This is a genomic window from Teretinema zuelzerae, from assembly GCF_021021555.1.
Lineage (GTDB): Bacteria > Spirochaetota > Spirochaetia > Treponematales > Treponemataceae > Teretinema > Teretinema zuelzerae.
On sequence record NZ_JAINWA010000001.1, the window covers coordinates 171,652 to 229,322 of the forward strand.

Consider the following 57,671-nt stretch of genomic DNA (forward strand, 5'->3'; position numbering starts at 1 on the left):
GTGACATCGCCGTGGTATATTTCCGCCCGCCCAAAAAGGGGTTTAACCTGTTCAAGGCCCTTCTGTATATCCTTCGGCGAAACGCCCGCGTATCGGGAAAGAGAAATGGCTCCGAGAGCGTTTTTGAGATTATATATCCCGGGAAGCGGAAATGAGATATCCAATCCCTCATAGCGAATGATGCATCCATCGATGCCGTTATCCCTAAATCCCTGGAATCCGGGAGTAGTTTGAAATCCGAACAACTCCACCCTGCCCTGGGGAATAGCCGACAAAAAGTTCGCATAGCCGTCGTCTTCGGGAATGAAACCGACCGAATCCGAAGAAAAATTCGAAAAAACCGCTTTTTTTTCTTCAGCTATTGCATCCTGCGTGCCGAGAATTCCGATATGGGCAGTCCCGATGTTTGTAATCAATGCAAGCGAAGGATTAAGAACGGAAGCGATTTCGAAAATCTCGCCTCTGCGATTCATTCCCATCTCGAAAACGCCGACCTGGTGTTCGCTTTTAATTTTAAAAACAGACAACGGCAATCCTGTTTCAGAATTCAAATTTCCTTCATTCATCACGACTTTCCGGGTGACGGAAAAAATCGATCCCAGCAGTTCCTTTGTTGTAGTTTTTCCGCTTGATCCTGTCACCGCGATTTTCAATAAACCGGGAAATTTGGCTACATACGCCGCGGCCGCTCGCTGTAGAGCCGCAAGGGTATGTTCAACGCTGACGATGCATGCGCCGTACTGCTTGCCCAATGAACTGAATACGCTCGCGCAGCCGTCTGAATGCGCAGAATCTACCAAAACAACAGAAGCGCCGGCTTCCAATGCACGGGTAATATACGTATGGCCGTCTTGAAATTCGCCGATCAACGGCACGAATAAAGAACCTGTTACGACTTTTCTGCTATCGGTAGCGACGGAGGAGAAACCGTTCACCGGAGAGAAGTTGCACAAGCAAGTTCCATCCACCGCATCTACGAGCTCAGGTATGGTTAAAAGGAGTTCAGAATCAGCCACCGAGACCCTCCCTTTTTAATTCAATCCGCATTATTTCGTCGGAACGCGCCTTCCGCATATATAATTCTTCCGTAGCGACACGCTCGATCCGTTCCGGAACCGATAACACTGTTATCGCGGAAATCAGCCGTTTATTTTGATTAACCAAGGCCTGCTGTTCCATATCGAGGCTGCGAAGTTCGGAATCGATCTCTGCGTACCTGCCGGTCTGCCATACGGTGAGGAAAAGAAAAAAAGGTATAGCAAGCGTCATTACAACAGCCATAACGTTTTTTATCATTTATTCTCCTCTTCATACGACAACTTTCTGACCACTCTCAGACGGGCGCTTCGAGACGGCGGATTTACGCGAATCTCGTCTTCCTGCGGCGAAACCGACTTCTTAGTGAGCACTTCCACTTTTGCCTTCCCGCCGCATCTACATATCGGCACTTCCGGCGGACAGGTACACTTCTTTCCCATATCGCGAAAGTAATTTTTTACGATTCTGTCTTCTAATGAATGAAATGTGATCACGCCCAGTTTTCCGTTCGGAGCCAGGACATCGAGGGCAAGCGACAACAATCCGGGAAGCCTGGAAAGCTCTTCATTCACCGCGATCCGAAGGGCTTGAAACGTCCGCGTCGCGGGATGAATCCTGCCGTGTCGATACTCTCCGGGAACGGCTGAATAGATGCAATCGGCCAGAGCCTTCGCAGTAGAAAATTTTGATAAGCCGCGTTTTTCGCAGATTGCTTTAGAAATGCGCCGGGAATACCGTTCTTCGCCGAATTGATAAATCAAATCAGCCAAGGCAGTCTCATTCATTGTGTTGACCAGATCCGCCGCGCTTTGCGGATATGAAGGATCCAGCCGCATATCGAGCGGTTCATCGGAACGGAAACTGAAACCTCGGCCGGACTTTTCATAGTGAAAAAGGGAAATACCGAGATCGATCAGTATCCTGTCGGGCTTTGTTTCGGCGTCAGGATATTCAGAAAAGAAAACATCGGACCATCCGTTGTAGAAAGATACCCGATCGCCGAATTGAGCCAATCGCTCTTTCGCTTTTTCCTGAATTTTCTGATCTGCGTCGATGCCTATTATATGAAGATCCGGATATCGGGTTAAAAAGGCTTCAGTATGGCCGCCCTCGCCGAGCGTCCCGTCGATCATAAGGGAGCCGCCGTGGTCTGGGGCTAGATACTGGAGACATTCTTGTAATAAGACCGAAGTATGAATTATTTCCATTTCGTTTTACAAGCAAATCGATCCGAGGCCTTCAGTGGCCTCTTTGAAATCTGCCTCGCTCTCCCCCAAATAGGTGTCGTACTCTTTCGAATCCCACAACTCAAAATACTTATTGATGCCTAAAAACACGCAATCTTTTCCAAGACCCGCGAATTCTCGAAGACTTTGAGGTATTGAAACCCTTCCAGCCTTGTCAATTTCTACTTCCTGCGCGGGAGCGATGAGCCTGCGAAGCACCGATCGCGATTGAGATTGAAACACGGAAGCAGACTCCATCACTTTATCGGAGAGAATCTTCCACTGTTCAGGAGAAAAAAGCCACAAGCATCGGTCGATGCCGCGAGTAAGAATCAGCGTAGAACCGGATAATTCGGACCTCAAACGAACAGGGAACATTATTCGCCCCTTTTCATCCAGAGTATTCCGATATTCGCCAGTCAACAGTGCTGTTTCCACTTTTTACTACTTTCTCCCACTTTTACCCACACACACCCTATTCTATCACCAAAATTCTGATTGTCAATCAGTTTTGAATAAAATCGAAAGAACATGAGATCTGAGATTTACAACCAGAGTGTCTGTATATATAGTATTTTCATGACGCTATATGAATTTTTCATTACCTATCCGGATGGGGAAGAAGCTGAAATACAGCACTCTCTGCAGATAGGAGATTTGATTGACATCAATGGGTATCCGCTCAAACTTCCGCTAAAAACTAACAAAATGATCGCATACCATATAGCCGGAAAGAGAACACAGGAAGAAAGAGGCGTAATAACGACCCGATATATGCTTGAGCAGTTAAATGCGTTCGAACTTCTTGAATACGTATGATTAATACCTGGAACGAAAGCCTTCTCCATGAAGAATTGAAAGACTACTATTGCGGAGACAACGGATTAAAAGAGGTTCCGATCGACGGATCCATCTGCGATATACTTGCTGCGGATGGTCAAATCATCGAAATTCAAACAAAAAACCTCAGTTCGTTAAGTGTAAAAATTGAGAAATTGTTAACACATCATCAAGTAAAACTAATCCATCCCATACCGGTAATTACCTATATTGAAACATATACTGAAGGTAACGTTCTGATTTCAAAAAGAAAAAGCCCGAAGAAAGGGTCGTTATATTCTATTTTCCCAGAGATAACGAAAATTTGGCGTTTTTTACCAGATCCGAAATTCACCCTTCTTGTTGTTTTGGCGGAAATTCTGGAAATTCGAATCGCCGACGGAAAAGGCTCATGGAGAAGAAAAGGCGTCAGCAAAGCGGACAAAAAATTATTAAAAATACTGGATCAAGTAGAAATATCAAGTTTATACGATCTGCAAAAAATGATTCCGGAGGGACTTTCTGAACCTTTTACGCGCAAAGACCTGAGAAATACTGATGCAGGTAAAAACGCAGACTTCATGGCATGGGTTCTTCATCAAGCAGGAATGCTCGAATTAGTCGGAAAGCAGGGAAATGCGCATATGTATCGGGTAAGTCATGTTCATAGAAAAACAGGAAGAGTTAAAACCAAACGAGTACCAGCGCCGATAGCAGAAGAAATCGATACAGTACCGTGATGCGCTTCTATGATGCTTTTAATAATTACCATACCGAGGCCAGTACCGCCGCTCGTGGATTGAGAATAAAAAGGCTGAAAAATCCTTTCCAAAGACTCGGGAGACATGCCCACACCGGTGTCCAAAATCTCGAAAACAAGGTTACAGCCGTCTTTCAGAGCGCGAATCGTTAACGAACCGCCGTTGTTCATAGCCTTGCATGCATTTTCCGAAGCGTTGATCAAAGCACGCAACACCCGTTCCTGATCGAGGATCACCGGCTCTGAAACAGAATTTTCGCATGCCAGCTTAACATTTTGAGCTTGCGTTTTAACCGATATTGCGTCTTGCAAACGTGAAAACAGCTGATCGAGCATGCACACCGACATATTCAATCTAATCTCGCCCCGGGCATAATCAAGAAATTCGGCGGCCAAATGCTCCATACGGGTAATGTCTTCATTAATTTTTACAATTGACGAATTAAAATATTCATTATCATCACGATTTGCCTGAAGAAGCTGAACACGAGTTTTTAACGCGGAAAGTGGATTTCTGATATCGTGAAGGATTAATGACGAAAACCTTCCGACAACAGACAGACGCTCCCTGCTTACCAATTCGTCCTGAAGAGCTTGAAGTTCAGTGTAGGCGCGGGCCAATTCTTTGTTCTGGCGATCAAGATCGGTAATATGAGCCTCGTTCGAACGTCGAACCATCATGGTGACCGCACGCAACAAGGTTACGCAAATACTGTTCTCTGTAAGCAACAGATTGTTAAAATCAACTGCTTTGATCACCAACATTCTAAGAAACGTTCTGGATCGCACTGTGGCACTGCGGGGACACTCGTCGATCAAAGCCATCTCTCCAACAGGCTGTCCGGAACTGCACACTCCCAGTAAAACCGCGTCTGTTTTGCCGTATCTTTTCCAGATTTCAGCTTCGCCTTCCAGGACGACGAAAAAACTATCGCCGGGCATATCCTCAAAAAAAATAATCGTTCCTGGCTCATAAGAAACTTCAGTACATAAAGATGCGATTTTATGTAAAGCATTATCCGACATTGAATGGAAGAAATAAATATTTCTCAGGAAATCCGCGTTTTTTTCCGGATAGGATTCTCTTGTTTCAATGCTATTGCTCATACACACCTCAAAAAAAAATAAGCCGCCCTCGGGCGGCTTACACAATACCATACAACACCAGATAATTCAGCTAAAAAGAATTACCAGTTATCGTACATATCATCTGCGTCTCTTGCTTCCATTTCATACAGATCGGAAACAACGCGCAAGTCGTCAAAATACATAAAGTAGCTTCCATAGGCATCTTCAGGATCGCATTCGATCTTAAATCCTACAATTTTCAGTCCCATTCTGGTGCTGTAATGGTAGTCTTTCTGAATAATACCGGATTTTCCGTCGGGATTCTGCGGAGGAACAGCAACAGTCATCTGCTTCCAGCCTGAGTGGTTAAGCTTTCCCATATAGAGTTCAAACTCGTTTCCCCAGTAGTCTTCGAGAAGAAGCTTCATCGTGTGATTGTAGTTTCTTCCAACAACCCAAACACTGGCGGTTTTAGTAATACCCTCGACAGGAAGAGGCTTGACGGCTTTTACAGTAAAACTGTTATAACCGCGTCGGAAATATTCCACTTTGACGCCGTACACCTTCTCATCTGGAATTTCTTTATCTTTCTCGGCTTCAATGGGCTTTTTTCCAGCGGGGGACCCATCAAAGAGCCGGCCCTGAATCACGCCTTCATCGGCCGACATCGCGGTAATCCAGGTTCCCTCTTGTTCAAACTTATCTATGGAAATCTCTTTAAGTTTCTGTTCAGCCGAATCTGTTCCGATCAACGCAGGATCTGCCGCGTCAAGATTCAAATCATCAGACCGAACTTGAGCTGAAAGGGACCCTACCAGAAGGCAAGCAAGCGCTCCAGCAACTAGTCTCTTCATTATTTTCCGCTCTCCTTATTTTCTTCACTGAACTTAGTGCCAACCAGCTCGAAACCATCATAGGAATCCATATAGGTATCGGTAAGAGCCTTGAATTGATCAAAGAAAATGTAAAAACTGTCTACACGCTCAGTCGGCCTGGTCCTAAGCCGGAAAGCGACAAAAGACATCTGCTGAACGCCGTTCAGATAAGGAGCAGCTTGCTGGATTGATGAGGGTATATTGACAGACATATTCTTCCATCCCTCATGATTCACCAATCCGAATGAAACAGTATGCACGCGGCCGTTGCAGTCGCGGACAAGAATCTGTAATTCATAAGCGTAGTGAGCACCCCACACCCATAAATCAAGCCGAGAAACCTTTCCCTTGAACGGAATTTCATAGGTTTCAGGTTTTTCAGGATCTGAACCAGGCTTCGTAGGTACTATATCCACCCAGTTATCGCCCTTACGATCGAATTTCACTTCCATTCCCAGGAACTTGTATTGTCCCTCCGGGTCTGCCTGCGTAACGCGGATAGCGTTCGGCATACCATCGAAATATTTCAGGACAGGATAGCCCTTGGTTGCGAACTTGCTTCCTGCAGCAATCCATGTCCATTCCGTATCAGGTGAATCAAAATTATCCACTATGTACGTCTCATAGTTCACATGCTGTGATTGCGCCGCTACGGGCACCGCAACAAGAGTGAACATAAGGACAAGGCTTGCGATGATTAAACCGCCTTGTTTCATCCCAAACTCCTTTTTTGCTACTATATCATCGGAAACTATACAGCCGTTTATTATTATATGGCGCAGGTATTGCTTTGTCAAACCGTTTATTTTGTTGTATTGACCAAATATAGCCTTCTCTCTAAAATTAAAACACAAATTTATCGATTGAGGAGTGTCTAATGACCAGCTATAAAGAACTGGGTCTTGTAAACACCAAAGAGCTGTTTGCAAAGGCCGTCAAGGGCGGATACGCGATTCCTGCGTACAACTTCAACAACCTGGAACAGCTTCAGGCGATTATTCAGGCTTGCGTAGAAACGAAGTCTCCCGTAATCCTTCAGGTTTCTTCCGGCGCGCGCAAATACGCAAACGCCAACCTGCTTCGCAACATGGCGCGCGGCGCGGTGGAGTATGCTCATGAACTGGGTTACGACATCCCCGTCGTCCTTCACCTGGATCATGGCGACAGCTTCGAACTTTGCAAAGACTGCATTGAAAGCGGATTCTCTTCGGTTATGATCGACGGGTCGCATCTTTCATATGAAGAAAACGTCGCGCTCACCAAAAAAGTTTGCGATTTCGCCCACTCGCAGAAGGATTACGTCACCGTAGAAGGCGAACTCGGAGTTCTCGCAGGTGTTGAAGACGATGTTTCCTCAGAGCATAGCCACTACACTCAGCCTGAAGAAGTCGAGGACTTCGTAAAGAAAACCGGCGTCGATTCCCTTGCTATCTCCATCGGAACCAGCCATGGCGCGACCAAATTCAAGCCCGAGCAGTGCACACGCAATGCCGACGGCGTCCTGATCCCTCCGGAGCTCCGCTTCGACATTCTCTCTCAGATCGAAAAAAGAATTCCCGGATTCCCCATCGTTCTCCACGGATCGTCCTCGGTTCCCGTTCAGTACACCAAAATGATCGAACAGTACGGCGGAGTCATGAAGGACACTGTGGGTATCCCCGAAGAACAGCTTCGCAAAGCCGCAAAGAGCGCTGTATGCAAGATTAATATCGATTCAGACGGCCGTCTCGCGATGACCGCGCTGATCAGAAAAGTTTTCGCTGAAAAACCCGGCGAATTCGATCCCCGCAAATACCTCGGCCCCGCTCGCGATGAATTGAAAGTTCTTTATATGCACAAGAATAAAGAAGTTCTCGGTTCAGCAGGACAGGCATAAGGGCACCTCTAAAAACTTCAGTTTTTAGAGGTTTACCTTAATATAGGTGTAAATCCTGTAAGGATTTACAAGGGCACCGAGGAAAACTAACCGAGTTTTTCGAGGTGCCGATAATACACAAGAAGGAGATCCTCCGGCCCAGCCTGAGAGGATCTCCTTCTTCATGTTATAGAAGATAAGTCTGATTATCTATAAAAAAAACGAAGAATTGCAACTAAAACTGCAAGCGAAATAGTGGCCAACCAAACAAAAACGGCAGAGAACGCCAATAACCACAAGGCGACAACAAATCCGGAATACACAGCTAATCCTACGATACAAGCTAGAAGACAGGCTTTTTCCCTTGAAAAGCCGGGAGAAAAAAAGGAATCTGAATGCTTTCGCAAAATAAAATCCAAAAATAAAACAAATGAAATTACTAGTACCGGAAAACCAGCCGATACCCAAAGAGAAACTGAGGTAAAAGCTACAAGGGCAAGACAAGGCGTTATAATCGAGTAAATCCCTATTAAATAAGCTATATGGAAATGCGAATTGAGGACATCCGAACGCGGCTTAATAATATAGGCGTCGATTAACGGCGCAAGAATTCCGGGAATAATGAATAAAAGAACCGCAGAGACAGCGATTACAACCGGTACGTTAGTGGAGAAAATCATTTTTCCGGAAAAAACAGTCTTAAAAAGAAAACAGTACAGAATTCCGCTGATTGCGCCTAAGAAAAACTTAATTCTTGATTCAACGCGTTGATACGCGATTCGTTCATTAATATACAGCAAAACCGCAGGAAGTAAAAACACTGAAATGAGCATGACGAACACTAACATAAGGAGAACGTCGTACGCAATACGACCGCTTATCTTGACAGCATTTTCTCTTATTTGGTATAGTTTTGTTTGTAACTTTACTTTAGGACGTATAATCAAACGATTATACACAAGGGGGATCGTTGGCGGACAATAAAGGCTTACGGATTAATGAACAAATCCGTGTACGCGAGGTCAGACTCATCGATGGAAACGGTGACCAAAAGGGTATAGTCCCTACTCTGGAGGCGCTTAAACTCGCACGTGAACAAGGTCTGGACCTGGTAGAAGTTGCACCGCAGGCGAATCCGCCAGCTTGCAAGATTCTTGATTACGGCAAATACCGTTTCGAAATGGAAAAGAAGCTCCGTGAATCCAAAAAGAAACAGAAATTGCAGGAACTCAAGGAAATTCGCATGCAGCCTAAAATCGACGATCACGATCTCGATTTTAAGTCGAAGCATGTGAAGGATTTTCTTGCCGGCGGCGACAAGGTAAAAGTAACGATCCGATTTCGCGGACGCGAATTGGCTCATACGGAACTTGGCCTGGTAGTCCTTAAGGATGTGTTAAGCAAGCTTGGTGACGATTATGTCATCGAAAAACAACCCGCTATGGAGGGCCGTTTCATGTCGATGACGCTCGCTCCCAAAGCAAAAAAATGATGAGGTAATGGTATCATGCCAAAGATGAAAACCAAGAGATGCGCGGCAAAGCGCTTTTCCTTTACCGCAAGCGGTAAAGTCAAGTACAAGAAGATGAACCTGCGACATATTCTCACAAAGAAGTCGGCAAAACGGAAAAGACATCTTCGTCAGTCCGGCGTCCTTTCAGAAGCCGATTCAGCAAAGATTCGAAAACAGCTTCTTCCCTACGGTTAATATTTTTCAGGAGTAACAGATGCCAAGAGCAATAGACGGTAGCAAACGAAAGGACCACCGCAAGAAGATCCTTAAACTCGCAAAGGGATTTCGCGGTCGCCGGGGTACTAACTTTAAAGCTGCGAAAGACGCAGTTGTAAAAGCCTTAACGCATGCCTATGTAGACCGCCGCGACAGAAAAGGAGATATGAGGAGTCTTTGGATTACCCGTATCAACGCTGCTGTGCGCGAGCAGGGTCTCTCCTACTCGCGTTTTATCGAAGGTCTTACTAAAGCCGGCGTTGTAATCAACCGCAAGGCGCTTTCAAACATGGCGATTGAAGATCCTGCCGCTTTCAAAGCAGTAGTAGACGCTTCAAAAAAAGCATTGGGAGTGTAAGATGCTAAACCTCGATCAGGTTCGACTTCTTGAAAATCGCGTTGAAAAAGCTGTAGATAAAATTCAGTCCTTGACTAGTGAAAATCAACAGCTGAAAGGCCAGTTATCCGGCCTCCAATCCAGAGTTCTTGAACTCGAGGGTCTGGTAAACGCGTTTAAGAACGATCAGGGCCGGATCGAGGAAGGAATCCTCAATGCACTGGACAGATTGAGCGCATTCGAGGATTCCTTATATTCAGACGGCGAAACCGTCGTTGAAACAGGCTCAGAACAAACCCTAACCGAAGAGACTATCGGCGAAGAGCAACAGAGCGAACCGATTGAGACATTCAACGAGTCCGGGACGGATATACTCGAAGAAGAACAAAACTCGGAGTTAGAAGAATCAATTCAGGCTGACTGGAATGATGTTTCAGTTTCCGCGGACGAAGATTCCATGAAATCTCCGGGTCCAGACGGGCAAATGGATATTTTTTAATCCGATATGTCTAAAGGCAGCCTTCAGATTGATCTGCTTGGAACATCATTCTCCATTCAGGCTGATGAAAAACCGGAATATCTGAATGCTCTATATGCTCATTATAAAAAAATAATCAATCAAATTGAAGAGAGTTCCGCGACGCAGAATCCGTTAAAAACCGCCATTATAGCCGGTATTTTAATTTCGGATGAGTTATATAAAGAGAGAATGAAGCGCTCTTTAAATCCCTCGCCTGTTGATCTTGCAGAAGCAGAAAAAATAGCTTTAAGCCTCATTTCAAGAATCGATCAAGTAATTTCGGAATAATATATGAAACTCGACTTTTATCCTCTGAAGAATAAAATTCAGGACTATTCATGGGGTTCGCTTCATGGAATAGAAGAAGCAACCGGCATCCCGAACGTAGACGGATCGCCGAAAGCCGAGCTGTGGATGGGTTCTCATCCAGTGTGCCCGAGTCTCGTCATCGATCCGAAAACCCGGAAGGAAATTTCTTTACTCGATCTGATCAACCAAGATTGCAGCTACTACTTAGGGAACCGGTCGCTTCAGGACTTCGGATGCAAACTACCCTATCTTTTTAAGATTCTCTCTGCAGAATCTCCTTTATCGCTGCAAGTCCACCCTTCCCTTCAACACGCATCTGCCGGCTTTACAAGAGAAAATACCTTGGGGCTTTCACTAAACGACCCGAAACGAAATTATAAGGACGATAACCATAAACCGGAAATAATCGTCGCAATAACCCCTTTTATAGCGATGTGCGGGTTTCGCAACGTAGCGCAGACGGCGGCGTTTTTTACGGAAATCGATGAAACGGTATTTCAGGAACCCTGCGATATCGCGCTTAAAAGCGGCTATTCGCGCTTATGCGACTATTTATTAAATTTGAATGACGATGCCAAAAAAAAATATATCACGTCCGTTCAAAATAAGATATCGTCTTTCAATCGATCGCCTTCGAGTTCTTGCGGATACGATTTTAAAAAAGCGCTCGAAATATCGTCCCTGTTGCTCAAGCAGTATCCTTCCGATATAGGAATCCTTGCTCCTTTTTATCTTAATATAATCGAACTCGTTCCGGGAGAAGGATTATTCCTCCCGTCAGGCGTTATGCATGCATATATTCGGGGAACCGGACTTGAATTGATGGCCAGTTCTGACAACGTGCTGAGAGGCGGATTGACGCCTAAACACATAGATGTTACGGAACTGCTCGAAATACTCGATCCTTCGCCCTACAAACCCGACATACTTGCAATCAATACTACCGTCGGAGTTTCGATTTACGCAGCTCCGGCGATCGAATTCGAATTATCGCGAATTTCGCCGAACGGTTCAGCATGCGAGCTGCCTGGAAACCGGCCGATCATCGCGTTATGCTTATCCGAGTCCATCACGTTGACGTCGGAATCGGGCAGTGTTCACATCATGCGCAAGGGCGACTCGGTATTCATTCCCGCAGGCGTTCAAACGATCGCAGTCGCAGGAAGCGGAATTTGTTTTGCCGCGTCCCTACCTCATAAGGAACGATTATGAAAATTTGGATAGACGCTGATTCCTGTCCACGTCAAGTCCGGGAAATAACCTGCCGAGCCTCTACGCGCCTTTCGATCCCGATACTCTTCGTCGCGAACAGGAAAATACCGTTTCCGCCCATTCCGAACGCCGAAATGATAATCGCCGACGATTCGCCGGATGCGGCGGATGATTATATTGTGGAACATGCTGAATATCCCGATTTGGTGATCACCCGCGACATACCCCTCGCAAAGCGGCTGGTTGATAAGCAGATTCCAGTAATCAACGACAGGGGCACCGTATATACAGAAAGGAACATAAACGATCGTCTTTCTTCGAGAAATCTCATGCTTGAATTATATCAAATCGGAATCACGCCTGAAAAAACAAAGCAATTCGGAAAGAAGGAACTCCAGGATTTCGCCAACGCATTGGACAGAGAACTGACTCGATTAACATTGGTATTAGCCAAAAAACAAGACTATTCTTGATCCGGAAAGCGTTCCTTAATCGATTGAATCGATGGAAGAATTTCAAAGAAGGCGGATACGACCTCTGGGTCGAATTTATTCCCGCTCATTTTTCGAATTTCTTCCAGAACGTTTTCTTCATTCCAGGGTTCCTTGTAGACCCTTTTGCACGACAAGGCATCATAGACGTCGGCTAGGGCCACAATTCGTCCCGCAATGGGTATTTCGCGGCCCTTTAACCCTATAGCCTTGCCTGTTTCAGAATCGACTTTTATCGGCTCTCCGGTGTCGACGACGACATGTCCCGGATAACCGGTTCCGTCCCAGTTTTCATGATGCGTCAAAGCAACCTCGCGCGCAACCCTGTCTACCGGCGATTCAATTTCGGAAAAAAGCTTCGCACCGAGCCACGTGTGACCCTGCATAATGTGATATTCGTCGGGGGTGAAACGAGCCGGTTTCTTCAAAATCAAATCTGAAATGGCAACTTTTCCCACATCGTGCAGCATTGAAGCGATCTTCAACGTATCCCGGAACTTCCTGCTTTCATTCTCATCTATTTGGTGATTAAACGCCCATCTGTCGTATATTTCCACCGCATAGCTGGATACTCGGTTTACATGAGGGCCTGTTTCCTTTGGATCGCGAAGTTCCGACATGCGGATCATGCGAAGAACCATTGAACGGGTAAGATGCGCATGCTCTAAAGCGACTGTAGCGTTAGCGGCGAAATGGCTGATGTAAAGCTCGTCGTCCTTATCAAAATGCGAAACTTCTCCGCTTTCGTCTATAGCATTTAACACCTGCAAAACGCCGAGTATCGCGCCGCCGGATGTAGTCAAAGGAATCGTTAAATTTGATCGTGTTCTATAACCCGAAACTGCATCGCTCTGACGGCCGAATTTATACGGTTTGTCGGGATCGATCACATAGACGTCAGGCTCATTAACAAGCTGCTTGGTCAATGCGCTGTAACCTGCTATGGTTTTTTCGTTAATCGGAAATGAAAAGTACGAGTACAGTATTTTTTGGCCGGGCGGAAGTTGTTTTTGCAAGGTATCATTCTGGGCATAATGAATAGCGAGCCGGTCTCCGTCGCGTACATATATCGAGCCTGCGTCCGCATGCACGACTTTTCGCGCTTCGGTCAGAATTTGTTCCATCAAGACGTCGACGTCCTGAATCTTATTGAGATGGGCTTCTGTCTCAATGATGCCGGATAATATTTCTTCTCTCGATTTCTTAATATATCCCATTTAACCAGACACCCCTCGCCGAACGTATGCTGAAATAAAGTTTACATCAATTTTTTTTTTGCGTCCAGTTATTCATCCATGTTATACTACATTCATCATGATTCAAAGCGTCTCGCCGATCGAAAAAGAATTTCTCATTAAAACAGTGTATCAAAACGAGCATCCCGTACGATTGCACGGGGTTAGCACTGCGGGAACCGGAAAAATAACGAACGTCGACAGGCAAGGGATGTTCGTAACATTGACTGAAACGTACGATAACGCGAACTTTTCATTATTCGAACATATCACCGGATATTTCGATTGCCATGGAAACACCTATGCCTTTGAAACAACCATCAGGGACAGTGCTGACAAGCAAATACGAATCGACGCTCCCGATACCTTGTTGCGCAGTTTGCAAAGAAAATATGTTCGCGTAAAAAAACCGCAGAACATTAAAGTTGCATTTTCGCTTGCCAATGAAGATATCCAGCTTGAATATCCAATATGTCCAGAATATATTAGCGTCGATGAAAATACTTCCGCAATATCGAGTTCTTCAGACTTAACAAAAGTCATTGCCGAATTTAGAGAACGAATGAATGCCGACTGCACCGGCAATACAATTCAAATGTTCAGAAATAGAGCTCCTCACAGCTTTGAAGAAAAATTGTTGACCAAAACCGGAAAAGTTCTATTTATTCCTTCTACCAGCGCCGAGCTGCCGAAAACCGATCCGTATCCGGAAGGCAGAATAATTACACAGGCAATAGAAGAAAGCTATGAAGATCCGAATCATTTTGTGGAAGGCACGCATTTCTCGAAATTGATGAAAGAAAAATCTGCAAAAGGAATCAGTTCTGAAATTTGGTGTCCGATCGTCTATTATCAGTACGTCGTCGGTTATATCTATGCTGTTAAAAGCGGTTCCGATTCCTTCGATGTAGCCATGGTCGATTCGCTCTGGGATTTTTCCCGTATTCTCGCATACCAGCTTAAAAAGACAGGTTATTTTAAATGCGAGGAAAAGAAGCAGAAGCCGATCCATCATCCCGCAGAACTCATCGACATGAGTCCGGGAGGCATGCATATAGCTCTCGATCAAAGCAACTCGAAATTTCCAATACGAGAAGGCTCGATTTTCTCCATACGGATAATGACCGGAACGCAGGAGATTCAATGCACGACGAAGGTCGTTAGAAGATATTCGAGGAAAGACTCGATCTCATACGGAACAGTATTCCTTGATCTTTCCAGCGAACAATTCATGCACCTCTACGAATGTTTATATCGAAGCCCGTATAACGAGTACGATCCGAGAGCTCATGAACAAAGCAGGAAAAAAGCTAAAACTTCTTTCTGATAAGGCTGAAATAGAGCGGACCCGCGCCGTTACATGCATCGGGAAGAATATGATAGCCGTATTCGGTTGCATCGACTGCAGAAGACAATTCGCCGTAGGGCTCGAAATCGATTATTTGCCGTTCGGCATCGGCGTACTTGCGGAACAGCTTTTCTACGACTCCGTCGTTTTCCGCTCTTGATAGCGCGCAAGTGGCGTAAAGAAGATGGCCGCCAGGCTTTAAAACAAGCCAAGCCGATGACAACAAGGCCCATTGGCGAATTGACAGGTTTTTAATTCTTGCAGAAGTCCATTGTTCCAGATGAACAGGACTGTTGAGCACATGCCGTTCCGAAGAGCAGGGAGCGTCGAGAAGTATCGAATCAGCGCTTTCTTTCTCGTACCGGCTCCACCGGGATGCGTCATGCCCGGTTACGGTCAGGCGACTGCGTACTTCCGGCGATAGATGTTCGTCCAATACCGAAAGCAGCCTGCTTCTGCGGTCCCTCGAGAACTCATTTGAAACAAGCGAAACATTCGAGCCCATTCTAGAGGCAATAACAAGACTCTTTCCGCCAGGCGCGGCGCATAAATCCAAAATCCTTCCGTCAGCGGGAAGAGGAAGGGAATTCGCAGCTACAACGCTTCCGAAATCAAGATAATAGGGCTTAACAAGATTCTCGTTATAAGAATAATGAACAACTACTTTCTCCAGAGACGCTCTAAGGAGTTGCCAACGATCTCCGAATTCATGTTCATACCATTCGTCGAAAGCGGATGGGCCCTGATTAAGATTCCTCTTCTTTTTCATTAATCATCCTGAAGAGGGAACGCGTTCCACAGGTTGTCGGGATCGAAAATAGGAGCAGTCACCGTACATACATCTCCTGTTCCGGGGAGATAGAATTGAATGCGGGAAGCATGAAGACGGATGCCTCCCCTGGGATCGCTTCGCCTTGCTCCGTATTTAAGGTCTCCCTTAATCGGCATCCCTGAGGCGCTTAACTGAGCTCTGATTTGATGTGTTCTGCCCGTAAGAGGATGTATTATCAAAAAAAGGTACTTATCGCCCTCCCCTGCCAGTTTCCACTCCAAAGCAGCCTTTTTCCAGACGCCATCTGCCGGCGGTTTCTCTGCAAAAGGGAAAGTGTAAGCTTTATGATGTTTGGAATCGAAACGAATAAAGTGTTCCATGACGCCTGAATCCGCCGTCAAGGGGGATGCGGGCTTCTCGGTAACGGCTAAATATCTTTTCCGAGTTCTTCCCGATGAAAACTCAGCCGATAACGCAGCGCAAACCTCCGGCGTTCTTGCCAATAAGACGCATCCGCTTACAGGCTGATCTATTCTATGAACAGCCTGTACATCGGGAGCCGCGCAACCGAAACATTCTTCTAGTTCGCCGCGAAGATTTGAAATAAGAGATAATGATTTGTCTTTCACTGTTGTTTCGCAAATTTCGCCTATCTGCTTATTCACCACGGCAATATCTTTTGTATGATATATAACGCGTCCTTTTAGAAAAGCCGCCTGTTCATTTTTCATCGGTTTCTCCTAAGATTTCGGCGCCTTTTCTCATCGCCGCTAAATACGCTTCTTCGTCTATCAAGGCTGACTTAAATGCGTGTTTGTCTCTATTGAAAACATCGTTTACGTTTAATATCCGAATCAAACCCGCACGATGCTTTATCCTGATTATTCTGCGGACTGCTTCATCGAGACGAAGAACAAATTCAGGCGATTGCTCCGCTTTGCTTTGAATTGCTGAAGCGGCAGCGCGAAAGCCCGTATCTGATATCATAATCATATCACATCCGGCTTCCAATGCTAAGACGGCGGAAGCCGCAGTCGAAAAACCTGCCGATTCCAAAGCTTTCATAGAAAGATCGTCGGTAATCACCAGCCCGTCATACTGCAGCTCGTTTCTCAATAACTGTCGTACGCCGTGCGTTGATAAACAAAAAGGATGCAGTTGATCTATGACAGGAACGAGAACATGAGACGCCAGCAATGCCGGCGTGTCCAATTCAAAGAGTTTTCTGAATGGAAGAATAAAATCAGTGCGAAGAGATTGCTCGGAAACATCCATCACCGGGATGCCGAGGTGGGGATCGTCAGACGTATTTCCGGGAAAATGTTTAAGTACTGGTATTATGCCGGAAGACAGATAGCCCTCAATTGCGGCAACGGAATACTTAAATGATATATCTGGATCATCGCCGAAAGATCTATCCGATAAAAAAGAAGCGTTGTACGGCATACGAATTTCGGCGACAGGAGCCAAATTGATATGGATGCCTAGATAAGACAGCTGAATTGCGGTTAGTGAGTATAATCGACGCGCCTGTTCTGGCGACAAATCATGCGCGACAACGGCGGGCGACGGCAAACGAGTAGTAAGCTTACCGGTGCGGTACACAGCGCCGCCTTCATGATCGATAGCGAATAACACAGGAGAAGGCGCTTTAAGCGACTGGAAAGAACGTTGACAGTCTTGTATATAGCTTTTCATGACCATGGGGTCGTCGGCGATATTTTTCTTAAATAATAAAACGGCTCCCGGAACAGCATTTGCGAAATGTCTATTCAGATGGGGCGGAAAAAAAGCCGAACCGTCAATGGATGTCATAATGACTTGATAAGATTTTTGCTCAAGAGTCATGCTCTTGAGCATCGAACGGTATAAAAAGTCGCCGCTGTTATGATTTAAGGACTTGCTTTTGATTTCTTCGCCGCCTGCTGTTGTATTCGCAACCGAGCGATATGAAAAAGTTATGAAGCTGAACAGTACGATAATAAAACAACAAATGCAGAATAAAGAAATAAAGACCTTTTTATATAAACGACGCATGAATTAGAGTATAAAAAAAAAGCCGTCCTTACGCAAGGACGGCTTTAGTGAAGAAAATTTTTATCAGTGAGCGACTACGGACAGCGCCTTAGCGGCTGCTTCTCCGTAGGTAGAAATGAACACGCCCGCCGCAATTGCGGTGCCGATAACTCCTGCAACGTTCGGTCCCATCGCATGCATGAGAAGGAAGTTGCCGGGATCGTACTCGAGACCGACCTTGTTGGATACGCGGGCGGCCATCGGTACCGCGGAAACGCCGGCGGAACCGATGAGCGGATTGATCTTTTCTTTAAGGAAGAGATTCATGAGCTTGGCAACCAGCACGCCGCCGGCCGTCGCGACGCAGAATGCAATCAATCCAAGTACGATGATTCCAACTGCGTTCGGGTTCATGATTTTCTCGGGGGTCATCTGCGAACCGACTCCCAAGGAAAGAAGAATTGAAACAATGTTAAGAAGCTCGTTCTCCATGGTCTTCGAAATGCGTTCGACAACGCCCACTTCTTTTACGAAGTTTCCGAACGCCAGCATGCCGATAAGGGGCGCGGCGGGAGGAATAAGGAGAATCGACAGAACGAGCAGTCCGATGGGGAAAAGAATCTTTTCGGCTTTGGATACATGCCTCATCTGCTTCATCTTGATATGGCGTTCTTTATCGGTCGTGAGCAGCTTCATTATGGGAGGCTGGATCATAGGAACCAGCGCCATATAGGAATATGCGGCGACCGCAATGACGGCCATCATATGGGGAGCGAGCTTCCCGGAAAGATAAATCGATGTGGGGCCGTCCGCTCCGCCTATGATGGCGATAGCGGCAGCTTCGAACATGTTGTATTCGATTCCGGGAATGAGGTTCATCACTGCGACGCCGAAGAGAGTCGCGAATACGCCCAGCTGAGCCGCTCCTCCGAGAAGAGCGGTCTTCGGATTGGCGATCAGCGGACCGAAGTCGGTCATCGCTCCGATGCCCATGAAAATGAGCATAGGGAAGAACTCGTTGCCGACGCCGGCGTCGTAGATGATCTTGAGCATTCCAGAGTGTTCGGCGTACATGCCGCCTCCGGGAATGTTTACGAATACGGTTCCGAATCCTATCGGGATGAGAAGCAGAGGCTCGAAGCCCCTGGCGGCGCCCAAATAGATAATGAGGAAGCCGATCGCCATCATCATCAATCGTTGCCAACCCGGAACGATATCCGACTTGGTGGGATCGACGAGATCGGGAACTTCTTCATACCCATTGACGATCGCGTTGATGCCGGTGTTTTCCACCGTATTCGAAAGGAATTCGTCAAGAGACACAAGCGGAACATTTTCAGAACCAGCGATGTCTACATCGAGGTTCGCCAGTGAAGGTCGGCGCGTGTCGTCGGTCGACGCGAACGCAGTGCTCATTACGGAGTACACGAGCGCGACCGCCATGACGGCCATCGTCACATTTATAACATGACGTTTAGACTTCTTATTTTCGAGCATACACCTCTCCAGTTATTTGATTTCCGCGAGCATCTGGCCTGCGGCAATCTGGGTTCCGGGAGCCACGAGGAAGTGAACCGATCCGGCGGCTGTGGCCTTGATTTCCAATTCCATCTTCATAGATTCGATGATGATGACGGTTTGGCCGACAGAAACTGTTGATCCTGCTGCTACGACATGCTTAAGCAGAGTACCGGCGACCGGAGCTGGTATAGTTACTCCTCCGGAAGGTACGGCTGCGGCGGCGGGAGCTGCTGCGGCAGGAGCCGCCGGGGCGACGGGAGCTGCTACAGGCGCGCCTCCGCCGATCGTGGCGATCGCCTGTCCGGCGGTGATCTGCGATCCAGGCTGGACAGCGAAGTTCACGGGACCATCGGCGGTTGCCTTGACCTCGAGTTCCATCTTCATGGATTCGATCATGATAATCGTCTGTCCGGACTTGACCTGAGCTCCGTTGGCAACGACATGCTTGAGAAGAGTACCTGCTACAGGAGCGGTAATGGTGGCGCCGGACGAAACCGCCGCGGGAGCCGCTGCAGAAGCCGTGCCGGCCGCCTTGAATGCAACATTGTATGCGGTGCCGTTTACATTCACGCTCATCGAATCGCCTGAGGGACCGGCGACGACATTGTAGTCGGCTCCGTTTACGCTGACGACATAGGATCCGCCCTTGCTTGATCCGGCGGCGGCTGCAGGAGCCGCATTGAAGGTCACGGGACCGTTAGCTCGTTCCTTGAAGAACTTGGGAGCGACTTTCGGGAACATGGCATAGGTAAGAATGTCTTCTGCATTGTCCGTTGCTCCGTTAGCGACAGCTTCTTTTTCGAGCTTTTCAAATTCGTTCGAAATGTCGTCGGCGGGACGATGCGTAATTGAAGCTTCCATCTTCAGCTCGCCGAGAGCCTTCTTCACGAGTTCGGGATTGCAGTCGGTAGTGGTCTTTCCGTACTTTCCTACCAGCAGGTCCTTCGTCTCCGCGGTAAGGCGGTTATAGCGGCCGAAAAGAACGTTGAACACAGCCTGAGTTCCGACGATCTGGCTGGTGGGCGTAACGAGCGGGATATATCCGCAGTCTTTCTGAACGATCGGAATTTCTTTGAGTACTTCGTCGATCTTGTCGGCGGCGCCCTGTTCCTTCAGCTGGCTTTCGAGGTTGGAAAGCATTCCGCCGGGAACCTGGGATACGAGGATGCGGGTATCCGCGCCGAGGAAGCTCGATTCGAACTTTGCGTATTTCTTGCGGACATCGCGGAAGTAGTCCGCGATTTCAAGAAGGAGTTTGATATCGAGGCCGGTGTCCATATCTGATCCCTGAAGAATCTCGACAAGGGTCTCGGTCGGGCTATGGGAGGTACCCATGGACATCGAGGAAATAACGGTGTCGAGAACGTCTGCGCCGGCTTTCGCGGCTTCGGTCAACGTAGCGACGGACATACCTGTAGTGGCGTGAGTGTGAACCTGGACGGGAATATCTACCTTGCTCTTTATGGACTTAACCAGCTCATAAGCGTCGAAGGGCTTCAGAAGACCGGCCATGTCCTTAATGCAGATGGAATCCGCGCCGGTATCTGCATAGGCCTTAGCCAGATCGGCATAGGCCTTCAGCGTATGTACGGGAGTCGTGGCATAGGAGATTGTAAGCTGGACGTGCTTTCCGGTTTTCTTCGCCGCGGCTGTCGCCCGGGCGAGATTGCGGGGATCGTTGAGTGCATCGAAAATTCGGAATACATCGACGCCGTTTTTCGCGGCTGCCTCGACGAATTTATCGACCACGTCGTCGGCGTAATGGCGGTAGCCGAGAAGGTTCTGGCCGCGAAGAAGCATCATAATGGGGGTATTGGGAAGCGCTTTCTTGAGAGAGCGGAGGCGATCCCACGGATCTTCGTTCAGGAAGCGGATGCAAGAATCGAAAGTCGCTCCGCCCCATCCTTCGAGGCTGAAGTAACCGACTTTGTCGAGCTTTTCGCAGATGGGAAGCATATCTGCAGTCGTCATGCGGGTTGCATGGAGGGACTGATGGGCGTCGCGAAGGACGAGATCAGAAATCTTTACTTTCTTGGCCATGTGGGTCTCCTTAATTCTTCTGTTTCTCGTTTATCGCCGCGGCTATGGCGGCGATAACGGCCTGATCAAGGCCCGGTGAAGCTGCAACAGTTGCAGCGCTTGATGCGGTTTTCGCATCCTTGTCAATACCTGTAACCTTCACGAAAATTTCGATGAGTTTCATAAAAGCAATGAGTATGACAAGGAAACTGAAAACAACGCCCATGCCTAACACAGTCAGCATACCGCTCTGACTGATCATCTCAGGTATTGTCATAAAGCCTCCAAAAAAATACTGAATCACTTCCAAGATATAGAAAAAAGTCTCCTTGTTCAAGACTACAAAAACCGCTATACTGTCAAAAATGGCATAAGTCGGGATCATGCGATCCGGAGGAGAATAGAATGAATCAAAACGAAATTTTAGCGCGGGCTAATACCTACTTATCCGAAGAAAAAGATGAAAAATTCGCCGCAGAAGTGCGGACTCTCATAGACCAGAAAGATTTTACCGAGCTCGAAGACAGGTTCTACCAGAATCTTGAATTCGGAACAGGAGGTCTGAGGGGAATTATCGGCGGCGGCACGAACCGCATGAATACGTTCATGATCAACCGCGCAACACAGGGATTGGCGAACTACTTCATCAAGACGTTTCCGGACAAGGCGAAAAACGGCACTCTCAGCGCCGTCGTCGCCTGCGACTCCCGCAGATACTCCGACGTTTTCGCGGAAGCGACCGCTTTGATATTCGCGGCGAACGGTTTTAAAACCTATCTGTTCACCGGCCTGCGCCCCACGCCTGAACTTTCCTTTGCGATACGAACGCTCGGCTGCGATACCGGGGTAGTCGTTACCGCCTCCCATAACCCGCCGCAGTACAACGGGTACAAGGCCTATTGGAACGACGGCGCACAGGTAACCGAGCCTCACGACGCGCTCATCATCGATGAGGTGAACGCTGTTTCAAATATTAAATCGATCGGCAGGAATGAAGCGCTTGACAAAGGCCTATTAAAACTCATCGACGCAGAAGTCGACGAACCCTATTGGGCGATGGTTCAGAGCAAACTGTTCAGACCTCAGCTAATACGCGAAAAAGCTCCCGAGGTGAAAATAGTCTACACGCCCCTCCACGGAACGGGCGCCATGCATGTCGAAAAGGTTCTGGGCAATCTCGGACTCAAGGTTATTTCAGTTCCGGAGCAAAGAGAACCCGACGGCAACTTCCCGACGGTCGCCTACCCGAATCCAGAAGAGGCGGCGGCGCTGAAAATGGCCGTCGAACTCGGAGTCAAGGAAAAAGCGGATGTGGTAATGGCGACTGATCCCGACTCCGACCGATTCGGAAGCGCTGTTCCCGGCCCCGACGGATCTTTCGTGTTGATTTCAGGCAACCAAATGGGAGCGCTCCTTACGGATTACATCTGCCTTTCAAGGAAAGAACTCGGTACCATGCCGAAAAATCCTGCGATCATCAGATCGATCGTCACATCCTCAATGGGAGACCGGATTGCGGCAAGCTACGGAGTTCATACATTGGAATGCCTCACCGGATTCAAGTGGATCGCGGCAGTGATGGCTCAATTCGAACAGACGAACAAGAACTCGTATGTATTCGGCTATGAAGAAAGCTACGGATACAACATTGAAACGGAAGTCAGAGACAAAGACGGCATATCAGCTGCGGCCTTATGCGCGGAAATGACTCTCTATTGGAGAAGCAAGGGAAAGAGTCTTCTCGATCGCTTGAACGAGCTATTCATCGCTCATGGTTATTTTGAGGAAAAAGCAATAAGCAAATCGTTCCCCGGAGCGTCCGGCGGAGAAACCATGAAAAAACTGATGTCCGACCTTCGCACAAACGGATTAAAAACCCTGGGCGGAAAAAAAGTTTCAACGATACGGGACATCAAGGAAAAATCGTCTTACTCCCCTTCGGAACCTGCTGTAAAAACAGCGATAGATCTTCCTTCAAGCAATGTTCTCCAATTCTTCCTTGAGGACGGTTCGGTCGTAAGCGCCAGGCCCAGCGGAACAGAGCCTAAAATCAAGTTCTATATATCGAGCGTGAGCCAAGTAGAAGGAACGGATCTTTCATCTGCTAAAAAAGCGGCAAACAAGACGATTTCCGCCATCGAAGCAGAAATCAAAGCAATACTCGATAGAGCGTAAGGACGGATACAGGTGGGACAATACGACTGGGTCGTTTCCGAGTTGAATACATTATCTTTTACTGCATTTGATACTGAAACCACAGGACTAGACCCGGTCAGCCAGCGGATAGTCGAGATCGGGGGAATACGATTCGATTCGAAAGGCCCTCGATCCAGATTCAATACGCTCATTAATCCGGGAACGCCGATGCCTGCAGAAGCTTCGCGAATTAACGGAATCACCGATGCGATGCTGACGGGAAAACCCGAAGCGGCTATTGCGATTCCCGACTTTCTGCGATTTATCGGCGACTCTGTGCTGATTGCCCACAACGCCCCCTTCGATATTAATTTTGTCAACGGCGAATTAGGCAGGCTCAGACTTCCCAGGCTGACGAATAAAGTAGTCGATACAAGGCTTTTTGCCAAGGAAGTATTTCCGGGCTTGCCCAAATACGCTCTGCAGGATCTGGCAGTTCGTTTTGGAATACAGGCATTGGAAGCACATCGAGCCGAAGACGACGCCAGAGTTTGCATGGAGCTTTTCCTCGTATGCGTTCAAAGGCTGAAAGAATTAATACCCGGTCTCGTAGCCGAAGTGAACGCCATCGAAAAAAATGCTCAAGCCGATGAGGAAAAGAATAATTCGATTAGAACAGAAGCAACCGTAAGCGAAGATCTATTCGACGATTTGGAAGAAGATCTCTTCGATGAAGAAATCCCCATCTGATAGGCCGAGGCAGCGTTAATCGTGGTAAAAAGCCTCGAGAACCTGTTGTCCGCGCAGTTTGCTTATCGCTTTTCCCTGAATCTGCCGAACGCGCTCCCTTGTAATCCCTAACAGCTTGCCGGTTTCCTCGAGCGTCAGCGGACCCTTATCAGTCAAGCCGAATCTGAGCTTAATAATTTTCATTTCACGTTCCGTCAACTGACTGAGAACGTCATCCATAGTCTGCTGCAAAGTCGCGGTAAAAACCAACTCGAAGGGTTCGATAAGCGAATCATCGCTGATCAGATCCGATAATCGGGTGTTATTGTCGTCGTCGACCGTAGTGTCAAGGCTTGTGGTATCCTGGGACAGGCTCATTATTTCAGAAATTCGCTGAGCGGGAATCTGCAAGTATTCGGATAATTCTTCAGGGCTTGGATCGCGACCGAGATCCTGAGTCAACTGCTTCGCGACAAAAAAACACTTGCTGATCGTATTCAGCATATGAATCGGGATTCTGATGATCCTGCCCTTATCAGCGAGACTTTTTATAATCGCCTGTCTAATCCACCACGTACCGTATGTTGAAAACCGGCATCCCCGGGTATAGTCGAAACGCTCGACGGCTTCAATCAATCCGATGTTGCCTTCGTCGATAAGATCGAGGAGGCCAAGTCCGCGATGCTGATAATTTTTAGCGATTGAAACGACAAGACGGAGATTCGCGGTTATCATTCGATTCTTTAATTCGCGCAGAGACGCTTCCAGCTTCGAAGATTCTCGAAGAAAGACAGGGTCTGCGGGCCGATCCAGGTAGGCTTCTTTCAATGATACAATGGCAAGCTTGATATGTTGAATTTTCTGACCGATTTCCTGCTCATCGTCGATATTAAGGAGAGAATACTTTGAAATCTGTTTCAAATACAAAGCGAGGGGATCAGTATCCTTTTGGGGCCTCAGTTTCTTGCCGGCTTTGGTATTCCGGGAATCTTCCAAAACCTTTTTTGAACGGGAACGCTCTTTTATAACTTTTTCCGATTTCATACCTGACGACACCCAATCCTGTTTAGTGCTTAATAGCCCCGGGGAGCCTTTGCAGGATCCACCGGAACATCCTTATTATACACCATAAAATATAGCTTTGGTTTTCCGGACAATGAATCGGATCCGAGATTTCCTATCTCATCACCGAAATTGAGTGTATCACCAGGCTTGACGGATATCTTGTCAAGACCTCCATAAACATAAATATATCCGCTTTTCGCCTGCAAAAAGACAACCTGGCCGAAGCCTCTATATGGACCGATCGAAAGGACTGCGCCGGAGGAAATCGTTTTAACCTTTTCGCCCAGTCTTGATGTGATAGAAACGCCGTACAACTTTCCATTCAAATATGATATATCCAATGCAGATACAGGCCACACGATTTTTTTGTCGACTTTCTGATTTGTATACGTTCTTGGGTCTTCAAGAGGTTTGGGAGGCACGGATGACAAAGGAACACCCGCAAAATCCGGCGATTGAGTCCGATTATTCTTTTCTGCAATTTTCAAACCTGATTCAGAATGGTTTTGAACTGATGAATCGACGGGAAGCAATAACATATCGCCGATTCGTATCGAAGAGTCCTTCTTGAGGTTATTTATTGTGATGATGCGTTCAACATCAACGTTGAATTCGCGCGCTATTCCGAATAAGGTGTCGCCCTTCTTTACGGTGTATGTCTTGGGAATCGACAATCGTTGACCCTCGCGCAATTTTGAAGGATCGGCGATTTTATTCGCAGCCATCAACGCCTCGGTCGATATGTTATATTTACGGCTGATTCCGTACAGGGTTTCGCCTTTTTGAAGAATATGAATCAATTCTTCTGACCATAAAGAAGAGAATAAAAGGATACAACAGAAGAAACCGGTTAAGCGGGCGAATTTATACTTACACATCATCTAGTATTTCGGCATTTCAGATGCTGCTCATTACCTGATTTGATCAAAGCTTGGTTAAGAAAGCATATCCTCGACATTAGAGGGCAATAAAGCGCTCATTGCATCCAGATCGTCGGCAGACACCATGAATTCCTTTTCATACGCTATCACTTCGTTCGACGAACGGAGCTTTTCGAGTAGGCCGTACACGATGTACGTCATAATAACCAGGCCGGCTTTTGGATGTTTTGTGATGTAATTGGAGAAATTTTCCCGCGAAAGAGCCATAATCAAAGACAAGCTCCGCGCTCGAACAGTCGCTGTACTCGGTTCGTCTTTAAAAATAGATGTTTCTCCGAAAGTTGCTCCCATCGTCAGCGAATTAATGTGAATTTCCTCTTTCTGCTGGCCTTTTTTAAGGATGTCCACATCTCCGGATAAGAGAATAAACAAACTTACGGAAACAGAACCTTCCTGTATGATTTTTTCCCCAGGCTCGTAGGAATACAAATTGCATATAGACGGCAAATCGTCCAGATCCGATCGGTCAATGCGCGAGAACATGGGAATATCAACAAGACTCGTAAACAATGCTTCAGGAAATATGTCAACTTTTTTCATATGCCGCTCCTATTATCAATTAACATAGTTTAACACACATCAAAATGAATATATGTTATAAACTGTTGAAATGAAAATTATTTTACTTTTTTTATACATATTATGCGTTTCAAATAATATTCTTCATTCTGATGAGGCATCAACGCAGTTATCGGACAAAATTGCCGGGCAGACTCGTTATACCATGACGGAACGCTCGAACTGGTCACGGTACGACAACGGATCATATACAGGATTGACCCATCGCGAAATCAGAGCAAATTTGCGTGCAGAGGGAATTTCAGCGAATACCAGGTTTTCCGGCTTTTTTTACGTTCTCGAAGAAACAAAAAAAGACATGATTCTGGCCGCGAGACCGGTGGATGCCATAAAAGAAGCATCGTTCACACTGCATGCCGATGGATCCATGGAGTTTCATACGGATTATGGATATCCTCATTTCCGCAACTTCCCCTTGATTCCAAATGAAGCGATCAAACCTGGAGATATATGGGAAAGCGAGGCAATCCGAGTGATAGATCCAAAGAACAATGGAACAAAGACGAAGCTTCCAATACTCGTTCAATACACTTTTACCGGAATGCAGGAATATAAGGGCCGGCAGGTGCAAAAAATAAAGGCGAAATTCGCTACACGATTCTCGAAATACAACATGCCGGCAGTAAAGGATCCCGAGCTTATCCAAGCAAATGGAACCCACGACGCAGAAATACTAATAAATCCGGAAACCGGCGTTACCATGCTTATTTTGGACCGTCTTGACGAAACATTTCAATATCTCGACGGGAGCACGATTCGATTTAAAGGAAACACAGCGATTTTTACCGAGTCTGCGGCTAGGGTAGAAAAAACAGCAATTTTATCTAAAGTAAAAAACCAAAATAACGAAGCTTCGAAAAAAAACAAGGGATTATCTCAAAATGATTCATTCTCATCCAGTGCAGACGCTGCCTTACCCGAAAAAACGAAATTTGCTGATCCAGTAAATCATGTTCAAGATCTTCCTGCCGCCGCTGAGAAAAGCGGCCGAGGCGGAAACGGTATGATTACACAAACACCTGAAACAGTTGCCCTGCTGGAGGATGGATCGTCATTTCTTCTGGAAGAAACGCCGAAGGGACTGAGGCTTTCAGTCAGGGACATCCGTTTTATGGCCGACAGCGATTCGGTATTGCCTGATGAGTACTGGAGAATCGATGCCTTGGCCGATATCCTCCGTTCGGCGGAAGGTTCCCAATTCCTTGTTGAAGGACACACCGCGAAGATAGGGAAGCCCCGGGGAGAGCTGGAGTTATCGATTTTACGAGCAAAAAAAATCGTGGACGAGCTTGTGAAAAGAGGAATCGCGGCTGATCGATTCATATATGCCGGCTTCGGAGGCGAAAAACCGATTGCCGATAACGCAACCGACAAGGGACGATCGATGAACCGCCGGGTCGAAATTACAATACTTGAGTGATTGCAGCCGGAAATTCCGCAAAAAAAGCATGCGCATGAATACCGTTGACTACTTTTCCTTCAGGATAAAGAGATAAAATATTTCTTCTGCCTTCCCGTAGATGCGTTGAGGTAATTCCGTACTGTATGGAGGAATCTGCTTCGATAAACGCTGCTATATGATCAGCGAAACGTACGAGCTTGCCGTCGATGGGATGAAATTTCTCGTCGTTATAGGATTCGTTCAGCTCTTCATACGTGACTTCTACGACCTTTCCTTCGGTATCGCGAATTCTGTTTTCAAATTCGTTAGCGGTGAAATACAGCAGTTCGTCCCGATAAGACTTATCCATCAAGGGGAGCAATTCTCGTTCAACGATACGGTCTTCAATTTCTTTGACGATTTGAGGCAGGTGGTGGGTTGCCTGTTTTACGGGTGATATAATATCCCTTGTGACTGCTTCGGGGAGATCGTGGAACAGAGCGGAAAAAAAGTTGTTGTAAAACCGTTTATCGCATAGAGGCGAGTTTCTTCCCAGTAACAGAGTCATCACCGCGACGAAATACGAATGACCGAGAACGCTGGTCCTTGGAACCCGGGGGGTCTGATTCCATCGGGTTTGGAAGCGCAACCGTTCAATTTGCATCAAGAAATCATACGGCTGTTGTTTGGTAACGAGCAGTTGCATGCAACGCAGGTCAAGAAAAGCCTCCAAATCCCTATTAAGCCCTTTTTCTATTTCGATAAGCCGGAATGGTTCATTGACAAGACGAAGCATTTCTACTTCTCTAAGTGTAGAATACTTATGCGCGGCTTTCAGTATTCTGGAAGTCGAATCCGATGCATCTATGGGAAGAAAGAGATGATTTTCGAATTCCGAGAACAAAGCGCAATCGACTATGACATCCCGATATTGATCGAGAACCCAATGATTCAATCGTTCAAATTCTTCCGGATATTCTTCTCGGATCATTCTTTGCACCGGAGCTTTTATATCGCAAAGCGCGATTTTTCGAAGCAGGTCGAAAAACGACCCGTAAATAATCCGGCGCCAATCGACTTTTACGCCCCGTTCTTCTTCGAATTTTCCGATCATATAGGCTAAAACCGTTTTTTCTGCGGTCTTATCCATTTCAATAATTTCAAAGGGCCTTACAAGATCATTCCATCTTTCAATGGAAAAAGCCTCGAAGATTTTCAGAACGAATTTTCTATCAAGCATGAAGGCTCCTTAATCTGAAAAAAAAGAGAAAAAACATCAGCGCTTTTGCGATTCGCTCTTCTGGTGGTCTTTTTCCATTTTTTCCTTCCAGATATCCGCTTTTTTCTTTGCTTCTTCCGCCTCGGTACGTTCATTTAGTATGATGTTTATGCGCCTTAACGCTAATAAATAATTAATTGCTAGACGGAAATCGTCAATTCTGCCGGTTGATAGTTCATACTTTTCGCGGTAGCGGTCTGCAGCTTGCTGCAACAAGCGTTTCAGCAGTCTGAGATGATAAATTGTATCGTCATAATCAGGCGATCTGGGGTCGAAGGCAATTTTCGAAGCCTGTTTAAGATCCAGAATATTTTTTGTTACAGTCGCAAAGCGCGCTTCCAGTTCGACAAAGGTCCAACGCCACTTTGTATTGTCTCCGTACGCATCCAGAACCAACCGGATCGCAAGTCCTAATTTACGTATCAGGTAATAGCGTTTTGTCTGAGGAAGATTGCGTATTTCTTCGATCTGAGCTTCATAATCAGAATAGGGAACATCGATGAAATTCGTGACTACCTCTTCGAGATAAATAACTGCTTTATACAGCGTTTTACGGGCTTCATTAAGCGCATCCTCATTTTTAACCCCGAGAAGGGAAAGCGATAATGAATGCTTCGCTAAATATAGCGTCGTTAAATAGAGCATTTCATCGGTCAGCATTAAACGCTTATAAGAGGCGCCGACTGAATCGTTTTCGATCATCATGAGCATATTTTTTTCCCGAATAAGCAGGGAGTCGATTTGTTGTTGATAGATGGCTACATGCTCGCCGTACAGTTGTCGAGCTTCTTCGGTAACTTTTGCCACTTCCCCACTCCTTGGAAAAAAATCAGCGATATTTATTCAATAATTCCGTCGCATGCTGCAATGAGGCTTCGGAATATCCGTCTCCTGAAAGCATTCGCGCTATTTCCTCGATCCGTTTATCGCCAACAACGGCAGAAGCGCGAGTAATTGTTTTGCCGTCAGCGATATTCTTCTCTATTTTAATCTGATTATCGGCGCGAACTGCAATGCTCGCAAGATGCGTTATGCATAATACTTGTTTTCTCTTCGATAAATCCCTGAGATGCCCGCCTACCGCCAGCGCAATCTCTCCGCCGATTCCTGTATCGATTTCGTCGAATATCAAGGTATCGGTTTCGTCGGCGTCTGCCAAAACGGTTTTCAACGCAAGCATAATTCTTGACAATTCGCCGCCCGAAGCGATCTTGGCAAGAGGCCGAAGAGGTTCGCCCTGATTCGGAGCTATTTGAAACTCGATATCGTCGAACCCCCATGGACCGCACATTTGAATCGTGTCTGAACCTTCGCGTTCCTGAATAGAAACGTGAAAAAGCGTTCCAGGCATGCCTAACGTACGCAGAATTTCCTCAACTTTTGTCTGAAGGATCAATGCCGACTCTTTTCTTCGCTTCGATATCGCCTTACCAAGCCGAAAAAGCTCTTTCTCTATTTCCGCTATCGTCGCATCGAGCTGAGCTCTATCTTCATCCGAATTTTCAAGAGCTTGAAGTTCGTTTTTTGCTTCTTTCGAATAAGCCAACACATCGGAAATCGTGGGACCGTATTTCTTTTTTAGTTTAAAAAGATCGCTCAAACGTTCTTCGATGTAATCAAGCCTGGCAGGATCATAGATCAAGCTTTCAGAATATTGTCGAAACGACTCAGAGATGTCTTCTATCTCGTAAAAAACATTTTGCACGCGGGCATCAATTTGGCTCAATGAAGAATCAATAATTGAAGAAGAGTCCGTCAGATTCTTAACTTTTTTTAAAGAAGGAACGATTCCTTCGTCTTTTGATAATAACGAGGTTATCTGGTCAGAAAGAGAATACAGTTTTTCGAATTGTCTAAGGCGCTGTTCTTCTGATTCAAGTTCTACCTCTTCGTTTTCGGATATTGAGGCAGAGTCGATTTCCGAAACAGCAAACGACAACAATTCCATCCGATCGGATCTTTCTTTCGCAGACAGTGAAAGTTCGTCTTTTTTTTTGCGATTCAGCGCTAATTCAGCATATAAACGGGTGAAATCCCGAACATCCTCTTCCAATCCGGCAAAGACATCTAAAAAACGGCGATGCTGGTCCACGCGAAGCAGGGATTGATGATCATGCTGTCCATGCATATCGACTAGAAAAGACGTGAAATCTGCTAATTCCTGGCGGGTAACAAGAGCGTCCTGTATCCATGTCTGAGTCTTGCCGGATTGACGAAGCGATCGGCGAAGAATAACGCGATTATCTTCAAGCTGAATGTTTTTATCAGCTAACCATTCGCGAGCGCTTTTTGCTGATTCCGGCAAATATACAGTTCCAGAAACTCTAGCCTCATCGCAACCTGTCCGTATGCTGTCAGCAGTTGCTTTCCCGCCCAGCAAAAAAGAAAGAGAACCGATTAAAATTGATTTTCCTGCTCCAGTTTCTCCTGATAAAACGGTAAAACCGTTTTCAATATCCAGCGAAACCGAATCAATTAATGCAAAATCGCGAACGGATAAGTCTTCAATCATAACCTTGGTCCTTACTCTCTTTGTCGTTCAGTTTATCCGATACAGGCATTCCCGACCAGTTCAACTTAGACCTGAGAGCAGAATAAAACACGCTTGAGTCGCAGCCGATTAGCATAACCCTCCGCGATGCCTCGCTGATTTTTATCTCGTCTCCGGTAACCAGCGGGCATACTTCCTGGCCATCGACCGTTAGTATTGTATTCGTTTGACGAGACTGGAGAATTTTCAAGGTCATTTTTCCAGAAGAGGGCAATACAATCGGTCTATTCGACAATGAAAACGCGCAAATAGGCGACAATACAAAAGCCGACATATCAGGAGCCAAAATGGGCCCTCCTGAAGCCGCCGAGTAGGCAGTGGAACCAGTCGGCGTAGCGACGATAATGCCGTCCGCTTTGTAAGTTCCGAATGAATGTCCGTTGAACGATACTTCCATTTGAACAATTCTTGCAATTCCCGTTCCTGAAACGACAGCATCGTTCAATGCTTCGGATTCGAAGATCCGTTCAGAACCTCGATATACTTCAGTATGCAACAACATCCGTTCAATGCCATTCGTATTACCGTTAAGAAATTCTGTTAAGGGAATCATCCAGCTGTCCGGCTGAATTCCTGCAATAAATCCGAATTCTCCTAAATTGATGGGAAAAATCGGAATGCCCCTCTCGGCAAAAAAACGCGCTGCAAAAAGAACCGTCCCGTCGCCGCCAAGAGTAACAGCGAAATCAGCTTTTTCAAAAGGTTTTTCTGCCATTGAACCGTCAAAATAATATATGTGCGAATTAATATTTTTGGCAGAAAGAAATGAAACGACTTCCTTTGCAATTTGAAGAGGCTCCGGTTTCCATGTGTTAACGATGACCGCCGCTATTCTATCGGATTCCATCATACTATGTAAAACTCACGGCAACGTTGCAAGAATCTTCGAGATCTTCGCAACATTTGCGGCTCCCAGGCGAGGATAAAGCGGAAATAAAACACACCGCATTGAAAGGGATTTTGCATTAATGAAGCCTTCAACATCGTCGCCCAATACTGATAGAACGCTATCGCTAAAGGCCTCTTCTATTTCAATATCCTTTTTTGTCGCATACTGTCGTACTTCTTTTAATCCGCTGGATAATATCACCGGAAATCCATATACCGACGAAACTACCTCTTCGCCCTGTATTATGGTTTTATGACGGCCCTGCATCAGAGAACGGAGAAATAAAGAATGCATTTCTTTTCTTGTTTGGCTGTTTCTTCCGAGTTCCTTAAATTGAACCCAAGCCAATGCCGCGTTTATGTCGGGAAGAATGTCGGTTTTCGGTGCTTCATCGACCAGTTTTTTCAGAACGATAGCTTCGCGCTTGTTCGCCGCTAAAAGTAAAGCTCCTCCTCCGGCTGTCAGCAAATCACGATCTTCCAAGCCCAAAATCGAAAAGATTCCGAAAGTTCCTACCGGCTTCTCGTTGACAAAGGTGCCGACGCTTTGCGAAATATCTTCAATAACAGGTATGTTCAAAGCCAGAATTGAAGGCATATCCGGTACAAAACCGAGAGTCTCATGCAGGAGGATTAGCCTGCCGCCTTGATCCACGGCATTTTTCAATGAATCCGCAGTAACAACTGCCGTTTCGGCATCGACGTCGGCGACTATGGGATTATACCCTAAACGCGATACAGCATGATAATGCCAGGCAGGAGCTAAAGCAGAAATTATGATACCGCTTCCAGCAGTAAGATTTAAAGCATTACATGCATAGGCTAAAGCAATTGAAGCGCTTCGGAATACGCCCGCTCCCTCGAATGAAAGACTCTCTTTAACAGTCTGAGAAAAACGTTGATTCATTTCGCCGGGACCAACGCGCTCGGCAACCATGCAAGTCAAAACCGCATCCATCTCTTTACGACGGATCGTAGAACTAAAAACTGGTATTTTCATGTATATCCAAACTAAAAATTTTTATAAACTTGCTAACTTTTGGAGCTCTTTAGGATTAAACAAACGCCTGATGTCTAGTACTATGAGATAACTTGAATCTTGCCGTACTACACCGTTGATGTACTCCGCTCCGATTCCGCTGATCATTTGAGGAGGAGGCTGAATTTCTGATTGCTGAACCATCACGACTCTTGCGATGCGGTCAATAATTATACCGAGTTTATTCCCATCGATGTTTATAATTATAAAACCTCCGAGATACTCGTCACCTTCTTCGAGCTGGGCTTTTTTAAGGTGGAATCGTTTATGCAAATTGATAATCGGTATTATCTCGCTTCTTAAATTGAATATGCCTTCCACGTAATAAGGTGCGTTCGGGATCGGTCGTATATCCTGTACACGAACAATTTCCTTAACATCCATGATGTCTACGCCATACAATTCTTCACCGAGCTGAAATGTAACAAGCTGAAATTGTGAATCGCCTGCGGCCATGAGCACCTCCAATAACTACTAACAATAAGAATACTATGTATTAGTTTTTTCTTCAAGGAAGTTTTTGAACTAGCAAGGGGAGAAGGAATAAAATTACTTTTATGCTTGAATTTAAAATAAAAAAGCCTGGCAGCTACCTACTTTCCCACTTTGCAAGCAGTATCATCGGCGTTAGAGAGCTTGACTTCCGTGTTCGGGATGGGAACGGGTATTGCCTCTCCACTATGGCCACCAGGCATTATTAACTAATGTCATGTGCGTCCGCTCATGTTTTCTTTCCGCCTGCCCTCTTCGAAAGACGTCTTTCATCAATTACGCCTTTTATAACAGGCTGTAGACTCTTTCGTAAGATCCATTTCCAACCGGTTTCGAGCGAACGGCAAACCGATTGATAGTACGCATGGCGCATAGGGTGTTTAGAAACGAGAAACGTATTTTAGAAGTAAAACGATAATATGGTCAAGCCTCACGACTTATTAGTATTGGTCGGCTGAACACATTACTGTGCGTAGACCTCCAACCTATCAACCTGGTAGTCTCCCAGGAGTCTTTAGGGGGATTAAATCCCCAGGGATGATTTATCTTGAGGTGGGCTTCCCACTTAGATGCCTTCAGCGGTTATCCCTTCCGAACTTAGCTACCCTGCACGTGCCCTTGGCAGAACAACAGGTACACCAGAGGTTCGTCCACATCGGTCCTCTCGTACTAAATGCAGCTCCTCTCAATCATCCAACGCCCATAGCAGATAGGGACCGAACTGTCTCGCGACGTTCTGAACCCAGCTCACGTACCGCTTTAATTGGCGAACAGCCAAACCCTTGGGACCTGCTTCAGCCCCAGGATGCGATGAGCCGACATCGAGGTGCCAAACTTTCCCGTCGATGTGAACTCTTGGGGAAAATCAGCCTGTTATCCCCGGAGTACCTTTTGTCCGTTAAGTGACGGCGCTTCCACTCGCTACCGCCAGATCACTAAGACCTACTTTCGTACCTGCTCGACCTGTCAGTCTCGCAGTCAAGCCTCCTTGTGCCTTTACACTCATACGCCGATTTCCATCCGGCGCGAGGAGACCTTCGCGCACCTCCGTTACTCTTTGGGAGGCGACCGCCCCAGTCAAACCGCCCACCTATCATTGTCCCCAGACCAGATTCATGGCCAAGGTTAGAATCCTAATTCAGCAAGGGTGGTATTTCACTTGTCGACTCCTCGCAACCTGACGGCCACGTCTCAACGTCTCCCACCTATCCTACACATGCTAAACCAAGATCCAATAATAAGTTACGGTGAAGGTTCACGGGGTCTTTCCGTCTAACTATGGGTAACCGGCTTCTTTACCGGTATATAAATTTCACCGAGTCTCGCGTTGAGACAGTGCCCAGAATCGTTACACCATTCGTGCGGGTCGGAACTTACCCGACAAGGAATTTCGCTACCTTAGGACCGTTATAGTTACGGCCGCCGTTTACTGGGGCTTCGATTCAAAGCTTCGCGGCTCCGCTAACCTCTCCTCTTAACCTTCCAGCACCGGGCAGGTGTCACCACCTATACGTCCCATTACTGGTTCGCAGATGGCTGTGTTTTTGATAAACAGTCGCCTGGGCCTGCTCTGTGCCACCCCCACTCTTTAACCAAACAGGGGCCACACTTCTTCCGAAGTTACGTGTGCATTTTGCCGAGTTCCTTAACGCGAGTTCTCTCGAGCGCCTGAGATTTCTCATCCCACCTACCTGTGTCGGATTACGGTACGGTCTTTTTCAACCTAGCCTTAGACAGTATTTCCCGGCACCGTGATTACGTCCGCTTCGCTCAGCCGTAGCTTCGCTCGCTGTCACAGCTTACCTCTCGTGGTGGATTTGCCTGCCACAATCATCGGCTCGCTGCTTCGACCGGGACAACCGTCGCCCGGCCGGATTTCACCTCATGCGTCCTGCCTTCGAAATTGAAAAAGGTTCCGGAATATGAACCGGATTCCCATCGACTACGACTTTCGTCCTCGCCTTAGGGGCCGACTTACCCTGGGCAGATGACCTTTACCCAGGAAACCTTAGGTTTTCGGCGGAGGGGAATCTCACCCCTCTTTTCGTGTACTTATACCTGCATTCTCTCTTCCATCCCCTCCAGCGCCCCTCACAGGTACGCCTTCTTCGGTCCATGGAATGCTCCCCTACCACCTATACTAGTAGTATAGATCCGTAGCTTCGGTATACCGCTTAGCCCCGTTACATTATCTGCGCATGAACACTCGACCAGTGAGCTATTACGCACTCTTTAAAGGAATGGCTGCTTCTAAGCCAACCTCCTGGCTGTCTATGTATTCACACCTCATTTTACACTGAGCGGTATTTCGGGACCTTAGCTGACGGTCCGGGCTGTTTCCCTCTTGACTATGAACCTTGTCGCACACAGTCTCACTCCCATACGTTGACTTTCGGCATTCAGAGTTTGATTGGGTTTGGTAGGCGGTGAAGCCCCCTAGTCCATCCAGTGCTTTACCTCCGAAAGTTTTGTATGAGGCTGTCCCTAAAGGCATTTCGGGGAGAGCCAGCTATTTCCAGGTTTGTTTAGCCTTTCACTCCTAGTCACAAGTCATCCCTACCTTTTTTAACAGATTAGAGTTCGGTCCTCCACTCGGTATTACCCGAGCTTCAACCTGCTCATGACTAGATCACCTTGGCTTCGGGTCTACGACAACGAACTATTTTCGCCCTTTTCAGACTCGGTTTCCCTCCGGCTCCGTGACTTCTATCACTTAACCTCGCTCGTTACCGTAACTCGCAGGCTCATTCTACAAAAGGCACGCCACTACCCTTTCGGGCTGTGACATCTTGTTAGTGTATGGTTTCAGGTTCTATTTCACTCCCCTCGCCGGGGTTCTTTTCGCCTTTCCCTCACGGTACTTCTGCACTATCGGTAGCTACGGAGTATTTAGCCTTGGATCGTGGTCGACCCGGATTCCGACAGGGTTTCTCGTGCCCCGCCGTACTCAGGTACCGCATCAAAGAGACCGATCTATTTCGCGTACGGGGCTTTCACCCTCTTTGACTGGCCTTCCCAAACCATTCCGCTATATATCGATTTTATCACTCTTCGGCTTACGCCCATGCGGCCCTACAACCCCCGTTAAACGGGTTTGGGCTCTTCCGATTTCGCTCGCCGCTACTTTCGGAATCTCCGGAGGATCGCTCCTCTTCTTGATTTCTGTTCCCGGGTTACTTAGATGGTTCAGTTCACCCAGTGTGGCTTTCGTACCCTATTTTATTCAGATATCGAATGAAGGAATCGCTTCCATCGGGTTACCCCATTCGGCTATCCAGGGATCACAGGATATGTGCTCCTTCCCCTGGCTTTTCGCAGCTTATCACGGCCTTCTTCGCCTCGTAGCTCCAAGGCATCCACCATACACCTATTCTTCGCTTGACCATATTATCGTTTCTTCTTTTCGATCCCTCTTCGTTTTCACGCGCCTTCTTCGCTCGCATCTCTTCTTTTCCACCCGTGTTACGGCTTTCTAAAAAGTTCCGCTTCGCTTGCAAAACGCGCTTTTAAGAGATTCAAAAAGAAACCTTCGTTTCTTAACTTCATCGCATTTCTGCGATGCTTCTCGTTTCCTTCCCTATGTTGTATGTCAAATATCGCTTGTAACTGATTAAAACAATCGAATTACAAAAACTCTTTCCAAAAAAAGCACTAATCAAAATGCTTATGGAGATAAGGGGATTCGAACCCCTGACCTACGGCTTGCAAAGCCGCCGCTCTAGCCAGCTGAGCTATATCCCCAATAAAAAGGTAAAGGGAAAGAAGGATTTTCAAGATTCGTTTTGATTCGATTCGAATGTGCCCTGTTGTACACGCGCATTGCAGCGCCAGGGACTTTTTTTCGTAACAATCGGTTATCGCTAACCGTTTGTCGAAACTCACTGCCGTTAGACAGAAAGCTTCTATTGAAACGCTCGCTCTTTGCCCATGGATGTTTTCGGTCGAAGACCGGAAACTCCAGGGCGAAATGCGAAGCATTTCGCCTTTCTCTCAGAAAGGAGGTGATCCAGCCGCACCTTCCGGTACGGCTACCTTGTTACGACTTCACCCTCCTTACTAAGCGTACCTTCGGCACCGCCCTCCCTTACGGGTTAGACTAGCGACTTCGGGTACCCTCAACTCGGATGGTGTGACGGGCGGTGTGTACAAGGCCCGGGAACGTATTCACCGCGCCGTGCTGATGCGCGATTACTAGCGATTCCAACTTCATGAAGTCGGGTTTCAGACTTCAATCCGAACTACGGTAGCTTTTTTGCGTTTTGCGTGACCTCGCGGTTTAGCATCGCTTTGTAGCTACCATTGTAGCACGTGTGTAGCCCTGGACATAAGGGCCATGATGACTTGACGTCATCCCCACCTTCCTCCGGTTTGTCACCGGCAGTTCCGCCAGAGTCCTCACCTTAACGTGTTAGTAACTGGCAGTAGGGGTTGCGCTCGTTGCGGGACTTAACCCAACACCTCACGGCACGAGCTGACGACAGCCATGCAGCACCTGTCAAGCGGCGTATTGCTACGCTGATATATCTCTATACCATTCCACTTGATGTCAAACCCAGGTAAGGTTCCTCGCGTACCATCGAATTAAACCACATGCTCCACCGCTTGTGCGGGCCCCCGTCAATTCCTTTGAGTTTCACCCTTGCGGGCATACTTCCCAGGCGGTACACTTATCACGTTAGCTTTGGCACTGAGACTCATGCCCCAACACCTAGTGTACATCGTTTACGGTGCGGACTACCAGGGTATCTAATCCTGTTTGCTCCCCGCACTTTCGCACCTCAGCGTCAATCATCAGCTAGAAACCCGCCTTCGCCACCGGTATTCTTCCAGATATCTACAGATTCCACCCCTACACCTGGAATTCTAGTTTCCCCTCTGTGATTCAAGTCTGGCAGTACCCAATGCAATTCTACAGTTAAGCTGCAGGATTTCACACCAGGCTTACCAAACCGCCTACATGCCCTTTACGCCCAATAATTCCGAACAACGCTTGCCCCCTACGTGTTACCGCGGCTGCTGGCACGTAGTTAGCCGGGGCTTATTCACCGACTAATGTCATCATGATGTCATTCCCTACACCACTTATTCTTCATCAGCAAAAGGATTTTACAACCTTTCGGCCTTCTTCATCCACGCGGCGTCGCTCCGTCAGACTTTCGTCCATTGCGGAATATTCTTAGCTGCTGCCTCCCGTAGGAGTTTGGGCCGTATCTCAGTCCCAATGTGTCCGTACACCCTCTCAGGCCGGATACCCATCGTCGCCTTGGTGGGCCGTTACCTCACCAACTAGCTAATGGGACGCGGGCCCATCCTCGAGCCAGGCCGTAGCCTGATTTCCTCTTCTCGCCACAGCAAAAAGAGCGTATTCGGTATTATCCACTATTTCTAATGGCTATCCCCATCTCAAGGGTAGGTCACCCACGCGTTACTCACCAGTCCGCCACTCTAGGGGGAGCAAGCTCCCCTTGCCGTCCGACTTGCATGCTTAAGACGCGCCGCCAGCGTTCGTTCTGAGCCAGGATCAAACTCTCCATGATATATTCTCTAAATCCCTTGCGGGATCAAGATATCATTTTCAAGTCCTCTCCCTTTAATCTATTTAAAGGAATTGCTTTCTTCTCTTTTTCGCCCTTTGCAGAGCTACTCTTGTTCAGAAAGCGTCAAGACCGCTTCTTCGTTTCCGATTTCAGCAATCTATCGAGGTTTGTTATTCTCTTCTCTTTTTCGCGAACCTCACCGTTTGGTTGTCTGCACACTATCAAAAGAATGCTCTGTTACAAGCGTTCTTTTCTTCGTATACTGACGCTTCAAACAGCGTCCTTCTTTCCCTTCCCTTTATTTTCAAAGACCATTTTCGCTGCCATCCCCTGTTCGGGCTTAGCGGCGAGTGAATCGACTGTATCACAGCTTCACGCTTTCAGTCAATCCCTTTCACCTTGATTCCCGTACGATTATTTTTCAAATCGCCGGAGCATCGATAGACGATACGGATAACAATCTAGTCGTGAAGCTTTTCTGTTCATAAGAGTACATCGCTTTCATCTGTTACGAAAAAAAGAGTTCTTCTTATGAAGAGTACCAACACAGAACGATCAGTTATTCGACCCTGTTTTCTCATGCCTTAAAAAACTGAGACATGAAAACATTCAAGATCTTTTATGGAAGATACTTTTCAGGCCGTCTTACGGCTCAAATATCTTCCATAAAAAAGCCTGGCAGCTACCTACTTTCCCACTTTGCAAGCAGTATCATCGGCGTTAGAGAGCTTGACTTCCGTGTTCGGGATGGGAACGGGTATTGCCTCTCCACTATGGCCACCAGGCATTATTAACTAATGTCATGTGCGTCCGCTCATGTTTTCTTTCCGCCTGCCCTCTTCGAAAGACGTCTTTCATCAATTACGCCTTTTATAAAAGGCTGTAGACTCTTTCGTAAGATCCATTTCCAACCGGTTTCGAGCGAACGGCAAACCGATTGATAGTACGCATGGCGCATAGGGTGTTTAGAAACGAGAAACGTATTTTTGAAGTAAAACGATAATATGGTCAAGCCTCACGACTTATTAGTATTGGTCGGCTGAACACATTACTGTGCGTAGACCTCCAACCTATCAACCTGGTAGTCTCCCAGGAGTCTTTAGGGGGATTAAATCCCCAGGGATGATTTATCTTGAGGTGGGCTTCCCACTTAGATGCCTTCAGCGGTTATCCCTTCCGAACTTAGCTACCCTGCACGTGCCCTTGGCAGAACAACAGGTACACCAGAGGTTCGTCCACATCGGTCCTCTCGTACTAAATGCAGCTCCTCTCAATCATCCAACGCCCATAGCAGATAGGGACCGAACTGTCTCGCGACGTTCTGAACCCAGCTCACGTACCGCTTTAATTGGCGAACAGCCAAACCCTTGGGACCTGCTTCAGCCCCAGGATGCGATGAGCCGACATCGAGGTGCCAAACTTTCCCGTCGATGTGAACTCTTGGGGAAAATCAGCCTGTTATCCCCGGAGTACCTTTTGTCCGTTAAGTGACGGCGCTTCCACTCGCTACCGCCAGATCACTAAGACCTACTTTCGTACCTGCTCGACCTGTCAGTCTCGCAGTCAAGCCTCCTTGTGCCTTTACACTCATACGCCGATTTCCATCCGGCGCGAGGAGACCTTCGCGCACCTCCGTTACTCTTTGGGAGGCGACCGCCCCAGTCAAACCGCCCACCTATCATTGTCCCCAGACCAGATTCATGGCCAAGGTTAGAATCCTAATTCAGCAAGGGTGGTATTTCACTTGTCGACTCCTCGCAACCTGACGGCCACGTCTCAACGTCTCCCACCTATCCTACACATGCTAAACCAAGATCCAATAATAAGTTACGGTGAAGGTTCACGGGGTCTTTCCGTCTAACTATGGGTAACCGGCTTCTTTACCGGTATATAAATTTCACCGAGTCTCGCGTTGAGACAGTGCCCAGAATCGTTACACCATTCGTGCGGGTCGGAACTTACCCGACAAGGAATTTCGCTACCTTAGGACCGTTATAGTTACGGCCGCCGTTTACTGGGGCTTCGATTCAAAGCTTCGCGGCTCCGCTAACCTCTCCTCTTAACCTTCCAGCACCGGGCAGGTGTCACCACCTATACGTCCCATTACTGGTTCGCAGATGGCTGTGTTTTTGATAAACAGTCGCCTGGGCCTGCTCTGTGCCACCCCCACTCTTTAACCAAACAGGGGCCACACTTCTTCCGAAGTTACGTGTGCATTTTGCCGAGTTCCTTAACGCGAGTTCTCTCGAGCGCCTGAGATTTCTCATCCCACCTACCTGTGTCGGATTACGGTACGGTCTTTTTCAACCTAGCCTTAGACAGTATTTCCCGGCACCGTGATTACGTCCGCTTCGCTTCGCCGTAGCTTCGCTCGCTGTCACAGCTTACCTCTCGTGGTGGATTTGCCTGCCACAATCATCGGCTCGCTGCTTCGACCGGGACAACCGTCGCCCGGCCGGATTTCACCTCATGCGTCCTGCCTTCGAAATTGAAAAAGGTTCCGGAATATGAACCGGATTCCCATCGACTACGACTTTCGTCCTCGCCTTAGGGGCCGACTTACCCTGGGCAGATGACCTTTACCCAGGAAACCTTAGGTTTTCGGCGGAGGGGAATCTCACCCCTCTTTTCGTGTACTTATACCTGCATTCTCTCTTCCATCCCCTCCAGCGCCCCTCACAGGTACGCCTTCTTCGGTCCATGGAATGCTCCCCTACCACCTATACTAGTAGTATAGATCCGTAGCTTCGGTATACCGCTTAGCCCCGTTACATTATCTGCGCATGAACACTCGACCAGTGAGCTATTACGCACTCTTTAAAGGAATGGCTGCTTCTAAGCCAACCTCCTGGCTGTCTATGTATTCACACCTCATTTTACACTGAGCGGTATTTCGGGACCTTAGCTGACGGTCCGGGCTGTTTCCCTCTTGACTATGAACCTTGTCGCACACAGTCTCACTCCCATACGTTGACTTTCGGCATTCAGAGTTTGATTGGGTTTGGTAGGCGGTGAAGCCCCCTAGTCCATCCAGTGCTTTACCTCCGAAAGTTTTGTATGAGGCTGTCCCTAAAGGCATTTCGGGGAGAGCCAGCTATTTCCAGGTTTGTTTAGCCTTTCACTCCTAGTCACAAGTCATCCCTACCTTTTTTAACAGATTAGAGTTCGGTCCTCCACTCGGTATTACCCGAGCTTCAACCTGCTCATGACTAGATCACCTTGGCTTCGGGTCTACGACAACGAACTATTTTCGCCCTTTTCAGACTCGGTTTCCCTCCGGCTCCGTGACTTCTATCACTTAACCTCGCTCGTTACCGTAACTCGCAGGCTCATTCTACAAAAGGCACGCCACTACCCTTTCGGGCTGTGACATCTTGTTAGTGTATGGTTTCAGGTTCTATTTCACTCCCCTCGCCGGGGTTCTTTTCGCCTTTCCCTCACGGTACTTCTGCACTATCGGTAGCTACGGAGTATTTAGCCTTGGATCGTGGTCGACCCGGATTCCGACAGGGTTTCTCGTGCCCCGCCGTACTCAGGTACCGCATCAAAGAGACCGATCTATTTCGCGTACGGGGCTTTCACCCTCTTTGACTGGCCTTCCCAAACCATTCCGCTATATATCGATTTTATCACTCTTCGGGTTATCCCCATGCGGCCCTACAACCCCCGTTAAACGGGTTTGGGCTCTTCCGATTTCGCTCGCCGCTACTTTCGGAATCTCCGGAGGATCGCTCCTCTTCTTGATTTCTGTTCCCGGGTTACTTAGATGGTTCAGTTCACCCAGTGTGGCTTTCGTACCCTATTTTATTCAGATATCGAATGATGGAATCGCTTCCATCGGGTTACCCCATTCGGCTATCCAGGGATCACAGGATATGTGCTCCTTCCCCTGGCTTTTCGCAGCTTATCACGGCCTTCTTCGCCTCGTAGCTCCAAGGCATCCACCATACACCTATTCTTCGCTTGACCATATTATCGTTTCTTCTTTTCGATCCCTCTTCGTTTTCACGCGCCTTCTTCGCTCGCATCTCTTCTTTTCCACCCGTGTTACGGCTTTCTAAAAAGATCCGCTTCGCTTGCAAAACGCGCTTTTAAGAGATTCAAAAAGAAACCTTCGTTTCTTAACTTCATCGCATTTCTGCGATGCTTCTCGTTTCCTTCCCTATGTTGTATGTCAAATATCACTTGTTTCGCCAGCATCTTGATTAGCCGCCCGCAGGCAACACGCTTTCAAAACCGGCTTCTTTCTTTTCCGAACCTGTATTTCACTCGTCCGGGTCAGATCAATGGGCCTGATTAGAGTTGAACTAATGACCCCTTCCTTATCAGAGAAGTGCTCTAACCGACTGAGCTACAGGCCCGTCAGAAACAGAAGTCTTAAACCCCTCTTTTCTTTCGCTTCGCTCCCCGTTCGTACCGGAGACGCCTGCGAAATATGGAGGAAAAAACTCGTCTTTCTGTATAAAAAAAGGTAAAGGGAAAGAAGGATTTTCAAGATTCGTTTTGATTCGATTCGAATGTGCCCTGTTGTACACGCGCATTGCAGCGCCAGGGACTTTTTTTTCGTAACAATCGGTTATCGCTAACCGTTTGTCGAAGCTTCTGCCGTTAGGCAGAAAGCTTCTATTAAAACGCTTGCTCTTTGCCCATGGATGTTTTCGGTCGAAGACCGGAAACTCCAGGGCGAAATGCGAAGCATTTCGCCTTTCTCTCAGAAAGGAGGTGATCCAGCCGCACCTTCCGGTACGGCTACCTTGTTACGACTTCACCCTCCTTACTAAGCGTACCTTCGGCACCGCCCTCCCTTACGGGTTAGACTAGCGACTTCGGGTACCCTCAACTCGGATGGTGTGACGGGCGGTGTGTACAAGGCCCGGGAACGTATTCACCGCGCCGTGCTGATGCGCGATTACTAGCGATTCCAACTTCATGAAGTCGGGTTTCAGACTTCAATCCGAACTACGGTAGCTTTTTTGCGTTTTGCGTGACCTCGCGGTTTAGCATCGCTTTGTAGCTACCATTGTAGCACGTGTGTAGCCCTGGACATAAGGGCCATGATGACTTGACGTCATCCCCACCTTCCTCCGGTTTGTCACCGGCAGTTCCGCCAGAGTCCTCACCTTAACGTGTTAGTAACTGGCAGTAGGGGTTGCGCTCGTTGCGGGACTTAACCCAACACCTCACGGCACGAGCTGACGACAGCCATGCAGCACCTGTCAAGCGGCGTATTGCTACGCTGATATATCTCTATACCATTCCACTTGATGTCAAACCCAGGTAAGGTTCCTCGCGTACCATCGAATTAAACCACATGCTCCACCGCTTGTGCGGGCCCCCGTCAATTCCTTTGAGTTTCACCCTTGCGGGCATACTTCCCAGGCGGTACACTTATCACGTTAGCTTTGGCACTGAGACTCATGCCCCAACACCTAGTGTACATCGTTTACGGTGCGGACTACCAGGGTATCTAATCCTGTTTGCTCCCCGCACTTTCGCACCTCAGCGTCAATCATCAGCTAGAAACCCGCCTTCGCCACCGGTATTCTTCCAGATATCTACAGATTCCACCCCTACACCTGGAATTCTAGTTTCCCCTCTGTGATTCAAGTCTGGCAGTACCCAATGCAATTCTACAGTTAAGCTGCAGGATTTCACACCAGGCTTACCAAACCGCCTACATGCCCTTTACGCCCAATAATTCCGAACAACGCTTGCCCCCTACGTGTTACCGCGGCTGCTGGCACGTAGTTAGCCGGGGCTTATTCACCGACTAATGTCATCATGATGTCATTCCCTACGCCACTTATTCTTCATCAGCAAAAGGATTTTACAACCTTTCGGCCTTCTTCATCCACGCGGCGTCGCTCCGTCAGACTTTCGTCCATTGCGGAATATTCTTAGCTGCTGCCTCCCGTAGGAGTTTGGGCCGTATCTCAGTCCCAATGTGTCCGTACACCCTCTCAGGCCGGATACCCATCGTCGCCTTGGTGGGCCGTTACCTCACCAACTAGCTAATGGGACGCGGGCCCATCCTCGAGCCAGGCCGTAGCCTGTTTCCTCTTCTCGCCACAGCAAAAAGAGCGTATTCGGTATTATCCACTATTTCTAATGGCTATCCCCATCTCAAGGGTAGGTCACCCACGCGTTACTCACCAGTCCGCCACTCTAGGGGGAGCAAGCTCCCCTTGCCGTCCGACTTGCATGCTTAAGACGCGCCGCCAGCGTTCGTTCTGAGCCAGGATCAAACTCTCCATGATATATTCTCTAAATCCCTTGCGGGATCAAGATATCATTTTCAAGTCCTCTCCCTTTAATCTATTTAAAGGAATTGCTTTCTTCTTTTTTTCACCCTTTGCAGAGCTACTCTTGTTCAGAAAGCGTCAAGACCGCTTCTTCGTTTCCGATTTCAGCAATCTATCGAGGTTTGTTATTCTCTTCTCTTTTTCGCGAACCTCACCGTTTGGTTGTCTGCACACTATCAAAAGAATGCTCTGTTACAAGCGTTCTTCTCTTCGTATACTGACGCTTCAAACAGCGTCCTTCTTTCCCTTCCCTTTATTTTCAAAGACCATTTTCGCTGCCATCCCCTGTTCGGGTTTAGCGGCGAGTGAATCGACTGTATCACAGCTTCACGCTTTCAGTCAATCCCTTTCATCTTGATTCCCGTACGATTATTTTTCAAATCGCTGGAGCATCGATAGACGATACGGATAACAATCTAGTCGTGATGCTTTTCTGTTCATAAGAGCACATCGCTTTCATCTGTTACGAAAAAAAGAGTTCTTCTTATGAAGAGTACCAACACAGAACGATCAGTTATTCGACCCTGTTTTCTCATGCCTTAAAAAACTGAGACATGAAAACATTCAAGATCTTTTATGGAAGATACTTTTCAGGCCGTCTTACGGCTCAAATATCTTCCATAAAAAAGCCTGGCAGCTACCTACTTTCCCACTTTGCAAGCAGTATCATCGGCGTTAGAGAGCTTGACTTCCGTGTTCGGGATGGGAACGGGTATTGCCTCTCCACTATGGCCACCAGGCATTATTAACTAATGTCATGTGCGTCCGCTCATGTTTTCTTTCCGCCTGCCCTCTTCGAAAGACGTCTTTCATCAATTACGCCTTTTATAACAGGCTGTAGACTCTTTCGTAAGATCCATTTCCAACCGGTTTCGAGCGAACGGCAAACCGATTGATAGTACGCATGGCGCATAGGGTGTTTAGAAACGAGAAACGTATTTTAGAAGTAAAACGATAATATGGTCAAGCCTCACGACTTATTAGTATTGGTCGGCTGAACACATTACTGTGCGTAGACCTCCAACCTATCAACCTGGTAGTCTCCCAGGAGTCTTTAGGGGGATTAAATCCCCAGGGATGATTTATCTTGAGGTGGGCTTCCCACTTAGATGCCTTCAGCGGTTATCCCTTCCGAACTTAGCTACCCTGCACGTGCCCTTGGCAGAACAACAGGTACACCAGAGGTTCGTCCACATCGGTCCTCTCGTACTAAATGCAGCTCCTCTCAATCATCCAACGCCCATAGCAGATAGGGACCGAACTGTCTCGCGACGTTCTGAACCCAGCTCACGTACCGCTTTAATTGGCGAACAGCCAAACCCTTGGGACCTGCTTCAGCCCCAGGATGCGATGAGCCGACATCGAGGTGCCAAACTTTCCCGTCGATGTGAACTCTTGGGGAAAATCAGCCTGTTATCCCCGGAGTACCTTTTGTCCGTTAAGTGACGGCGCTTCCACTCGCTACCGCCAGATCACTAAGACCTACTTTCGTACCTGCTCGACCTGTCAGTCTCGCAGTCAAGCCTCCTTGTGCCTTTACACTCATACGCCGATTTCCATCCGGCGCGAGGAGACCTTCGCGCACCTCCGTTACTCTTTGGGAGGCGACCGCCCCAGTCAAACCGCCCACCTATCATTGTCCCCAGACCAGATTCATGGCCAAGGTTAGAATCCTAATTCAGCAAGGGTGGTATTTCACTTGTCGACTCCTCGCAACCTGACGGCCACGTCTCAACGTCTCCCACCTATCCTACACATGCTAAACCAAGATCCAATAATAAGTTACGGTGAAGGTTCACGGGGTCTTTCCGTCTAACTATGGGTAACCGGCTTCTTTACCGGTATATAAATTTCACCGAGTCTCGCGTTGAGACAGTGCCCAGAATCGTTACACCATTCGTGCGGGTCGGAACTTACCCGACAAGGAATTTCGCTACCTTAGGACCGTTATAGTTACGGCCGCCGTTTACTGGGGCTTCGATTCAAAGCTTCGCGGCTCCGCTAACCTCTCCTCTTAACCTTCCAGCACCGGGCAGGTGTCACCACCTATACGTCCCATTACTGGTTCGCAGATGGCTGTGTTTTTGATAAACAGTCGCCTGGGCCTGCTCTGTGCCACCCCCACTCTTTAACCAAACAGGGGCCACACTTCTTCCGAAGTTACGTGTGCATTTTGCCGAGTTCCTTAACGCGAGTTCTCTCGAGCGCCTGAGATTTCTCATCCCACCTACCTGTGTCGGATTACGGTACGGTCTTTTTCAACCTAGCCTTAGACAGTATTTCCCGGCACCGTGATTACGTCCGCTTCGCTTCGCCGTAGCTTTACTCGCTGTCACAGCTTACCTCTCGTGGTGGATTTGCCTGCCACAATCAACGGCTCGCTGCTTCGACCGGGACAACCGTCGCCCGGCCGGATTTCACCTCATGCGTCCTGCCTTCGAAATTGAAAAAGGTTCCGGAATATGAACCGGATTCCCATCGACTACGACTTTCGTCCTCGCCTTAGGGGCCGACTTACCCTGGGCAGATGACCTTTACCCAGGAAACCTTAGGTTTTCGGCGGAGGGGAATCTCACCCCTCTTTTCGTGTACTTATACCTGCATTCTCTCTTCCATCCCCTCCAGCGCCCCTCACAGGTACGCCTTCTTCGGTCCATGGAATGCTCCCCTACCACCTATACTAGTAGTATAGATCCGTAGCTTCGGTATACCGCTTAGCCCCGTTACATTATCTGCGCATGAACACTCGACCAGTGAGCTATTACGCACTCTTTAAAGGAATGGCTGCTTCTAAGCCAACCTCCTGGCTGTCTATGTATTCACACCTCATTTTACACTGAGCGGTATTTCGGGACCTTAGCTGACGGTCCGGGCTGTTTCCCTCTTGACTATGAACCTTGTCGCACACAGTCTCACTCCCATACGTTGACTTTCGGCATTCAGAGTTTGATTGGGTTTGGTAGGCGGTGAAGCCCCCTAGTCCATCCAGTGCTTTACCTCCGAAAGTTTTGTATGAGGCTGTCCCTAAAGGCATTTCGGGGAGAGCCAGCTATTTCCAGGTTTGTTTAGCCTTTCACTCCTAGTCACAAGTCATCCCTACCTTTTTTAACAGATTAGAGTTCGGTCCTCCACTCGGTATTACCCGAGCTTCAACCTGCTCATGACTAGATCACCTTGGCTTCGGGTCTACGACAACGAACTATTTTCGCCCTTTTCAGACTCGGTTTCCCTCCGGCTCCGTGACTTCTATCACTTAACCTCGCTCGTTACCGTAACTCGCAGGCTCATTCTACAAAAGGCACGCCACTACCCTTGCGGGCTGTGACATCTTGTTAGTGTATGGTTTCAGGTTCTATTTCACTCCCCTCGCCGGGGTTCTTTTCGCCTTTCCCTCACGGTACTTCTGCACTATCGGTAGCTACGGAGTATTTAGCCTTGGATCGTGGTCGACCCGGATTCCGACAGGGTTTCTCGTGCCCCGCCGTACTCAGGTACCGCATCAAAGAGACCGATCTATTTCGCGTACGGGGCTTTCACCCTCTTTGACTGGCCTTCCCAAACCATTCCGCTATATATCGATTTTATCACTCTTCGGCTTACGCCCATGCGGCCCTACAACCCCCGTTAAACGGGTTTGGGCTCTTCCGATTTCGCTCGCCGCTACTTTCGGAATCTCCGGAGGATCGCTCCTCTTCTTGATTTCTGTTCCCGGGTTACTTAGATGGTTCAGTTCACCCAGTGTGGCTTTCGTACCCTATTTTATTCAGATATCGAATGATGGAATCGCTTCCATCGGGTTACCCCATTCGGCTATCCAGGGATCACAGGATATGTGCTCCTTCCCCTGGCTTTTCGCAGCTTATCACGGCCTTCTTCGCCTCGTAGCTCCAAGGCATCCACCATACACCTATTCTTCGCTTGACCATATTATCGTTTCTTCTTTTCGATCCCTCTTCGTTTTCACACGCCTTCTTCGCTCGCCTCTCTTCTTTTCCACCCGTGTTACGGCTTTCTAAAAAGATCCGCTTCGCTTGCAAAACGCGCTTTTAAGAGATTCAAAAAGAAACCTTCGTTTCTTAACTTCATCGCATTTCTGCGATGCTTCTCGTTTCCTTCCCTATGTTGTATGTCAAATATCACTTGTTTCGCCAGCATCTTGATTAGCCGCCCGCAGGCAACACGCTTTCAAAACCGGCTTCTTTCTTTTCCGAACCTGTATTTCACTCGTCCGGGTCAGATCAATGGGCCTGATTAGAGTTGAACTAATGACCCCTTCCTTATCAGAGAAGTGCTCTAACCGACTGAGCTACAGGCCCGTCAGAAACAGAAGTCTTAAACCCCTCTTTTCTTTCGCTTCGCTCCCCGTTCGTACCGGAGACGCCTGCGAAATATGGAGGAAAAAACTCGTCTTTCTGTATAAAAAAAGGTAAAGGGAAAGAAGGATTTTCAAGATTCGTTTTGATTCGATTCGAATGTGCCCTGTTGTACACGCGCATTGCAGCGCCAGGGACTTTTTTTTCGTAACAATCGGTTATCGCTAACCGTTTGTCGAAGCTTCTGCCGTTAGGCAGAAAGCTTCTATTAAAACGCTTGCTCTTTGCCCATGGATGTTTTCGGTCGAAGACCGGAAACTCCAGGGCGAAATGCGAAGCATTTCGCCTTTCTCTCAGAAAGGAGGTGATCCAGCCGCACCTTCCGGTACGGCTACCTTGTTACGACTTCACCCTCCTTACTAAGCGTACCTTCGGCACCGCCCTCCCTTACGGGTTAGACTAGCGACTTCGGGTACCCTCAACTCGGATGGTGTGACGGGCGGTGTGTACAAGGCCCGGGAACGTATTCACCGCGCCGTGCTGATGCGCGATTACTAGCGATTCCAACTTCATGAAGTCGGGTTTCAGACTTCAATCCGAACTACGGTAGCTTTTTTGCGTTTTGCGTGACCTCGCGGTTTAGCATCGCTTTGTAGCTACCATTGTAGCACGTGTGTAGCCCTGGACATAAGGGCCATGATGACTTGACGTCATCCCCACCTTCCTCCGGTTTGTCACCGGCAGTTCCGCCAGAGTCCTCACCTTAACGTGTTAGTAACTGGCAGTAGGGGTTGCGCTCGTTGCGGGACTTAACCCAACACCTCACGGCACGAGCTGACGACAGCCATGCAGCACCTGTCAAGCGGCGTATTGCTACGCTGATATATCTCTATACCATTCCACTTGATGTCAAACCCAGGTAAGGTTCCTCGCGTACCATCGAATTAAACCACATGCTCCACCGCTTGTGCGGGCCCCCGTCAATTCCTTTGAGTTTCACCCTTGCGGGCATACTTCCCAGGCGGTACACTTATCACGTTAGCTTTGGCACTGAGACTCATGCCCCAACACCTAGTGTACATCGTTTACGGTGCGGACTACCAGGGTATCTAATCCTGTTTGCTCCCCGCACTTTCGCACCTCAGCGTCAATCATCAGCTAGAAACCCGCCTTCGCCACCGGTATTCTTCCAGATATCTACAGATTCCACCCCTACACCTGGAATTCTAGTTTCCCCTCTGTGATTCAAGTCTGGCAGTACCCAATGCAATTCTACAGTTAAGCTGCAGGATTTCACACCAGGCTTACCAAACCGCCTACATGCCCTTTACGCCCAATAATTCCGAACAACGCTTGCCCCCTACGTGTTACCGCGGCTGCTGGCACGTAGTTAGCCGGGGCTTATTCACCGACTAATGTCATCATGATGTCATTCCCTACACCACTTATTCTTCATCAGCAAAAGGATTTTACAACCTTTCGGCCTTCTTCATCCACGCGGCGTCGCTCCGTCAGACTTTCGTCCATTGCGGAATATTCTTAGCTGCTGCCTCCCGTAGGAGTTTGGGCCGTATCTCAGTCCCAATGTGTCCGTACACCCTCTCAGGCCGGATACCCATCGTCGCCTTGGTGGGCCGTTACCTCACCAACTAGCTAATGGGACGCGGGCCCATCCTCGAGCCAGGCCGTAGCCTGATTTCCTCTTCTCGCCACAGCAAAAAGAGCGTATTCGGTATTATCCACTATTTCTAATGGCTATCCCCATCTCAAGGGTAGGTCACCCACGCGTTACTCACCAGTCCGCCACTCTAGGGGGAGCAAGCTCCCCTTGCCGTCCGACTTGCATGCTTAAGACGCGCCGCCAGCGTTCGTTCTGAGCCAGGATCAAACTCTCCATGATATATTCTCTAAATCCCTTGCGGGATCAAGATATCATTTTCAAGTCCTCTCCCTTTAATCTATTTAAAGGAATTGCTTTCTTCTTTTTTTTCGCCCTTTGCAGAGCTACTCTTGTTCAGAAAGCGTCAAGACCGCTTCTTCGTTTCCGATTCCAGCAATCTATCGAGGTTTGTTATTCTCTTCTCTTTTTCGCGAACCTCACCGTTTGGTTGTCTGCACACTATCAAAAGAATGCTCTGTTACAAGCGTTCTTCTCTTCGTATACTGACGCTTCAAACAGCGTCCTTCTTTCCCTTCCCTTTATTTTCAAAGACCATTTTCGCTGCCATCCCCTGTTCGGGTTTAGCGGCAATATCATACGCCCAAGGGCGAATAATGAGTTATTTTAACTTCTTTGGATTGTTGGAACAAAACCGAATGGAACGTCCGAATCATCATCAAAGAACCGCTGCATTTCAACCGGCAAGCCGTTTCGCTGCAACGAAAATGAATATAGCAAGCATCGGAAAAAGGGTCAATAGCTTTTCAACTTTTTTTATACTTTTCGTTAACGCGTTCTTCGTCTGCTTCCAATTTTTGAATTTCACGGCAAAGGGAAGCTACCTGTACATCGTCAATAGAAATGTCGACGCAATCACGGAAACATCGATAGGCGGCGGATCCAAGGGCTTGGAGTTTTCTTTGTTTTTCCAATCTGATGCGGTGCAAGTCAACAGTTGCAGCGAAACCGCCGGAATTGTCCCGGATCCAGTAAAACGCTGCTTTTATCGAGTCTACAAAAAACACAAGAGCGGAAAACAATCCGTCTGTGAATTCCTGTTTTGTCATTTCTGCCCCCCCTACTTCTTCTTGACGCCTAATATAGTAAGATCGTCGTATTGCGAATCCTCGCGAATATTCGTGTAGTACAAGTATTCGGGATACTCCGGATGATCCTTGCGGTTCCCGCAGAATGATCCGTACTGCCTGAAATGCCGATTCAGGAAGAGATCGACTTTCCGGTCGACCTGAACACGATCGAAATCTGTTGCCGAAGGATCCTTATACATGCGGAAAATCTTTTCAACGGAAACCAGCGCAAGGATCGCTTCCTCTACCGTGCCCTCGCATGAAGTAAAGTCGAACTCGAATATTTCCGAAGGATCGGGATTATGCCATTTATAGAGCGTGTACATTTTTCTTGAAAAAACCGCTTCGATAATTTCAGAGACGCGCTCCGGGCCGAGCTCTTCATTGTCCTGTCCGACCGAGTGAGACCCGTGAGGCGCATCCTGTTCGAGTCCGGGTTCGGCGCAGGCATGAACCTTGAGATCGGAGGTTCGGAACAAACGCTTTGCTTCTTCGATGCCGTCAGTATAAAGAAAGAGAATGTCTCCCGAATTCAATTTAATCGTTTCTACCTGGAAACCGCCTTTCATGTCCACCATGAACGAGGGAAACACGCCGGCGGCCGAGCTTTCATGCAGGGCGATCGTTTTCATTTTACGGCTGCGCGCTTCGTACACATGGACGAGGTTATCGCCCGCGTTGCAAAAATGCACATTGCCGGATTTAGAATCCAGGATGCACAGGGTGAACGCGGCGAACCGGCCCTTGAAGCCGCGCGATTCTATGAGATCGTTGATCCGGGAAACCATCGGCGACAGCTTATATCCGTTCTTTTCATATTTCCAATCGGTAAAATAGTCGAGAAAGAGGGTGGCGACTTCGACCATGATGAGGGCGGCGGGAACGCCCTTACCGGCGACGTCGCACTTGATGATCGCATAGTGGCGGTCGTCGAGCTTGATGTAATCGAAATAGTCGCCGGAAACGCCCTTTGCACCTTCGTAGTAGCCGAAAAAGTCGGCTAACGGCTCGTCGGAACGCCCGCAGGTAAGCTTTCGGCCATTGCTGTCGGTCTCTAGCGGAATGAACATTTTCTGAACTTCCTTACCGACCGTCAAATCCTTCGAAGCGGCGGCGGCCTTCACCAACCCATGAGTCATTTCATTGATGGTGTCTCCGAGAAGGCCGATTTCATCGCGCGAGCGCAAATGAATATTCTTTCCCTCGAGCGTTTCCTTATCCTCGGTATCGCGGATCATGGCGACATGGGAGGCAAGGCGGCGAACGGGAGAAATGATGATGGAAGCGAGCAACAGGGACCCGATGACTCCGATGAGAACCGCGAACAATGCGACGTATACGGTCGTGCGAACCAGAGCCTGCCGGTCCTGCAATACGGTTTCCAAAAGGCTTTCAGTCGATACGTCGACGCGGACGATTCCGTGCACGAATGAGTCGGAACCGCCCTGGCGATACATGACGGGCTTGAAAAAACTATAAAGCGTAACATCGCGCGACAGCTGCGAAGGGTCGTACGGCGGCCATGATCCCGTGCCGGCGGCCGCGATGCGGGAAAGCTCGGTAGTGAGCTTTTCTTCCAGCTGCCGGGTGATCGTCTGAATTTCCGAACGGCGTTCCGCCGAGGCTGCGTCGGTATTGAGCGCGAGCCTGACGCCTTCCTGGGACAAGGCGCTGATTCCTTCCGCGAGTTCGCCGACAGCGCGGCGAGCTTCGTCCTCGAGCACCGAAACGCGCGAGGATATCTCGGAGGCGTCCGGATCGACGAGCATCGAGGCGCCGTAGGTCAATGCCGCGGAATCGATCTTCGAAGCGATGGCCGGATCGTTCGTAGCCCACACATAATCGATCCCGGTGCTCGATCCGTCGCTTTTCCGGCCGGTTATCGTAGAGTGGAGAGCCTCTTCGAGGGCGGACACCTGTGACGGAAGGAAGCCGAGCTCAAGCAGGTTCTGGCTGGGCAAGTACGCCCGTGCCCCGGAAGCGAGGCTTTCCAGCAATACATTAACCCGCTCCTGCAGCCCCAGAGCGAGCGTCTTTTCCTGATTTTCCGAAAACTGCAGGCCGAGGGGAATCGAAACGACGAGGACAACCGATATGACCAGACTCGTGGTGAAGAAAGCCAGCTTGAAACGCAGACTGACCCCTTTTTTCCTCAGAGCGACCGATCGTTTTTTCTTTTCCGAAGGCATAATGTCTCCTGTCAATAGAGCTCGTATTTCCTGTCGAACCAGCAGCGAATCGTGAGCGGTCCGGGATATTCCGTAAAAAGAGAATATGAATACAACCGCCGCGAAGAACAGCAGCGCGTAAAAAGACAATCGTTCAGCTCCGGGGAAGGACCGGCCGGCAAGAGGAGCTTTGGTCCACGGCGGCGTAAATTCGTAATCGTAGGAGCCGAATTTGACCGTTCCGTATTCCGAAACGCTTAATAACGGTTTGCTCAAGTATAGTCCGCGCCGTGGATGGTCAAGAGCGATGCGATAGGAGCCTTCTTCCAGTTCGGACAGCACGATTCCTGAAACCAGGCGGTCGTTGACGACGGCGAATCTATTCGATCCTGGGGCAAGGGTGACATCCCAGGGAAGCATGCCGTCGCGGTCGAAATGAATCTGCTGAAGCTTTCCGCCTTCGGTAAAACCGCGGCCGATTATCGAAAGCGTTATGATGCCGGTTTCATCGACCTTCGAATCGATGTACGTGATATAGGTATACGGAATGTACTTATTAAGAACGATATACTTGACGGCCGGAGCGCCGATGTTTCCCACGCTGTCGATGGCGGAAACTGATACTGCGTAGATGCCGTTGTCGCGGTTTGTAAAGGATACTGACCGGTCGGCCGTACGGACGGATGAGGCAGGACGCGGCGAAGGAAGGAAGCGGGAGGCGGCCTGCTGAAAGTCGAAGGAGACAGGCGATGCTGATTGGGCCGACGCAGGAAAAGCGGCATCCGCGGACCATCGACGCTGCAAAACGGGAAGATATTCAAGAGGAGCGACATACTCAAGGCGCCACGAGTAGCCCTGGATGTCGTCGTCTTCGGCCGGATCCCATCGCACTTTAAAGGAGTTCGACGATACATAGCCTGAACCGTCGATATCGAACTCGGCAATCACGGGTGGAGCGGGAGGCGTCGTATCCCGAATGTATTCTACCCACGACGGCTGCGACCAGTTTCCCGCATAATCCATCGCACGGGCTCCGATGAACCATGAGCCGTCGGTCGGAGCTTCAACGGTTATCCGGGTGTCTTCGGGAAGACGGGACAGCATATTTGGAACGAAGCCGGGTGTATCGGAGGAATACGCCCAGTTAAAACCGGCAATGCCAGAAGAATCTTCGGGAAGGTCGACGGTAACGGAAATTCGATCCCCCCGACCTTTGCGTTTATCGCGAAAACCGGCGGGTACAAGACGCGGAGGGCTGACTGTTTGATCGGGCGAGAGCCGATAGACGCGGGATCCGCCCCTCGCAACCGCCTGCTGCCAATATACTTCCAGCGCCCCTGAAACCGAGACGACTCTGCCGAACACTGAATCCCGCGATTCCCTCGAAAGCTCGCGTTCGCTCCACAGATACCCGTCTTTCAGGGCCAAATAGACCCGGTTAGAACCTTTTCTGTTGTCGTACCACACGACGGCGGGAAGCCCCTGATATTCCGCGATCTGGGGATCGTAGCAATACCCGTCGGCGGATGATATGCGCTCTGCTTGATTCGCGAGCATTCCCCGGGAATCAAGCTCAGCATAAAAAATCGAATATCGCTGGGACGCGGTTCTGGCGCGTTCCCAGACAAGCGAAAGCTTTCCGCCGAAAGACATGACGGAAGGCCGCTGATTGTGAAAGTTTTCGAATCGGCCCGCTACAGCGTCCTGGGAGCCGGCCTCGCCGAAGTCGGTAAAGAGAACCGGCTCGCTCCAAGTCAGCCCCGCGTCGTCGGAATACGTTGAATACAATTGATAGGACGGACGCGCGCTTCCTTCGTAAAACGCCTGGAACACGACCACATCGCGGCCGGAAACTGCGGCGTGAACCGGCAAGAACGGGCGGCGCAATGCCGACGTAGCGGAGAAATCGGAAAAGGAGCTCCAGGACGAACCGTCGTCGGAACGGGAAACAACCAGAGAGAAGTTCTCCTCCCCTCCCTTGCTCGCGAATATGAAGAATCCGCCGTCTGAACGTTCGAACAGATGGGGGGACAAAACCGATGACGAAGAACCGTTCAAAACGGTCCGCTCGAAGTTCCTGCATCCGTCAGCCGAGGAGTACACGTAAATACGGTTTTCGCCCGCGGCCACCGGTATGAATACCCTGGATTCCGAAGCAAGGGCGAGAGAAGCGATGGAAGGCACTTCGCCCGCGTACGGGATAGGACCGGCAAACCGGCGATTCTCATGCCAGGAAACGCCGTCGAAGTACCGTATGGAAAGCCATATCCGCCCGCCTTCCGCGGAAACGGAATCGAGTTCCTGCCATACGACGGCAGCCCGTCCGTCCAGAGAAGCCGCTATCGGGAATCGGCTGTCGCCTGAATACAGCGG

The 57,671-nt window shown here is 48.3% G+C and carries 40 protein-coding genes, 3 tRNA genes and 9 rRNA genes (2 of these 52 only partly in view); 14 read left to right on the forward strand and 38 right to left on the reverse strand.

Annotation, left to right across the window (positions count from 1 at the left end):
* The 4 genes in view from K7J14_RS00840 to mraZ are tightly spaced (at most 6 nt apart) and all read right to left on the reverse strand, a layout consistent with a single transcriptional unit that may run on beyond the window.
* Window positions 1-1,016 carry the 5' portion of a UDP-N-acetylmuramoyl-tripeptide--D-alanyl-D-alanine ligase gene (locus K7J14_RS00840; RefSeq protein ID WP_230752170.1) on the reverse strand. 406 nt of this gene lie to the left of the window's left edge, so 1,016 of the gene's 1,422 nt are visible here — the first part of the coding sequence; its start codon is at window positions 1,014-1,016; its stop codon lies beyond the left edge, outside the window.
* Window positions 1,009-1,296: a cell division protein FtsL gene (locus K7J14_RS00845; protein ID WP_230752172.1), complete on the reverse strand. Its 288-nt coding sequence runs from the start codon at window positions 1,294-1,296 to the stop codon at window positions 1,009-1,011. The genes K7J14_RS00840 and K7J14_RS00845 overlap by 8 nt, the downstream gene beginning before the upstream one ends.
* Window positions 1,293-2,246 (reverse strand): 16S rRNA (cytosine(1402)-N(4))-methyltransferase RsmH, encoded by a 954-nt coding sequence (gene rsmH / locus K7J14_RS00850; RefSeq protein ID WP_230752173.1) that lies wholly within the window; start codon window positions 2,244-2,246, stop codon window positions 1,293-1,295. The genes K7J14_RS00845 and rsmH overlap by 4 nt, the downstream gene beginning before the upstream one ends.
* Before the next feature lie 6 nt (window positions 2,247-2,252).
* A complete protein-coding gene (gene mraZ, locus K7J14_RS00855; protein ID WP_230754742.1) occupies window positions 2,253-2,687 on the reverse strand; it encodes a division/cell wall cluster transcriptional repressor MraZ in 435 nt (144 codons plus the stop codon).
* 156 nt (window positions 2,688-2,843) lie between these two features.
* Here mraZ and K7J14_RS00860 point away from each other — a divergent pair, with 156 nt between their 5' ends.
* Window positions 2,844-3,083, forward strand: coding sequence for a hypothetical protein (locus K7J14_RS00860; protein WP_230752174.1), 240 nt, complete (start codon window positions 2,844-2,846; stop codon window positions 3,081-3,083).
* Entirely contained in the window at window positions 3,080-3,823 is a 744-nt protein-coding gene (locus K7J14_RS00865) for a hypothetical protein (protein WP_230752175.1), read from the forward strand. Before K7J14_RS00860 ends, K7J14_RS00865 begins: the two co-directional genes overlap by 4 nt.
* Here the strand turns inward: K7J14_RS00865 and K7J14_RS00870 are convergent.
* From K7J14_RS00870 to K7J14_RS00880, 3 genes are all read right to left on the reverse strand, one after another.
* The gene (locus K7J14_RS00870; RefSeq protein ID WP_230752176.1) at window positions 3,748-4,950 is read right to left on the reverse strand and encodes an ATP-binding protein; all 1,203 of its coding nucleotides are present in this window, start codon (window positions 4,948-4,950) and stop codon (window positions 3,748-3,750) included. The two genes, K7J14_RS00865 and K7J14_RS00870, sit on opposite strands and share 76 nt — an antisense overlap.
* Window positions 4,951-5,030: 80 nt before the next feature.
* Window positions 5,031-5,765, reverse strand: a complete 735-nt coding sequence (locus K7J14_RS00875) for a flagellar filament outer layer protein FlaA (protein WP_230752177.1) — start codon at window positions 5,763-5,765, stop codon at window positions 5,031-5,033.
* A complete protein-coding gene (locus K7J14_RS00880) occupies window positions 5,765-6,502 on the reverse strand; it encodes a flagellar filament outer layer protein FlaA (RefSeq protein ID WP_230752178.1) in 738 nt (245 codons plus the stop codon). The genes K7J14_RS00875 and K7J14_RS00880 overlap by 1 nt, the downstream gene beginning before the upstream one ends.
* A 161-nt stretch (window positions 6,503-6,663) precedes the next feature.
* On the opposite strand from K7J14_RS00880, the gene K7J14_RS00885 reads away from it, so the two are divergent.
* On the forward strand, window positions 6,664-7,662 hold the full coding sequence (locus tag K7J14_RS00885) for a class II fructose-bisphosphate aldolase (protein ID WP_230752180.1): 999 nt from the start codon (window positions 6,664-6,666) through the stop codon (window positions 7,660-7,662).
* Between the two features lie 185 nt (window positions 7,663-7,847).
* Here the strand turns inward: K7J14_RS00885 and K7J14_RS00890 are convergent, their stop codons facing one another.
* Window positions 7,848-8,474: a hypothetical protein gene (locus tag K7J14_RS00890; RefSeq protein ID WP_230752181.1), complete on the reverse strand. Its 627-nt coding sequence runs from the start codon at window positions 8,472-8,474 to the stop codon at window positions 7,848-7,850.
* Between the two features lie 137 nt (window positions 8,475-8,611).
* On the opposite strand from K7J14_RS00890, the gene infC reads away from it, so the two are divergent.
* Genes infC through K7J14_RS00925 form a run of 7 tightly spaced genes read left to right on the forward strand, consistent with a single transcriptional unit; the run spans window position 8,612 to window position 12,221 of the window.
* A complete protein-coding gene (gene infC / locus K7J14_RS00895; protein ID WP_230752182.1) occupies window positions 8,612-9,133 on the forward strand; it encodes a translation initiation factor IF-3 in 522 nt (173 codons plus the stop codon).
* A 15-nt stretch (window positions 9,134-9,148) separates the two neighbouring features.
* A complete protein-coding gene (gene rpmI / locus K7J14_RS00900; protein WP_230752183.1) occupies window positions 9,149-9,349 on the forward strand; it encodes a 50S ribosomal protein L35 in 201 nt (66 codons plus the stop codon).
* Between the two features lie 19 nt (window positions 9,350-9,368).
* Window positions 9,369-9,728 (forward strand): 50S ribosomal protein L20, encoded by a 360-nt coding sequence (gene rplT, locus K7J14_RS00905; RefSeq protein WP_230752184.1) that lies wholly within the window; start codon window positions 9,369-9,371, stop codon window positions 9,726-9,728.
* Between the two features lies 1 nt (window position 9,729).
* Window positions 9,730-10,206: a cell division protein ZapB gene (locus tag K7J14_RS00910; protein WP_230752185.1), complete on the forward strand. Its 477-nt coding sequence runs from the start codon at window positions 9,730-9,732 to the stop codon at window positions 10,204-10,206.
* Between the two features lie 6 nt (window positions 10,207-10,212).
* Window positions 10,213-10,515, forward strand: a complete 303-nt coding sequence (zapA, locus tag K7J14_RS00915; protein WP_230752186.1) for a cell division protein ZapA — start codon at window positions 10,213-10,215, stop codon at window positions 10,513-10,515.
* Between the two features lie 3 nt (window positions 10,516-10,518).
* On the forward strand, window positions 10,519-11,748 hold the full coding sequence (gene manA / locus K7J14_RS00920; protein WP_230752187.1) for a mannose-6-phosphate isomerase, class I: 1,230 nt from the start codon (window positions 10,519-10,521) through the stop codon (window positions 11,746-11,748).
* Entirely contained in the window at window positions 11,745-12,221 is a 477-nt protein-coding gene (locus tag K7J14_RS00925; RefSeq protein ID WP_230752188.1) for a YaiI/YqxD family protein, read from the forward strand. The genes manA and K7J14_RS00925 overlap by 4 nt, the downstream gene beginning before the upstream one ends.
* Here K7J14_RS00925 and K7J14_RS00930 read toward each other — a convergent pair.
* A complete protein-coding gene (locus tag K7J14_RS00930; protein ID WP_230752189.1) occupies window positions 12,212-13,456 on the reverse strand; it encodes an HD domain-containing phosphohydrolase in 1,245 nt (414 codons plus the stop codon). The genes K7J14_RS00925 and K7J14_RS00930 overlap by 10 nt on opposite strands.
* Before the next feature lie 97 nt (window positions 13,457-13,553).
* Here K7J14_RS00930 and K7J14_RS00935 point away from each other — a divergent pair, with 97 nt between their 5' ends.
* The gene (locus tag K7J14_RS00935; protein WP_230752190.1) at window positions 13,554-14,801 is read left to right on the forward strand and encodes a PilZ domain-containing protein; all 1,248 of its coding nucleotides are present in this window, start codon (window positions 13,554-13,556) and stop codon (window positions 14,799-14,801) included.
* Here the strand turns inward: K7J14_RS00935 and K7J14_RS00940 are convergent.
* From K7J14_RS00940 to K7J14_RS00965, 6 genes are all read right to left on the reverse strand, one after another.
* Window positions 14,785-15,591 carry an RsmB/NOP family class I SAM-dependent RNA methyltransferase gene (locus tag K7J14_RS00940; RefSeq protein WP_230752191.1) on the reverse strand — a complete coding sequence of 269 codons (807 nt, stop codon included), beginning with the start codon at window positions 15,589-15,591 and terminating at the stop codon, window positions 14,785-14,787. The two genes, K7J14_RS00935 and K7J14_RS00940, sit on opposite strands and share 17 nt — an antisense overlap.
* On the reverse strand, window positions 15,591-16,325 hold the full coding sequence (locus K7J14_RS00945) for an RluA family pseudouridine synthase (protein ID WP_230752192.1): 735 nt from the start codon (window positions 16,323-16,325) through the stop codon (window positions 15,591-15,593). Before K7J14_RS00945 ends, K7J14_RS00940 begins: the two co-directional genes overlap by 1 nt.
* The gene (locus tag K7J14_RS00950; RefSeq protein ID WP_230752193.1) at window positions 16,315-17,631 is read right to left on the reverse strand and encodes a glycoside hydrolase family 3 protein; all 1,317 of its coding nucleotides are present in this window, start codon (window positions 17,629-17,631) and stop codon (window positions 16,315-16,317) included. The genes K7J14_RS00945 and K7J14_RS00950 overlap by 11 nt, the downstream gene beginning before the upstream one ends.
* Before the next feature lie 63 nt (window positions 17,632-17,694).
* Window positions 17,695-19,107 carry a sodium ion-translocating decarboxylase subunit beta gene (locus tag K7J14_RS00955; RefSeq protein WP_230752194.1) on the reverse strand — a complete coding sequence of 471 codons (1,413 nt, stop codon included), beginning with the start codon at window positions 19,105-19,107 and terminating at the stop codon, window positions 17,695-17,697.
* A gap of 12 nt (window positions 19,108-19,119) precedes the next feature.
* Window positions 19,120-21,171: a sodium-extruding oxaloacetate decarboxylase subunit alpha gene (gene oadA / locus K7J14_RS00960; RefSeq protein WP_230752195.1), complete on the reverse strand. Its 2,052-nt coding sequence runs from the start codon at window positions 21,169-21,171 to the stop codon at window positions 19,120-19,122.
* Between the two features lie 10 nt (window positions 21,172-21,181).
* Window positions 21,182-21,454 carry an OadG family protein gene (locus K7J14_RS00965; RefSeq protein ID WP_330165589.1) on the reverse strand — a complete coding sequence of 91 codons (273 nt, stop codon included), beginning with the start codon at window positions 21,452-21,454 and terminating at the stop codon, window positions 21,182-21,184.
* Between the two features lie 101 nt (window positions 21,455-21,555).
* On the opposite strand from K7J14_RS00965, the gene K7J14_RS00970 reads away from it, so the two are divergent.
* Together K7J14_RS00970 and K7J14_RS00975 are read left to right on the forward strand one after the other, a co-directional pair.
* Complete coding sequence (locus K7J14_RS00970; RefSeq protein WP_230752197.1) at window positions 21,556-23,325, forward strand: phospho-sugar mutase; 1,770 nt, start codon at window positions 21,556-21,558, stop codon at window positions 23,323-23,325.
* Window positions 23,326-23,337: 12 nt separating this feature from the next.
* A complete protein-coding gene (locus K7J14_RS00975) occupies window positions 23,338-24,036 on the forward strand; it encodes a 3'-5' exonuclease (protein ID WP_230752198.1) in 699 nt (232 codons plus the stop codon).
* 15 nt (window positions 24,037-24,051) lie between these two features.
* Here K7J14_RS00975 and K7J14_RS00980 read toward each other — a convergent pair whose 3' ends face one another.
* The 3 genes from K7J14_RS00980 to K7J14_RS00990 form a co-directional block, all read right to left on the reverse strand.
* Window positions 24,052-25,059: a sigma-70 family RNA polymerase sigma factor gene (locus K7J14_RS00980; protein WP_230752200.1), complete on the reverse strand. Its 1,008-nt coding sequence runs from the start codon at window positions 25,057-25,059 to the stop codon at window positions 24,052-24,054.
* Window positions 25,060-25,088: 29 nt separating this feature from the next.
* Window positions 25,089-25,880 carry a M23 family metallopeptidase gene (locus tag K7J14_RS00985; RefSeq protein WP_230752202.1) on the reverse strand — a complete coding sequence of 264 codons (792 nt, stop codon included), beginning with the start codon at window positions 25,878-25,880 and terminating at the stop codon, window positions 25,089-25,091.
* Window positions 25,881-26,015: 135 nt separating this feature from the next.
* Window positions 26,016-26,561: a cyclic nucleotide-binding domain-containing protein gene (locus tag K7J14_RS00990; RefSeq protein WP_230752203.1), complete on the reverse strand. Its 546-nt coding sequence runs from the start codon at window positions 26,559-26,561 to the stop codon at window positions 26,016-26,018.
* Between the two features lie 70 nt (window positions 26,562-26,631).
* Between K7J14_RS00990 and K7J14_RS00995 the strand changes: the two genes are divergently transcribed.
* Window positions 26,632-28,020 carry an OmpA family protein gene (locus K7J14_RS00995; RefSeq protein ID WP_230752204.1) on the forward strand — a complete coding sequence of 463 codons (1,389 nt, stop codon included), beginning with the start codon at window positions 26,632-26,634 and terminating at the stop codon, window positions 28,018-28,020.
* On the opposite strand, the gene K7J14_RS01000 is transcribed toward K7J14_RS00995, so the two are convergent.
* The 20 genes from K7J14_RS01000 to K7J14_RS01095 form a co-directional block, all read right to left on the reverse strand.
* Window positions 28,004-29,221 carry an HD domain-containing protein gene (locus K7J14_RS01000; protein ID WP_230752205.1) on the reverse strand — a complete coding sequence of 406 codons (1,218 nt, stop codon included), beginning with the start codon at window positions 29,219-29,221 and terminating at the stop codon, window positions 28,004-28,006. The two genes, K7J14_RS00995 and K7J14_RS01000, sit on opposite strands and share 17 nt — an antisense overlap.
* Window positions 29,222-29,257: 36 nt before the next feature.
* A complete protein-coding gene (locus K7J14_RS01005) occupies window positions 29,258-30,067 on the reverse strand; it encodes a hypothetical protein (RefSeq protein WP_230752206.1) in 810 nt (269 codons plus the stop codon).
* A 22-nt stretch (window positions 30,068-30,089) separates the two neighbouring features.
* Window positions 30,090-31,772: a DNA repair protein RecN gene (gene recN / locus K7J14_RS01010; protein WP_230752207.1), complete on the reverse strand. Its 1,683-nt coding sequence runs from the start codon at window positions 31,770-31,772 to the stop codon at window positions 30,090-30,092.
* Window positions 31,765-32,661 carry an NAD(+)/NADH kinase gene (locus K7J14_RS01015; protein ID WP_230752208.1) on the reverse strand — a complete coding sequence of 299 codons (897 nt, stop codon included), beginning with the start codon at window positions 32,659-32,661 and terminating at the stop codon, window positions 31,765-31,767. Before K7J14_RS01015 ends, recN begins: the two co-directional genes overlap by 8 nt.
* Before the next feature lie 12 nt (window positions 32,662-32,673).
* Window positions 32,674-33,699: a DegT/DnrJ/EryC1/StrS family aminotransferase gene (locus tag K7J14_RS01020; RefSeq protein WP_230752209.1), complete on the reverse strand. Its 1,026-nt coding sequence runs from the start codon at window positions 33,697-33,699 to the stop codon at window positions 32,674-32,676.
* Window positions 33,700-33,720: 21 nt separating this feature from the next.
* A complete protein-coding gene (locus tag K7J14_RS01025) occupies window positions 33,721-34,194 on the reverse strand; it encodes a chemotaxis protein CheW (protein WP_230752210.1) in 474 nt (157 codons plus the stop codon).
* 124 nt (window positions 34,195-34,318) lie between these two features.
* A 5S ribosomal RNA gene (gene rrf / locus K7J14_RS01030) occupies window positions 34,319-34,430 on the reverse strand.
* A gap of 219 nt (window positions 34,431-34,649) precedes the next feature.
* A 23S ribosomal RNA gene (locus K7J14_RS01035) occupies window positions 34,650-37,614 on the reverse strand.
* A gap of 283 nt (window positions 37,615-37,897) precedes the next feature.
* A tRNA-Ala gene (locus K7J14_RS01040) sits at window positions 37,898-37,971 on the reverse strand.
* Window positions 37,972-38,224: 253 nt separating this feature from the next.
* Window positions 38,225-39,767, reverse strand: a 16S ribosomal RNA gene (locus K7J14_RS01045).
* A 673-nt stretch (window positions 39,768-40,440) separates the two neighbouring features.
* Window positions 40,441-40,552 (reverse strand): 5S ribosomal RNA (rrf, locus tag K7J14_RS01050).
* 219 nt (window positions 40,553-40,771) lie between these two features.
* Window positions 40,772-43,736, reverse strand: a 23S ribosomal RNA gene (locus K7J14_RS01055).
* Between the two features lie 318 nt (window positions 43,737-44,054).
* A tRNA-Ile gene (locus K7J14_RS01060) sits at window positions 44,055-44,128 on the reverse strand.
* A 354-nt stretch (window positions 44,129-44,482) separates the two neighbouring features.
* Window positions 44,483-46,024 (reverse strand): 16S ribosomal RNA (locus K7J14_RS01065).
* A 673-nt stretch (window positions 46,025-46,697) separates the two neighbouring features.
* Window positions 46,698-46,809, reverse strand: a 5S ribosomal RNA gene (gene rrf, locus K7J14_RS01070).
* Between the two features lie 219 nt (window positions 46,810-47,028).
* Window positions 47,029-49,993 (reverse strand): 23S ribosomal RNA (locus tag K7J14_RS01075).
* A gap of 318 nt (window positions 49,994-50,311) precedes the next feature.
* Window positions 50,312-50,385: transfer RNA gene (locus K7J14_RS01080), tRNA-Ile, on the reverse strand.
* 354 nt (window positions 50,386-50,739) lie between these two features.
* Window positions 50,740-52,282, reverse strand: a 16S ribosomal RNA gene (locus tag K7J14_RS01085).
* The 16S, 23S and 5S rRNA genes sit together here with 3 tRNA genes alongside, the layout of an rRNA operon.
* Window positions 52,283-52,806: 524 nt before the next feature.
* Window positions 52,807-53,109 carry a hypothetical protein gene (locus tag K7J14_RS01090; RefSeq protein ID WP_230752211.1) on the reverse strand — a complete coding sequence of 101 codons (303 nt, stop codon included), beginning with the start codon at window positions 53,107-53,109 and terminating at the stop codon, window positions 52,807-52,809.
* An 11-nt stretch (window positions 53,110-53,120) separates the two neighbouring features.
* On the reverse strand, window positions 53,121-57,671 hold the 3' portion of the coding sequence (locus tag K7J14_RS01095; protein WP_230752212.1) for a SpoIIE family protein phosphatase. 90 nt of this gene lie beyond the right edge of the window; only the last 4,551 of its 4,641 coding nucleotides appear in the window; the start codon falls outside the window, past its right edge; it ends in the stop codon at window positions 53,121-53,123.

Bases quoted from the DNA above. Each gene is read 5' to 3' on its own strand.
- K7J14_RS00890 (WP_230752181.1), bottom strand. From the start codon at position 8,474: ATGCTCATTTCAGTGTTTTTACTTCCTGCGGTTTTGCTGTATATTAAT.
- K7J14_RS00880 (WP_230752178.1), bottom strand. From the start codon at position 6,502: ATGAAACAAGGCGGTTTAATCATCGCAAGCCTTGTCCTTATGTTCACT.
- K7J14_RS00950 (WP_230752193.1), bottom strand. From the start codon at position 17,631: ATGCGTCGTTTATATAAAAAGGTCTTTATTTCTTTATTCTGCATTTGT.
- K7J14_RS01020 (WP_230752209.1), bottom strand. From the start codon at position 33,699: ATGAAAATACCAGTTTTTAGTTCTACGATCCGTCGTAAAGAGATGGAT.
- K7J14_RS00970 (WP_230752197.1), top strand. From the start codon at position 21,556: ATGAATCAAAACGAAATTTTAGCGCGGGCTAATACCTACTTATCCGAA.
- K7J14_RS00870 (WP_230752176.1), bottom strand. From the start codon at position 4,950: ATGAGCAATAGCATTGAAACAAGAGAATCCTATCCGGAAAAAAACGCG.
- K7J14_RS00910 (WP_230752185.1), top strand. From the start codon at position 9,730: ATGCTAAACCTCGATCAGGTTCGACTTCTTGAAAATCGCGTTGAAAAA.
- K7J14_RS00865 (WP_230752175.1), top strand. From the start codon at position 3,080: ATGATTAATACCTGGAACGAAAGCCTTCTCCATGAAGAATTGAAAGAC.
- K7J14_RS00990 (WP_230752203.1), bottom strand. From the start codon at position 26,561: ATGAAAAAAGTTGACATATTTCCTGAAGCATTGTTTACGAGTCTTGTT.
- manA (WP_230752187.1), top strand. From the start codon at position 10,519: ATGAAACTCGACTTTTATCCTCTGAAGAATAAAATTCAGGACTATTCA.
- K7J14_RS01000 (WP_230752205.1), bottom strand. From the start codon at position 29,221: ATGCTTGATAGAAAATTCGTTCTGAAAATCTTCGAGGCTTTTTCCATT.
- K7J14_RS00980 (WP_230752200.1), bottom strand. From the start codon at position 25,059: ATGAAATCGGAAAAAGTTATAAAAGAGCGTTCCCGTTCAAAAAAGGTT.
- recN (WP_230752207.1), bottom strand. From the start codon at position 31,772: ATGATTGAAGACTTATCCGTTCGCGATTTTGCATTAATTGATTCGGTT.
- K7J14_RS00875 (WP_230752177.1), bottom strand. From the start codon at position 5,765: ATGAAGAGACTAGTTGCTGGAGCGCTTGCTTGCCTTCTGGTAGGGTCC.
- K7J14_RS01090 (WP_230752211.1), bottom strand. From the start codon at position 53,109: ATGACAAAACAGGAATTCACAGACGGATTGTTTTCCGCTCTTGTGTTT.
- K7J14_RS00860 (WP_230752174.1), top strand. From the start codon at position 2,844: ATGACGCTATATGAATTTTTCATTACCTATCCGGATGGGGAAGAAGCT.
- K7J14_RS01025 (WP_230752210.1), bottom strand. From the start codon at position 34,194: ATGGCCGCAGGCGATTCACAATTTCAGCTTGTTACATTTCAGCTCGGT.
- K7J14_RS00930 (WP_230752189.1), bottom strand. From the start codon at position 13,456: ATGGGATATATTAAGAAATCGAGAGAAGAAATATTATCCGGCATCATT.
- oadA (WP_230752195.1), bottom strand. From the start codon at position 21,171: ATGGCCAAGAAAGTAAAGATTTCTGATCTCGTCCTTCGCGACGCCCAT.
- K7J14_RS00885 (WP_230752180.1), top strand. From the start codon at position 6,664: ATGACCAGCTATAAAGAACTGGGTCTTGTAAACACCAAAGAGCTGTTT.
- K7J14_RS00955 (WP_230752194.1), bottom strand. From the start codon at position 19,107: ATGCTCGAAAATAAGAAGTCTAAACGTCATGTTATAAATGTGACGATG.
- rpmI (WP_230752183.1), top strand. From the start codon at position 9,149: ATGCCAAAGATGAAAACCAAGAGATGCGCGGCAAAGCGCTTTTCCTTT.
- rplT (WP_230752184.1), top strand. From the start codon at position 9,369: ATGCCAAGAGCAATAGACGGTAGCAAACGAAAGGACCACCGCAAGAAG.
- K7J14_RS00940 (WP_230752191.1), bottom strand. From the start codon at position 15,591: ATGAAAAAGAAGAGGAATCTTAATCAGGGCCCATCCGCTTTCGACGAA.
- zapA (WP_230752186.1), top strand. From the start codon at position 10,213: ATGTCTAAAGGCAGCCTTCAGATTGATCTGCTTGGAACATCATTCTCC.
- K7J14_RS00925 (WP_230752188.1), top strand. From the start codon at position 11,745: ATGAAAATTTGGATAGACGCTGATTCCTGTCCACGTCAAGTCCGGGAA.
- rsmH (WP_230752173.1), bottom strand. From the start codon at position 2,246: ATGGAAATAATTCATACTTCGGTCTTATTACAAGAATGTCTCCAGTAT.
- K7J14_RS00935 (WP_230752190.1), top strand. From the start codon at position 13,554: ATGATTCAAAGCGTCTCGCCGATCGAAAAAGAATTTCTCATTAAAACA.
- K7J14_RS00995 (WP_230752204.1), top strand. From the start codon at position 26,632: ATGAAAATTATTTTACTTTTTTTATACATATTATGCGTTTCAAATAAT.
- K7J14_RS00945 (WP_230752192.1), bottom strand. From the start codon at position 16,325: ATGAAAAATGAACAGGCGGCTTTTCTAAAAGGACGCGTTATATATCAT.
- K7J14_RS00845 (WP_230752172.1), bottom strand. From the start codon at position 1,296: ATGATAAAAAACGTTATGGCTGTTGTAATGACGCTTGCTATACCTTTT.
- K7J14_RS01015 (WP_230752208.1), bottom strand. From the start codon at position 32,661: ATGATGGAATCCGATAGAATAGCGGCGGTCATCGTTAACACATGGAAA.